The organism is Lysinibacillus sp. NPDC047702 (assembly GCF_050272555.1).
Classification (GTDB): domain Bacteria; phylum Bacillota; class Bacilli; order Bacillales_A; family Planococcaceae; genus Lysinibacillus.
Genome location: NZ_JBNNMG010000037.1, coordinates 1 through 50146 on the forward strand (window position 1 = coordinate 1; position 50146 = coordinate 50146).

The window sequence follows — 50146 nt, forward strand, 5'->3', positions numbered from 1 at the left end:
CTTGAACAAATCAAAAATGAGTTACAAGTAGCTTAGGGTACCTGTCATTGATTCGCGTATGGTAATTTTTGTATTTAAAAATGCTCATTTAGAGTTATAATCTTTAAACATAAGGATCCTTCTTTCTGTATAATTTTGTTGTGGTGACTTAATTTTATCAGAAGTGGTCCTTATTTTTTTATGAAAAAAATTTAAAACCGGTGAAATTTTACTGATCGTAAAATTTCACCGGCTTTTTAGTTTAGAGAAGGGTTTTGTCCCAGCCTCTCACTTACATTTAGGGCAGAATAAAATAATTAGATTCCTATTTCTCGCATTTTTGCTGTCACTTTATTCATTCTATCATCCATATCAGTGTTAGTGAATTTTTCGAGATGCATCTCACTTACAATTGTTCCGTCGCGCATAAACAGGATTCGCTCCGTTCTAGCAGCAACCTTTGGGTCATGAGTCACAAGCATAATAGCAGTACCCTCTGCGTTTATTTCAGAAATAATACTCATAATCTCCTGTGCAGATTTAGAGTTAAGAGCCCCTGTTGGTTCATCACCGAATATAATGGCAGGATTACTCATTAGCGCACGGCATATACCTGCGCGTTGAAGCTGCCCTCCCGAAACCTGAGTAATATCCCGTTTTTCCAACTCTGCAATCCCAACTTTTGTCATCAAGGCTCTAGCTCTTTTGGTAATTTCCACAACGTTTTTTCGATTATCTCGCATAGAGGGTAAAATAATATTATCTAAAATATTTAAATTTTTGAGCAAAGTTGGCTGCTGAAAAATAAAACCCATTTTGGTTCTACGTAAGTCGGCAAGCTCCTTTTCACTGAACCCTGATAAATCACTGCCATTACAAGTAATCTTCCCGCTATCAATATGATCCATACCGCTTAGTGCATACAACAATGTTGATTTCCCTGACCCTGATGGTCCCATAATTGAAACGAATTCACCCTCATTTATGTCAACAGACACATCCTTAAGAACAGGATGTCTTTCATTATCTACTCTAAATGATTTCACAATCTTTTCACCAATAATAATCTTCTGCATAATCTACTCCTTTATATTATCAGTTATTTTTATCTGACCTGCGCTGGCTGTACTGAAAACTGTTGCTACTAGTACGGTACACCCCATCACCAATGGACATAATAGATAGGCAGAAAGTGGATTAACAACGAATGTAAACGACGAAGCTCCAAATGAGGCAATCACTGCACTAGCTAGCAGCTCGCCAAGCGTATTGGCTAAAAGCGTTCCTAGAACAATACCTACAATGAGTACAAATAACGAACGTGCTGCATATTGGATGGTTATATCCGTATTTGTAAAGCCCAAAGACTTCATAATAGCAATCGAGTATCTATCCTTTGCGATAAGCATTTTCATAAATAACAATGTCACCAGGATTGATAATATTAAGGCTATAATGACTGATATAGAGGACGCTTTCCCAATAGAGCTAATTGTTGAACCAAATGTCTGTGTAATATAATCGTCTATGCCCGAAATCTTTGCAATTTGAAAGCTATCTGTATACTCAGAAATTTTCGCTTCTGTCAATGTTTTATCGTTTAGCTCCACATAAATAACACTCCACATTGTATCCGCCTGTGAGTCAGTGAAAGCAGCCTTTGCCGTTTTACCACCGTTCGTAATATCGGAATAGGTTCCAGATACGATGAGATTTCTCTCCTTCCCATCGACTAACAGTGTCATGTGATCTCCGACCTTTTTCCCTAATTCCTCAGCGTTCATGACTGACAGCGCAATTTCATCTTGTGAAACAGGTGCTTTCCCTTCTGCATACCTAAGCGGAAAAATCGAGTGGTCACCAAGTTCAATTTTTATGCTTTCCTCAGAGCCGTTAATTGTCTTCACATTGAATGTTTTGGTCGTAAGTACAGCATATTTGGAAATCGTGCTATCCCCGTCCAATGTTGTTACAACTTCCGTAGCTCTTTTCTGAATATTGTCTGTCTGCTGGATATCTATACGCAAATCACTGCTGCCTATTCCCATACAAGTGATGAAGCTTTTAGAGGAAATCGTGTTGTATAGATTTTGTGGAACGATGATGATAAATGTTGACATTACAAGTACCACAAGCATGGTCGTATAAAGATTTTTTCTAGAAAGAACATCCTTTATCCCTAAAAATAGATTAGTATTTAATAGTCTATTTTTACTCAGATAAAAGCCCTTTGCTCCAGAGGATTTTCCGTGTGAAAAACCAAACCGAAGAGCCTCCACCGCAGAGATTTTTCGAAAACCTCTTAGTACATTACTCACATAAACGATCATTACAAAAAACACTAGAAATACACCGATTATTCCAACAAATAAAGCCAAAAATCTATTTTCACTCACTCCCATATAGAGCCTTATGTTTTCAAGGAGAATACCCTTAAATACAAAGGACAGGGCATAGCCAAGTGAACAGCCAATTGCTGCAATCACTGCGTATTTTGCGAGATAAATCTTTTTAATATCTGTAACACGTAGCCCTATGGCTTTCATAACGCCTATTTCTCGATAATCATCCTCAATTTTTGCAAGCAGTGTAAATCGTATACACATAAATGCGATTGTTACAACAAGAACGCTTATAAGAAGAATAACTGCTATCATTAGACCATCGGATATGGCATTTAACATTTTGAACAGTGGATATGTAATTGTCGGACCATTTGCTTCAAGTCCTGCGGAAGTGTAAGCAGTTTCGAATGTGCCTATCTCAGACATATCCCTTAATCTAAATTCAATTAAATATTCTGTACTTCCGAAACTCTTTATTGTTGCATAATCATGCTCACTCACCAAAAATCTTTTTGATGAAGCGAGTAATGAATTCATCTGTGAATCACGAAGAAATCCTGCAACAATGAATTTCTTTTTATTATTTACAACAATCGTATCCCCAATGTTTGCGGTGCCATCCTTCATATAGCCTACAGGCACATACACCTCTCCATCGGCAACCTCTATTACCTGACCATCAAGATCAAGAAGATAATCAAATTTTTCACTCTGCGTCGTGAAGCCATTGTCCTGAACATTGCCTGCAAGCGATGTCCCGTCAATAACGATATGTGCTCCATCCACATTAAGAAATTCAAGCACCTGAAATTCTTCGACATTGCTATTATTGTTGGCGAAGTTTTTCAATCTATCACGATCAATTTCGCCTGAATGCATTTGCAGGAAATGTGGTGTTTTCGATTGCTTCATAAGCGTATCTATCGCACCTGTAAGATTCACCATTAATATGGCTGAAAGGGAAACAAGTAATGACGCAGCAGCCACAAATATTATCGTGGTCAATGTTATTAATTTGCTTTTTGCCATATCATTACGGATTATTCTGTAATACATATGTCACCTCTTTAACTGATTTAAAAAAGAATGCATTATGCAAAAATTTTTATTCGCTGTTTTCGTTTCCAAACATCTTCATCATATACATGAGACTTCCACTTTCAACACCCAGTAGCCTTTCTACGTTGAATACTAAGGCCACTATTCGTGAAGTGCGTTCTTCATCTGTTAAATGAACCATATCATCGTCAAATACGGTATTTGTATATGCCACTATCATTTCCATGCATTCATACGGATATGGTGTGTTAAATAATCCCTGCTCAATGCCTTCACGAATAATATTTGCCAGAATAGTTGGCACATTGTTGATAATAATTTTTTGGATTTTTTGGTGCATCAAAGCATTCTGAGGCTTGTGAATATGTTCCATGATTTCCTTGCTATTTCCACCACTAATGTTCAAAGCCATTACAACTCGAATCATTCTCTCATTTACTGGAATACTTTTATTTGCACCAATTTCCTTTGCCGCTTCTAAAATCGTATCTGTCATTCGATCAATTAAGGCGTCCATAATATCCTCTTTTGACTTAAAGTGATAATACAGTGTTCCACGTGCGATTCCAACCTTTTCAAGAATATCGTTTGTGCTAGTACCATCAAAGCCTTTCTGATTAAAAAGCTCCTCTGCCACATCAAGAATTTCATTTCGACGCTCTTGTGCTTTCTTTATCGTTCTCATTTCTACACCTCCTCTAAATAGACCGACTGTCTGTCTATTCAATTTCATAGTAGCATACAACTGGTTTCATTTACAATATCTTCTATTGAGAAATTAGAAAAAAATTTATAAAGGTATGCTACAATGCATCAAGACAATAAAAATCTGCAAGCCTTCAACGTTTATTCCATGAAAACAAGCAGATTTTTAAATTTATAGACAACGCTTACATCAATAAGAAACAAATATTCAGAAAAGTACTTATCATTAACAATCATTTCCAATATCATTATATTGTTTATAGACAGTAATTTGGTTACGACCATTGCGTTTTGAGGCATAGAGCGCGGTATCAGCTTGATGAATGAGTTCTTCAATTTTTGTTACCTTCCCCTTGTTATTGATGCTCACACCAATACTAAACTCTAAATGAATCGCTTCATCTTTTATTTCTAAAGATAAAGATGCTAATTTTTTATAGAGATTTTTTGCCAATGTTTGGGCAGTTTCTCCCATCTTTAATTGACTAAGAATAATAAATTCATCTCCACCAAAACGTGCAACGATTGATTCAAAAGGTTGGAAAAATTCCTTTAATGTTGAAGCTGTAATGGTTAATGCATCATCGCCAAACAAATGACCATTCCTATCATTAATGGCTTTAAAATGATCTAGATCAACCATCATTAACGCTAACTGCTGTTTTTCAGTTGAAGCTTTCTGCATCATCTTTACCGCATTCTCATCAAAATAACGTCGATTATAAATATTTGTTAATGGATCAATATAAGAGGATTTTTCTAGTTGCTTTTTCTCGTCATTATACTCCATTTCAAATAACACATGTGTATAATTCTCCCGTTGGATTTCTAGCAAAATATTAATATATTCCTTTTGAATCGCACATAAAACTACTTTATTTCCCTGTTCCTCAATTAGTAGCACTAAAGAATTGTAAATGATTTGTAGCAAAGCAAGATCATTATTTTGTAGGGCATAGTGTTTTGATTTTTGATATAAATCGATGGCCTCACCAATACGTCCCTGTCTTTCATAAAGCAAAGCATTAGCATTCATAATCTCCAATTGTACCTTGGAATACGGAGGTTTCTGAATAGTCGTTAGTAGCTCTTGTAAGACTTCATGTGCTTTTTCAAATTCCTCAAGCCAAATTTGAGCAACGGCTAAGTTTATTTTTGGATGGATAATGCCTGTATATGGATTGTCATGCTTCGTCTCAAAAGCATTTGCATAATATAAACTCTTCAACGCGAATTCTTTTGCTGTTTGATAGCTCCCTAATGCAATTTCTAAATCACTTAAATTATTATAAATTTTCCCCATGCTTTCTACATGTTGAATGCGCTCAGCAATCTTAAGTCCCTTTAACATAAGTTCCTCAGATTTTTTCAAATGGCCAAAAGTTCCCCAATAGATGGCCGCTAAAATATAATAATGAATTAAATCAATATCATTGCCATATTGAAAGGTTAATTCACGATATTGCTCAAGCACACTGATGGAAATCTGCAAATCTCCTGTTTGAAAATAACTGGCACAGCGATACCGTAATAAAAGGATTGCTTTATCATATACCTCAAGTACAATAGCACTATCGATTGCGGCACTACTTAATTCGATATATTCTAAAAAGCGATTCGCATTATACAATTCATTTAGCGTAATCCATAATTCTTCAAACTCCTGTGTATTCATACCGCCCCTCCTCATTTAACCCCTTACATCTTTAATACTACCTTTACTAATGAAATATTACAATTCTTTGGACTCATTTATTTTTGAACCAATGAGCAATTTAACCCAAATAAAAATCTAACTGATTATATCCTCCTAATAATTTTTTAATTTAAATCTATTCATCTTAGATTAATAATGATAACAGTACACAAAACTATAATTTTCTGGCAAAGAAAAAACAAGCCTCTTTTTTAGAGACTTGCTACGAATCCTGCAAACCTAATATCGCCTTTAATCGTTCTGATCTTTTTTGATTAAGATGGATAGCACCAAACTCCACTTTTTGCAAATAAAGTGTCTGACCATAGCTGAGCCAAACATCAACTCTAACTCCCTCTAGCATAAAAGAATACTCTGGTGGTTGTTTCATCTTATTATATTTATCTGGAGTCTGCCAATCTGTTTGCTGGAAAAATTGAATGATTTCCTGTTCATTTTGAATAGTAAGCTTTTTCGTTACAGTAGGCTCAATCCATTCAATACTGTTTAAAAAACCATTTATAACCTCTACACCATTGTCCTCATATGACATACTTCCTGATGATTCTAATGAAATGTAATCTCCTAACTTGACTGGGTAATCATTCAAGATTGGATACCAAGTTGCATTATTATATTTCTTAATAATTTGTTCCTCAGAAAGCTTTGCCAGATCCTCAGGGATGGCACCCTCCACAAATAAAAAAGCATTAGACTCAATTTTAATGACCGTCCCTACGTAAATCGTTCCTTGTGAGTGTGTACGATTGTCGATACCCATTTTATCCTGAAATGCTGTTGATTGCTCAGCAAAATGAGCTTGAAAATAACGAAGGGCGTCCCTTGCAGCTATTTGATCTGCAGTTTCAGCTAAGGTTGGATATTTTTTTTCATAAAATGCATTCAGTTCTTTTCTAGCTGCATAAAACGGTATCATAGGCTCAATATACGTCTTAAAATATTGTTTTAGGCCTAGCCCCTGAAAAAGCTCCACATATTGTGGGGATTCTTGTAGCATGACAAGCTCATCATAGCGTGCTTTTTTTTCTGCCTCTAGCTCTTCCTTTGTAGATGTTATACCTAATGATTTTGCAAAATAATAATAGGCAACCAGCTGCTCATATTTTTGATAGGCCTCCCTCTTAGAAAATTCCTCACCTTGGTTTGGCCACATCAAATATACAACATGTTCAAAGTGCTCAAACTGCTTCTCGTTAAACATCTGTGCCGCTTGCTTCGTATCCTTATTGAACAGCTGCACCATCACAAATCCTGCTAAGCATAAAGTCACAACGGCAGTTAATAGTGCGAAACGAATGGGCTTTTTTGGTTTGACAGGCTGCTGTCGCAGGACGTGTTTTTTGATACGTTCCTTACTCGTTGACATATCACCAGCTACCTTTACTAATTCCTTTTGCCATTCATTCATGCCCAAGCACCTCCCATTCCTCCTGCTTTAAATGAGGCTTCAGAGCTTCCCTTGCCCTTTTCAGCCTTGTTTTCACAGTATTTTCTACAATCCCTAGAACCTGTGCTATTTCAGCAATCTTCATTTCTTCATAATAGTAAAGGATTATGGGCTCTCTATAGGATATCGGTAATTTTAAGATAGCTGCCCCTATATGCGATCTTTCCTCCGCTTCAATCAGTTCATCTCGCTGTTTTTTTACTTGCACTGGAAGGATTTTTTCTTGTAAAATTAATTTTTTATAATGCCAGCTTTTTAAATAATCCTTACTTTTATTGATGGTTAATGTAGATAAATAGGCACGTAGCTGCCCACGCTCTTCATAGTCATGCTGTGAAAATTTGATAAAGACCTCCTGCACGATATCCTCTGCGACGTACCTATTTTTCACGTAGAAATAAGCGAGACGAAGTAAATGCTCTGCATGTTCATCCATTATTTTTTCAAGTATGCCGTCCACCTCCCCCTCTTACACTATAAACGACTACCAATTAATGACCGTTTCACTTTCTTATCAATATTTTCTTGACCTTGGAGCACACTCCAATGTTAGGATAAATTCAGGAGGTAGTTAGATGAAAATTAAACAGTTTGCTGAGAAATATCAATTAACAACTGATACAGTGCGCTACTACGAGAAGGAAGGGCTACTGTATCCACATAAACTGGACAATGGCTATCGCGTGTATGATGACACTTGTGAAAATACGATTAAAATAATTCTAGTATTAAGACAGCTTGGCTTTACACTACAGGAAATCAAGCAATTACTGATGCTGGATCAAAAACCTGTTTCAGAATCCTGCAATCAAGAAACCGTACAGCTATTCTCTGCAAAAATCGCCCATATTGAACAGCAATTATTGTTTTATCAGCAGGCACTCCAATCCTTACAACTAACAAAGACTTTGATGGCTGATGGGAAGTATGCAGAAAATCAAGTGGTGATCGCCTCGCTCATCGAGGATATGTATCAAAAATTACAGGAAGGTCGTGGTCATCATGAAAATACGTAAAATTATTTCTCTTGAATATTTACTAGCATTTTTAATCAGTCTATTTTTCTATTGGCAGTTTGACTTTTCATTATTATATTTTCTCTTATTTTTATTGCTTCCTGATATCAGTATGCTTGGCTATATTGTCAACACTAAAGTTGGGGCTTTATTTTACAATATAGGTCATAGCTTAATACTGCCAGCTATTATAATGATGATTGGTTTTGTCATGATATCTACTCCGCTACTAATGGCATCGATTATTTGGCTAGCCCATATTTTTTTAGATCGTGCGCTCGGCTATGGCTTAAAATATGATGAAGCCTTTAAGAAAACACATTTACAGCAAATAGCTTAAAATCAACTTTAATCACGATCAATTACACCCAAGCGTAATTGCGTCCGGATTTTTTTCGAGCTCGCTCGAAAAGCTCCTCTTCAAAATTCGTGACATCCGCCAGAGGCTTTATCTTGATTCAGCGGGCGTTTGTACGACCACTGAATAGGAATAAAATCGCATTCATCTCGCCACCTATAGAGGTAAGAGTATTCTGCTGAATCAAGATAAATTTGATCGTTACAAGCAACTAGGGCTTTGAAACGAAATATGTTTCAAAACCCTAGTTGTTTCTAAATCTATTAAATAAATCGCTTAAACAGCGTTTCATATAAAGCTACAATTAATATACCACCTAATACAGGAAGGAGAGAACTAAAGCTGAAATAAAATCCCTCCTCATTGTAGTTACCAAAGAAATGAAATTGCAGCCATGACACATCATATGTTTCACCTATACCATATAAAAAAACGGTGCTAAATAAAAACAATGCGAGACATTTTATACACTCATTCCGCTTCATACGATTCACCTCACTCAATAATGGTCATTTGATTGGCATAATCGACTAAATCTTCTTTTGACAGCCCCGGATTTTCTCTAATGATATTGTATTGATACCCATTTTCCTGCCAGCTAATCGTTAAAAATTCACCTAACTCCATGTAGGTACCTTCCTTCCCACGTACCTCGATCGGTTTCTCATCTTGAACGCCACCAAACTCTACATAACTTCCAGTCATTTTATAAACTGAAACCGAGAAAGCAGGCTGTTCATCTTTCAGATATTCAAATGAAAACTCTGGACGTTCCTCCACCTTCATATCTTGAATTGTCGTTAATGTTACACCATTTTTTTCTGGCACCATTAAAAATTCATCAAGCTGCTCTTTCACTACATCTAGTGTTACTGCTTCAGCTTCCTGTGAAGCAATTTCTTCTATTTTAACATCAGCTGGAATATCCACTGTAAATTGTGCTTCATCAATTTTTGCATCAATATCTATTTTGGTATATTCCGTAACCATTTTACTCCCGGCGTTATTCGTTACGGTTTTTAATGTTAGCCATGTTTTTTTATCAATCCATACTTCCATATCGCCCATTAATGTATCAGCATTTTTAGCTTTCGCTACCATTTTGTACGTATCTCTGCCTGCAATTTTCTCTTCGCCGTCAATCTTCACATCATGTGTATTTTTCACCATATTAAATAGTATTTCCGCCTGATCCTTCGGTGATGGTAAACTATCCAAATCACCCTCCTTGAAATTCATCGTCTGAGCCGTTTTTTCAACCACATCATATAAAATGACTTGAGAACCATTATTGACAGAGATGAAATGCTCCCCATTTTCAGTTGTCATATCAATACGTCTTTTACCATCCTTAGACCACTCCTTGACATGAACCATTCCACCAACCTCACCCATGTCCATTGTATATTCGCCGTAATAAGTAAGTGGTTCTTTCGTTTCCTGTAACGCTTGATCAATAATTTCCTGTGGTGAATACGACTCCGTATTACAGCCTACTAAGCTAAATGAAAGTGCAGCAACTAAACCTACCGCACGTAATGTTTTTTTCCAATTCATTATCAATTCTCTCCTTTATATGATGGAATCCAGCACAGTACAGCTGTTCCAAAACCTTCTTTAGATATAAGCTCAACTGTTCCACCATGCTTTTCTATGATTTGTTTCGCAATATTTAAGCCAAGCCCTGTACCACGTTCTCCAGCCTTTGTTCGTGCTGTATCTGCCTGGTACATTGGCTCAAATAACTTTTCAATATCCTCTTTTTTAATCCCTTGTCCGCTATTTTGTACAATCATATAGATACCTTCCTGCTTTATCAGTGCAGATTTTACAAAGTCAAAGCACCATATTGGACACTTCCCAGCATTTATGGCTGATAAACCTATTGTTGTACCTACTTCCCCATAGCGCCAAGCATTACTCATTAAATTATCAATCACCCGCTGAAGCTGCTTCGGATGCACGGCATAAAAACCTTCTACCTCACAGCACACTTCAAGCTTAAATCCTTGATCCTCACACAGCGGTTCGTAATCTGACAATATCATCTCAAAAAACTCAGCTCCGTCAACCATCACTAGCTCTAAATCATAGCTTGAAGATTGAAGTAATGTGTACATCAGTAAATCCTCTAACATATGCTTCATCGTTTCAGCCTTTGTTATAATAATCTCTCGATATTCGCACTGCTGCTCTTTCGATAACGCTTTATTTTGCAAAGATTCTGCATATGCTTGAATTGATGTAAGCGGTGTTTTTAAATCATGTGAAATACTAGCAATCATTAGCTCTTTTTGCTGTTGTTCTGTTTTTAAGTGAGCATGTGCCATTTCAATTTCGTTCTGCATAGCAAGAAAGGCTTGCGCAAGTTCACCAATTTCATCTTTTCTTATCTCTAAGTCTGATGCCACCTGTTCACCCTTGGCAAAGGCACGCATTTGCTTCATTAGTTCTTTTAACGGTCGATTTAACTTTCGATGAAGTAGCATCATCGCTGCAATATATATAAGAAGAAACAATAGAATTGAGCTAACTATGACAAGCCAAGAGCGATTCTGTACACCTTGTACCCAGTCCTTCCTCACTAATTGAATTTCATAAATACCAAGCAATTCTCCTTTTTGATAAACAGGTTCCTTATACGTAAAGGCATTGTATTTTTGCTGTAAATCATATAAATCTTTAAATATTTGATCTTTGGAGATAAATCCTGATTTCAACGGATTTGAGGAATACAAAACAAAGCCTGATTGTGAGTAAAGTGTAATCGCGAGCTGTTCATTGGTTATTGCTTCTATATCTGTTCTGTCTGCATTTTTTGTATAATACTCAGGATTATTAAGCACAGATTTAACCTGATTCAACTCTGTCCATTTTTCAATGTGCTCAAGAACGTTTTTATCGTGATAATAAGCATTTATCCACACATAAAGGCTATACGCACCGGCTATCGGTAAGATAAGCACGATGAAGAAAGTGATGAGCAACCATGTTTTAATTTTCATAATGCTTCTCCAATAAAGCAGTAGCCCTTGCCCCATACTGTCTGAATAAAATGTGGCTTTTTAACTGGATCATTGAGCTTTTCCCGCAGCACCTTTATATGTACCGTGACTGTATGTGTTTCATCAACGCTTGCTTGCTGCCAAATATGCTGATAGAGTGCCTCTTTTGAAAAGGTTTGGCTTGGATTTTTCGCCAGTAGTTTTAGCAACGCAAACTCCTTTTGTGTTAAGGCAAGCTCTTCATCATGAAGAGCTGCAGTTTCCTTGTGCCAATCAATTGTTAAGCCATGTGTAAAGGCTGTGATTTCTTCCGTTATTTCTTGTTTGTTATAACGTTTCCAGCGACGTAAATGTGAAGCAATACGCGCCTTTAACTCCTCTAAGCTAAACGGTTTTGCTATATAATCATCTGCACCTTGCAAACCCTCCACCTTATCTGCCTCTTCGTTGCGTGCACTCATCATTAAAATAGGCACTTCACTTTCCCAGCGAATATTTTGGCAAACTGTAAGCCCATCCATCTCAGGTAACATCCAGTCAACAAGCACTAAATCGAATGAATCGCCTTGAAAATCAGCAAGTCCCTCAAGCCCTGTCGTTGCCCAAGTAATTTGATAGCCCTCCCGCTCAAGCGTATCCTTTATAATACGTCCAATCGCCGTATCATCCTCAATCAGTAATAGCTTTTCTCTCATCTGTTTTCCTCCTGTAATAACCTTACTATGTAAATGGCTTAATTTTTTAAACTTTATACTTTCTTTATATTTTACATATGGTGCATTCGAATTGTATCAGTTTGTTTTGCCAAGCTATCCGTCAGTTGAGCGATTCTATCCGTTAGTTCAGTGTTTCTATCCATCGCTTTTATTGTTCTATCCGCTTTTGCCTCGCTTTACGTCAATTCATCGTTGCTCTCCACTACTTCCACCATCCTATCAAAACGAAAAAGGAATGCACTTTTTGCGTGCATTCCTTCCATGTTGTTGAAATACTATTATGTCAATGAAATCAAGGTGACAAATTAAAAAGTATAGCCCTTTTTCAAAACGAGAGGTTGATCTCCGTTCCGACTGAGTGCTTTCCTGGGGGCGTCCGATGAGCCGCTTGGGGCAACAGGAGGTTGGTCACGAAGGCGTTGTCACAGGACGTGACGGTTTTAGCCTTCGTTCCCCTAATTTGCTCGCTCCAGGGTCTCATCTGTGACGCTGAATCCCCGAGGAGTCACTCAGTCTACACTCCAATCAACCATTGCTCATCGTATTTTCTATTGGCATTTCACATAAATGTGTAGTGATAAAATGAAGTCCTAACCAATACTATTTTGCGCAATAGTGGAGCTTTGAAAACATTTTTCTATGCGAAAACGAGTGACAGCAATAAGTGGCTTTATGTAAAGCAACAAAATGATTCTATACATAAAGTGTAGGGCAACAACTATAGAATTGTGCTATTATATCCAGTTAATGATGGAGAGTAACATGCTTTTACTTTTCTTTTGAAGGAAGAAAATATTTAAAGTTCTACACTATTGCTGATTGGAGTGCAAGGCTACTCGACTCCCGTGGGATAGCGAGACAGACGAGACCCTGCACGGAGCGTCAGCGCAGGAAGCGGCTCGTCGCTCGCCCACTGGAAAGCGAGTAGCCTGGAACGGAAATCACCTTCATTTGACTTAGCAGTGTTCACAAAGAGTCCCTTGACCATTTAGTTTTTCAACACAATGAAAAGGAATGCACTTTTTGCGTGCATTCCTTCATTTATATTAGAAAAATAAACTTAAGATAAAGTAAATAGCTCCAGCCATCACCGCAGAAATTGGCATTGTAATGACCCATGTTGTTACGATTTTACGTGCCATTCCCCATTTTACACCTTTTACACGATGTGCTGTACCGACACCCATAATAGATGAAGAAATAACATGTGTCGTTGATACTGGTAAATGAATTAATGTTGCTCCAAAGATAATCGATGCAGAAGCTAAGTCTGCTGCCACACCATTCACTGGACGAATTTTCATAATCTTTCCACCAACTGTTTTGATGATTTTATAACCACCTACAGAAGTACCAAGACCCATTGCACATGCTGCTGCAAAACGTACCCAGAAAGGTATATCATCACCCTGATGCAAGCCGCCTGCAATTAAAGCAAGCGTAATAATTCCCATCGCCTTTTGTGCATCGTTTGTACCGTGTGTAAATGATTGTAGAGCTGCAGTACCAATTTGCATTGTTCGGAAACCTTTATTCGTACGATATAAATTCATATCCTTAAAGAGTACTTTAAATAATGACATCATCAGGAAGCCTGCTGCGAACGCTAGCAATGGTGAAAAAATTAGGGCTTGAATAATTTTAATAAAGCCTTCGTAGTTCAAAATATCAAATCCTGCTGCGGCAATCGCTGCTCCTGCAACAGATCCAATTAATGTATGAGAAGAACTCGATGGAATGCCAAAATACCATGTTAGCAAATTCCACGTAATGGCAGATAATAAGGCTGCTAAAATCACAACAGAACCAGTAATATCACCATCATAAGCATTTAAGGTAAACGGGTCCACAATATCTTTTGTTAGTGCTTTGGCAACCCCAACGAAAGTAATCGCTCCAACGAAGTTCATCACTGCAGCCATATATACTGCTGTCCGTGGCTTTAAGGCCCTTGTTGATACAGAAGTTGCAATCGCGTTGGCTGTATCATGGAAGCCGTTTATAAAATCGAACACAAGTGCGAATAAAACGACTAATATTGTTATTAGTAATATTGTATCCATTTCCTACACTCCATCTTACGCGTTACGCATAATTATTGTTTCAATTGTATTTGCTACAGTTTGACAGCTATCCGCTATATCTTCAAATTGCTCATAAATATCTTTAAACACAATAATGCGCATTGGATCTTTCTCTTGAATAAATAATTGCTTCATGGAAGAACGGAAGATTTCATCACATTCACGCTCATAGTCCTTAATTTGAATGGAGTGTTTACGCATTTCAACAAGCTTTTTACTATTTAATAGCTCCATCGCTTGTACCATTTCATCTGTACTTTTTGCAATATACGTGAGGAATTGACGCATCGGCTCTGTTACCTCTGTTAAATTATACATATTAAAATGAGCAATACAGCCTTCCATGCCATCTATTACATCATCTAATTTATTTGCAAGTGCTAAAATGTCTTCACGTTCAATAGGTGTCATAAATGATTTATTCAGCATTACAATAAGCTCATGAATTAATTTATCGCCGCTTGTTTCATATTGCTTCATTGTGTCTGCAATTTCTTTCAGTGCATCTATATCTTGAATACGTGCATTATGTGCAAAGTAAATACCTTCATTGACATTTTTAGAGATATTCAATAATGCCTTAAAAAATGGATCTTGCTTGTTTGAGTTGAACATTATGTTCCTCCTGTTGAATAAATTGTCGATTTCTGCAATCATCATAACAAAACTTTTACACATTTCTACATATTTTTAAACATAAACGAGTTGAATTTACAAAAATGTAATATTAAAATTGCCACAATTCATTTCAAGCTCTTTTCCAAGTTGAAAACGTTGGAAACCAAATAATAAAAATACCCGTTTTTTCTTTAAATATTACCGTTTTTTCTTTTATTTTTAGAGAAATACTTGAAAAAACTTTTTTTCCTTCTATTTTTTCAAACAGTGAATTGTTAAGGAATTGTAAACGCTATTTACATAAGGTTTGGAGATTTCATTGTTATTTCATGTAATTCACAGTACGCTTATAAGAACAATATAAGAAGGATGTGACTCATACATATGGACATCGATTTACTGTCACTTGCTATACTATTAGTACTCGGCTTTATCGCATCCTTTTTAAATGCGATTGTTGGTGGCGGGGGATTAATTTCCTTGCCTGCGTTTATGGCTGTTGGGCTACCACCTAGTACAGCCATCGCCACAAACAAACTTGCCAATACAATTAGCAATGGTACAAGTATGTTAACTTTTTTACGAGCTGGCAAGGTAGATTTTAAAAAAATCGGCAAGATCATCCCTTTCATCTTCATTGGCTCTATAATTGGAGCCTATACGGTACACCTTGTATCGCCTTCCATTTTAAAGCCCTTAATGCTTGTTATGCTCGTCCTTGTGACCACTTATACAGTTTTCAAGAAAGATTGGGGACAACAGCCTGAGGAACGAATATTAACAGCTACTAAAAAAATCGCTTTTATTGGCGCGTTTGCAGCTATTGGCTTTTATGATGGTTTCTTTGGGCCTGGAACTGGTTCGTTTTTTATTTTCATTTTATTAATGATGGAAAATGATTTCTTGCAGGCCGCGGGCAATGCCAAAGCGTTTAATTTCACTTCTAATTTAGCAGCACTTATTATGTTTTTACTGTTAGGAGAAGTTAATTTTTTATACGGACTGCCCGTGGGGTTTGTCATGATTTTTGGGGCTATCTTAGGTTCAAAATTCGCACTGAAACGTGGAACAAAAGTGATGCGTATTATTTTCATTATCATGACATGTACATTGATTCTTAAAAATGCGTGGGATTATTTTTTTCAATAAAGTGACCAGTCAAAGGCAACGACTTAAAGTGTATTAGAGAATGTTCAAATAACTAGAGAAAGCAATAAAAAATATCATTCGATTTTATATAGCAATTTTCAGTCAATTGACAAAATTTATTTGCGTGCTATAATTCTTTTGGGCTTCACCGCATTGAAGCGAAGAAGTAATTACTAGGAGGATTAGCATGTTTCGAATTGAAGCAAAGAGTAACCCTCGATTTATTGAGGCAGGCTTCATCATACTTTTAATTATCGCCATGATGGCATTTAGTATTGGGTATTTAAAAGCGACTCCCCATATCCCTATTTTTTTGGTTATTTCACTTTTAATTGCCTATGGATTACTTAAAAAAATTCCTTTTCGTGAGCTTGAAGGGGGGATGATTGCTGGTGCGAGTGCAGGGCTAGGCGCTGTATTCATCTTCTTCTTTATCGGTATTTTAATTACAAGTTGGATGATGGGAGGCACTATTCCTACACTTATCTATTATGGCTTTTTAACCGTTTCACCTAGTTTTTTCTTTGCCATAGTATTTTTAATTTGTAGCGTTGTTGGCATATCTGTCGGAAGCTCATTAACAACTGTTGCCACAGTGGGTGTGGCTTTTATGGGAATTGCTGGTGCAATGGATATCTCCTTAGCCATAACTGCTGGTGCGATTGTTTCAGGAGCTTTCTTTGGTGATAAAATGTCTCCCCTATCAGATACAACAAATCTTGCTTCTGGGACAGTTGGCGTGGATCTTTTCGAGCATATTAAAAATATGGGCTGGACAACGATTCCTGCTTTCATCATCTCCATTGTTTTATATGCTATTTTATCTCCATCAGCTACAGATACAGCATTTTACACAGTAGAGCATTTTAAGGAAGGATTAGTTGCAACAGGACTTATACATTGGTATACATTAATGCCAGTTGCTGTACTTATTGTGATGACTTTTTATAAGGCGCCTGCACTAATTACGCTTGCAGTCGTTTCAATTCTTGGTGTGGGACTTTCCTACATGCTTGAACCAATTGCCCTTTCTAATATCTTTAAAATGCTTTTTGAAGGCTATGTCTCCCAAACTGGTAATAAGGAAGTAGATGCATTGCTGACACGCGGTGGTATGAGTAGTATGCTATCAACAATCGCCTTAGTTTTACTGGCACTAACAATGGGTGGGCTATTATTCACTCTAGGCATTATTCAAAGTATTTTAGCAAAGGTTGAGAACATCTTTAACAGCGCTGGTTCCGTGATCACAGGAGCTGCCATTACAGGAGTAGGTGTCAATACACTGATTGGTGAGCAGTATCTTTCCATCTTATTAACAGGCGAAGCATTTAAAGAACAGTTCGCAAAGGTTGGACTAGCACCCAAAAACCTATCTCGTGTAATGGAGGATGCAGGTACAGTTGTCAATCCACTTGTCCCTTGGAGTGTTTGCGGTATATTTATTGCTAGTGTACTAGATATATCTACAGTATCTTATCTCCCCTTCACCTTCTTCTGTTTATTAGGTCCAATTTTAACAATTATATTTGGCTGGAGTGGGAAAACACTAACAAGGCTTGAAAAAAAGATAGGTAGCTGATGCAAATCATCAGCTACCTTTTTTTGTAAAATTCACTTTCATGTTATATTGACAATTATTGAATCATGTTGCATCTGTCATAGTATTGTTCTATAAACTGATTAAAAGTTGAAATCTATGCTCAAGCAATTCACTTAGGATGAAACTACATAAGTCGTATCATTGTCCGCTGATGATAAAAATTCTTTTAATGCACCTTGGTTTTTATCTAAATCAATATCTAAAACTTCACCTACATTTACACGTTTGTCTTCAAAAGAGCCTGCAATAGGAATGCGTAAAGTGTTCATACCTTTAGAATCTCCATTTACTATCCCTTTTCCGATTGTAAGGATTGTTTTATTATCAACATTTGTATCAATGTAGGAATCTACAACGCCAAGTATTTTTGGCAAATTCATTAAGCTTGAAACACCGATTTGTTCTTTCACCTTAGTCAAAACTTCTTGCTGACGTTCCACCCGTCCAAAATCACTTAGACGATCGTGGCGGAATCGAACATAGCCTAATAACTCATTACCATGTAAAGTTTGTTCTCCAGGCTTTAATGTCATGCCAATTCCATGAGACATTTCATAAGGAATATCAACCTCAATCCCATCAGGTGCTAAAAGATCAATAATTTTGGGGAATCCTTTAAAATCCACTATAGCGTAATAATTAACATCAAGATCAAAGTTTTGCTTTATTGTCTTCCTTACAAGTTCAGGCCCTCCAAAAGCAAAGGCAGCATTAATTTTATTCATTCCGTAATCCGGAATTTCGACATACGTATCTCTCATAATTGAAATAAGCTTTACATTATTTGTCGTTTGATCATAGTGTGCAATCATTAATGTATCCGATCGACCATCCTCATCTCTTGCATCACTTCCAATTAATAGCACATTTATCTGACCAACCTGTACATCTGCACCTTCGAATGGGTCAAATGTCTTTCCATCATCTTTAAATGGACCATCGTCTGCCATTGCTAATCCGCTATTGTATTGATAAACCGAATATATAATCCCTACTATGATTACTAATGCGAATGCTAAGAACAAATTCCTTAGCCATTTACGGCTCTTTTTACTTCTTCTCATAATTAAATCCACCTATCATTTAACTCTAAATTAATTTTTTAGTAATGTCTTTGTAGTTAGTTGTACAGCTATTGCATCATCTAAATAACCAATAGGAAATAGATAATCTGGTAAAACATCTACAGGAATAATAAAATATAATAATGCACTTCCAATTATAGTTAGTTCAAAAAGTGTACCTTTTCCTGATAAGAATCTTTCATATAATTCTTTTAATTTGCTTATAAAAGGACCTACACTTCCTACATGTTTAATTTTCTCATTAAAATCTTTAGCAATCGTTTTTTTACCTTCTTCTGTTTGCGCAAATAATCCATAGCTCTCCAGTTTCTGTTCAACCTGTGCCACCGAAAATTCATCATCATAAACATTAGAAGACTTAAGAAGAGCTTGTATTGCGTCAACAGATGTATGAATATCTGATTCAGATTTCTCTTGTCTTTGTTCAATGGGGTACCCAGCAGCTTCAAATAGATTAATTAAAGGAACTCCAAGACAGTCAGCAAATTTTTCTAAATGTTGTGGTGTTGCTTTTCTCTTATTATTTATTATCCGTGAGATTGTAGCTGTATCTATTCCAGTGTGCTCACTAAACTTTCGCATAGACAATGAACGTTCTTTCAAGAATTCCCTAAGCAATAAGCCAAGATTATTGTTGTTTCTCTTCTCAGTCATTTTCTGTCCTACCCCCTTGCCATTTTCTACTGTAACTTTTTTCAACTGTCTAATATATCATTCTCAAGAAGTGTATTATTACATTGACATTTTGTCAACACTTTTAAATAAAAGGAAGCTAATGCGATTATTGATTTAGACTTACCTATACTAACATATCATCACCATCAGCTTGGATGCATATTATTCATGTTGACAAAAAATCAACATTTATACAATACAATGTCATAACGTGGAATTGATTTCTGTTCCAACAGGGGGTTTCTGAAAGCACTTGGAGCAATAGGATACTTGTCACAAGGCTAAGTACTATTATGGGGCATCCTCTCTTTATTCCAAAGTGGAATCAAAATTGTTATTTTCTAGAATTTCTATTCAATTAAGCTCTCTGTTATGCTCAAACAAAGGAGATGAAGTAATATGACAACAAAATGGAACGCCAATTTATATGATCAAAAGCATGACTTTGTTTCAAAATTTGGAGAAAGCTTAGTAGACCTGCTTAGACCACAGAAAAATGAAGTAATATTAGATGTTGGTTGTGGGACAGGAGATTTAGCACATGAAATTGCAACTCACGGTGCCATTGTTCAAGGAATTGATGCCTCTCAGGACATGATTATTGCAGCACAGCAAAAATATCCTGGCATTGAGTTTCAAGCGGTGGATGCTACAGTGTTTTCCATTAAATATCAATTTGAAGCAGTCTTCTCAAACGCTGCTCTTCATTGGATGAAGCAGGCAGATCAAGTTATTGAAAATATTTATAATTCGCTTAAACAGGGAGGGCGATTTGTAGCTGAAATGGGTGGAGATGGTAATATCGCCTCTATAGTATGGGCACTTCAAAAAAGCATGGAGGATTTGCAACTACCTTATAGAGAGGAATATTTCCCTTGGTATTTCCCCACTTTAACAGAATATCAATCTAAACTAGAGAAAGCCGGCTTTACCGTTGATACGATTACACTATATGAGCGACCAACTCCTCTTCAGGGCGAGGACGGGCTTCGTAATTGGTTAGTGATGTTTAGTCATAATATCCTACAGCATTTAACGGAAAAAGAGAAAGACCAAATCTATGCAAAATGTGAGGAACTATTAAAACCTAACTATTATCAGGATCAACAATGGATTGCTGATTATTGTAGACTACGATTTGTCGCTATCAAAAAATAATATAAAGTTATAAAAGAACGTATGTATTCCAATACGTTCTTTTCATAGTGTTGAAAAACTAATTGGTCAAGGGACTCTTTGTGATACTACTAAGTCAAATGAAGGTGATTTCCGTTCCAGGCTACTCGCTTTCGCGCATAGCAAGGCTTCCTGCGCTGGAGGAACGAAGACTAAGTGCGTCACGTCCTGTGACAATTTATCTGTGCGAAAGCGTAGCGACAGCAACAACGCCTTCATGACCAACATCGTGTTGGCCTCAGTTTCTCTGCTAAATCAACATCAGCTGTTAAACAAATAAGAAACCGTTTTATGTCAGCTGCATAAGTATAGATGTCACTTAACTCTTCCATCCTCCTCCCTCCCCACGTAAGATTTTTCATTGAGATACTTATATATAGACTTTCTCTAAGATTCGTTACAAAAAATAAACCTTCACAAGTTGTTTTACCCACATTTGTGAAGGTCAAAGAATTTCTACTATGCACAAGTTAATACACCAATCAAAACATTAAAAACCAGTAAATCCATCAAAGTATGGGCTTAACCAAATTGTGATGTACGTTAATCCATCAAAAAATAAAATAATACCAAGTACAACCATCAGATAGCCACCTACTTTTGTAATGACTGTGCTATATTTTCGTATCCATCCTAATTTCGTAATAAATTGTGATAATAGTAAAAATGGTATCGCAAACCCTAGTACGTAAACAATCATATAAAATACGCCAACATTAGGATTTTGGGAAGCCATCATAAAAACCGCTCCAGTAATAGGACCAGAACATGGTGTCCATCCTGCAGCAAATGCAAGCCCAATTAGTAATGAGCCAAAATAGCCTGTAGGTCTATTTTTAATAGCTAGTCTCTTCTCTTGCATCAGAAACTTCGGTGACAAAAAACCGATGATGATTAATCCGAAAATAACAATTAAAATAGCGCCAATTTGACGAAGTAAATCCTTATATTGAAAAAAGAACCAGCCTACTAATGATGAACCGTATCCTAAGAAGATAAAAATAATGGAAAAACCTAATAGAAAAAAGATTGTATGAAGCAAGCCAATTCGTTTTGATTTTTTGTTTTCTCCCTGTAGTTCATCCAATGACATACCCGTGATATAGGAAATAAATGCAGGGTATAGCGGTAAGGTACAGGGTGAAATAAAATTCAAAAATCCTGCACCAAATGCTAATAATATATTCAAGTCTGACAGCATAGTCGATAGCTTCCTTTCTTCAGTATAATGCCCAGTATGTAATGGTATCTGTTACACCTATAATGATTAAAATTACACCCGCTACATTTTGAATTACTCTCCCCATTTTCATGCTAAATCGTATAATGACGCGTTTTTCATAAAAGAAATGAATCAGTGCCAACATGATCAAAAGTGGTACGGAGGTTGCTATACCAAAAATAGCTGGTAGAACTAAGCCATACGAAGTTGATGCAACCGTCGGCATTAGCCATACAAAGAAAAGTACGAACATTGTTGGGCAAAAGGCTAGAGAAAAACTAGCACCCATCAGCAGGGAGCCTATTTTCCCTTCTTTCAACACTGTTGGAATAAGAGAAGAAATTCGATTCAGAAATTTTAATTTAAAAATGCCAATAAGCACGAGACCCGTTATTAGCATAATTGGACCAATTGCCTGGCGAAAAACAGGAAAATACACAGTCATTTTCGTTTCAAAGGATTGACCAAATATCCATGCGAAAAAGCCTAATAAACTAAAGACAATAACCTTCCCAACTATAAAAAACACAATTTCCTGCCAATTACTTTTCATTTGCATAGTGCGATTCCCATAAAAAGTGATAGCGCTCATATTACCTGTTAATTGACAAGGAGCTAAAGCGCCTATTAAGCCAAGTAGAATCGCAATAATAAGCGGAGCATGCTCATAGGCATTCAAAAATTCTGATATAGGATTGCTTATGATTTGGCTTATATTTGACATCAAATTATACATATAAAACACCTACTATATTATTGATAATGTATGTTTATTTATCCGAATATTTCTTGGACCTGAGCGGTTTTCTCTTGCACCCGAGCACTTTTCGGCTATACCTGAGCGGCTCTCTCTTATACCCGAGCGCTTTTCGACTATACCTGAGCGGCTCTCCCTTGCACCCGAGCGCTTTTCGACTATACCCGAGCGACTCTCTCTTACACCCAAGCACTTTTTGGACCCCAGAGGCTTTCTCTTGAAACCGAGCGTTTTTCCTCTATACCTGAGCGCTTCTCTCTTAGACCCGAGCGTTTTTGGCAACACCTGAGCGGCTTTTCCTTGGCTTTATTCGGGTAGCTGAACACGTACTACACTATGAAAGGGATTGTCTTCCTACCTGTTTATACGGGTAATATCTAGATACACCTAATATATATAGTAAATATGAATAATTGATGCAGATTAGCGTTTTAACAGATACACTTTTGACCAAAGTATGTCTAATGCAGTTTTACAGCTCTAGTCACAAACTAGTTCATCATAAATTAGGTGACAAACCGCTAAAAAGTTCTCAATATCAGCTGACAAATATTTTACTAAAAAGTAGCTATTGGACATTATATGAGAAAATTCTTGTACGGAATAGCTATGTAATAAATTCTGTTGGTAATCAGCCTCAATGACACTTCTTGGCAAAAAGGCAATGCCAAGTCCATGCTTCACAAAATTTTTTATGACCTCAGTTTGATTAATATGCATGCTTTTATAGCGTTTAAATTGTTGTAATACTTGCTGAATGTCCTGCCAATAGGGTGCATATTCATGTGTTAAAATCATTTCTTGTTGTAAAAGCGTCAGCGCATCCGCCTCTTTTTTTGTCATCGGAGCAATTAATTGAAGTGGTTCCTGTGCAAGAAGGACGGTATGAAGGTCACGAGTTGATGTCAGTTTCGATAAACCAATATCCACCTCTCCTGTATAAACCGCCTCTCCTATTTCATTAGATTTTAATAGCTCGATCCTAATTTGTATGGATGGTTTCTGCTGTTGAAATGTTTGGATGATGGCTGGTAATGTAGAATTGGCAATTTGAGGGGCAACCCCGATCGTTAAATGGGACGTATATCCATGCAAAAAGGATTCCATATTTTGTATTCCTTCATCCACAGTCATTATCATTTTTTCTGCCTGTTGAAAAAAGTAAGCGCCAAAACGATTTAGTTTCACCTGCTTCCCCTGTCTATCAAATAACGTTGTTTGCAGTTCCTTTTCAAGATGCTGTATATGCTTTGATACTGTAGATTGTGTAATAAATCGTTGTTCTGCCGTTTCGCGAAAATTTTCTGTTCTTGCAGCAATTAGAAATGTTCTTATCCATTCTGTTTCCATCCCGACGCCCCATTTGTTTTTCATACATTATAACGAAAATTTTTTATATCTTGAAACCTTTTCAAAAAATGTGCGTATGTATAACTATTAATGTCAATTGGAGGAATACAGATGTCGTTTTTTAACAATGTTCTTGCAAGTATTGGGATAGGCTCTGCAACGGTTGATACACGATTAGAAAAAACTACATACAGAGCCGGTGAAGTAATGCGTGGCGAGATTATAGTACGTGGCGGGCAGGTTGAACAGCAAGTCGATACGATTTATTTATCGATCAATACGACCTATATTCGAGAAGCGAATGACAATAAATATACGGAAGTAGCGGCTCTACAAAAAATTAAAGTATCGGAGCCATTTGTTATTGCAGCAGGCGAAAGGAAAACCTTCCCTATTTCAATTACATTACCATTCGAAACACCGATAACAGCAGGCAAAACCCAAGTATGGATTCAAACAGGGCTTGATATTAAAAATGCAGTGGATCCAAACGATAAAGATTATATTCGTGTTCAGCCAACAGAGCTGGCTGCACATATTCTAGACGCTATAAGCTCACTCGGTTTCCGTTTGCGTGAAGCAGAGTGTGAACAGGCACCAGCTAGATTCCGCGGCTATTATCCATTCATTCAAGAATTTGAATTTGTGCCAACAGGACAATATCGAAATCATTTAGATGAGCTAGAAATTGTTTTTCTGTCACAGTCTAATCATTCAGCAGAAATATTGCTACAAATAGATCGTAAAGTTAGAGGCATTGGAAGCTTTTTCGCAGAAGCTCTTGATATGGACGAAAGCTATGTCAGAACCACGTTTACCAAGCATGATTTACCAATGATTGAAACGAAGCTACAGCAAATTATTGCCAAGCATTTAAAAGGATAAAATAGAAAAACACGGTATGAAAATTAACTATTTCATACCGTGTTTTATTTATGCTGTCACATCGCGTTTCATAAAGGATGTATAGCTGATTACAAGGAAAATAACAGCATAGATCGCTAAGACAGTAAGTGAGAATGGCATTGTGATACCTTCTATTACAGGATTTCCTGATTCATATTGTGTTAAATTTGAATGCGTCAGCCAAATATATTTGACAATTTCATATCGACTTAAGAACATCACAATCATTCCGCCTGTAAACGATAAGAACATCGTTAAACCAATCGCTAAAGAGCTTGAGCGGAAAACTGAGCCCACTAAGAATGCAAATAAAATTGACATCACAAAGTCACCGCCAGACAGTAAATAATGATATCCCAAATCATTCCATATTGCCTTTTCGACAATTTGTCCATTGACCATCTCTAACTCGACTCCTGCTCCATTGCCGAATAATAGAAATCCTACTATAGCACTTACTACAACATTAATCACAAATAAAAACAATCCAAAAATAAAAGTTGTAATTAATTTGGAGGTTAATATTTTTGCACGCGACATTGGACGTGTTAACAGCATTTTAATAGTACCGGTTGAGAATTCAGTCGAAACAATACTTGCTGCTGTAATCACTGTAAATAATGTAACTAAAGTGAGCATATTACTCGTAAAAGACATAAAGCTTGTGAGACTTCCCTCTTTTTGAGACGGCACATTATGCGCTAAACGATACTCTGATATTGCCATTTGCTCCTCGAAATATGTTTTATCTGCTGGAGACAAATCATCTCCTGCTAACATTTCTTTATAGTTAATAATGGCCAGTTGCTCATTTTCTTTCCATGAAATATCCTCTGAATCTTTTGTTTCATAGTATTTCATTATAATACCAGGTCCAATAATAAAAAGGATTACTAATGCGGTCATCGCCCAAGTCCCTTTTTTATACCACAATTTCATCCATTCATTTTGAATTAGCTTCAGCAATTTGGCCACCTCCTGTCATTTCTAAGAATTGGTCTTCTAATGTTTTTTGATGTGGTTGTACAGCGAATAATTGGATTCCTTCATTAACGAAGTGTGTTATGAATGATGGTATATCTTCTTTCTTTATTTCCACAACGTAGCCACTATTTTCTGTAACAAAATTTATATCGAGCTTTTTAAGGAGCGATACAGCTTCGTCATTAGGAGTAGCCTCAATATAATAAAACGAAGAATTATTACTATGAATGTCACGAATATCAATTAATTTACCATTTTGAATGACAGCTACCCGATCACACATTAATTCGATTTCAGACAATAAATGACTGGAAACAAAAACAGAGACGTCATCCTCAGTCGCAATTTTCCGTAAATACATACGGAATTCACGAATACCAGCCGGATCAAGCCCATTTGTAGGCTCATCTAAAATTAAAAACTTAGGTCGATGAAGCAATGCCTGGGCTAGTCCTAAACGTTGACGCATTCCAAGAGAATACGTAGATACTTTTTCATGAATACGTTTCTCAAGACCCACCTGATTCACTACCTCTTGAATGCGTTCCTTTGTCACATTTTTATGCATTCGCGCAAAATGCAATAAGTTTTTATAGCCCGTCATAAACTTATACATTTCAGGATTTTCTACAATTACGCCGACCTTACTAATTGCCTCCTCATAATTCTCCTGTAGAGAAAGACCATCAATGATAACCTTCCCCTCCGTCGGATGCATAAGCCCCGTCATCATACGAATAGTTGTCGTTTTACCTGCACCATTTGGTCCTAGAAATCCAGTAATTTGCCCTGGATATAAATCGATATTCAATTGCGATATTAATTGTTTACCACGAATAATCTTTGATAAATTTTGCAATTGAACAATTGGTTGTGTTGTCATTAATTTCATCCTTTCTTATAGTAGGCCTTCATCCATTGCACTGCATCCTTATTTGTCTCATCTCGAATCCTTTCAACTTCCTCATGTGCAATAATCGAGCCATTTTGTAGTAAAATGATTTGATCTAAAATCGGCTCTACCTCATATAGCTCATGAGTGGATAAAAGAATTGTTTGATGTTCCATATCAGTAAATTGAATGAGCCCTTTAATGAGTTGCTCTCGAACAATTGGATCAAGCCCAGCAAACGGCTCATCCATTAAATAAAATGGGACCTCTCGTCCAAGCGTTGCGGCCATTTTCATACGACCACGGTTTCCCTTAGATAGCTGTCTTAATCTCATTTTTTTATCAACTTGCAAAAACTCTGCAACGATACAGGCCTTATCATATGAGAAATCCTCGAATTGAGAGGAATAGTGCTGAAAAAGCTGCTCTCCAGTATAAAAGTCAAAAAATAAATCTGTATCTGGTAAATAGGCAATTTGATCGGCACTTCTACGAGTAACTGGGGTACCGTTTAGTAAAACCTCACCACTTGATGGAAGTAATAAGCCAGCTAATACTTTTAAAAGTGTTGACTTCCCACTACCATTTTCTCCAACTAGACCTATGATCTGGCCAATTGGTAATGAATAAGACACCTCTTGCAGTATGGTTTTTTTCATATAACGAAAAGAAACATTTGAAAGCTGTAGCATTTATCTCACCTCACGATTTATTTTGCAAAACAATCAGCATCTCTTCCTTTGAAAACCCAAGTGCTTCAATGGATGATAAAAAATTATCTGCTAATTGATTTTTCATATTTTCTCGCAACACAACAATTCGCTCTTCATTCGTTGTGATAAATGTACCTTGCCCCCGTTTAGTTTCCGTTATATTCATCGCCTCTAACTCCTTATATACACGTTGCACCGTATTGACATTAACCCCTGTCTCTACTGCATACTCTCGAACAGAAGGAAGTCGGTCCCCAAGTGCTAACATTCCTTTTAAAATATCTCCACAAATGCGATCAACAAGCTGGCTATAGATTGGTTTATCTCGTGAAAAATCAAGTGTCATCGTAAAACCACCTTTTCAAGCCACTTTGTAGCAATGATAAATAGCAATACGAGTAAAATGGAAAGGGCTAGTTCCTCTACTACATACAATGTTCCAAGTCTAAACTCCATTGAGGGCAACTTGGATTTTGGCAAATACTGTTCAAGCCAGCTTAACGAGATACCTATATGTTGTAAAATTTTAACATATATTAAACTTTCAGTAAATCTAAACCATAGATAAATGCTTGCAAAAAAGGCCCCCATCAAAAGAACGATAGCAAAACGGCCGATAAAGTACTTCATTTGGAGATAAAATGCTAAAAATAGAAGTATGATTACAAATAGCGTTAATTGAAACACTGCAATAATGGCTACCACGATTACTAGCAATAACAATACCTGCCCATAGCTGGCTATAAAAGCAGCTCTTAATGTATAGATAGCAATACCTGTAAAAAGAATATTAAAAATTGTGTATCCCGTTAAGGAAAAAACAATTTTTACACCTATAAGCTGTTGAATAGAGCTTGTTGAGTGCAGCCATATTTCTTTACTTCTTAAATCCAAACGTAAGCTAGCCAAAAACTGCAATACAGAATAAAAACCTCCTAAAGCAAGGACTAGAAAAGTAAAAGCAAATGGAAGTTGATTATCCTCTGTAAATCCATCGCCATATCGTTCTATTAAATACGGAGCAACTATGGATATTAAGATTCCTAAAAAGACCCCCACATATAACCATGCCCGAAAGAGCACCCATTCCTTTTTGAATTGCCCAACAAAACTTTTCAATGTAAACACCTCGTGTCATAGTGTACTAGTCAAATATTACACTAGGACTTTTTGAATTGCAAGTGCCAAAAAAAGCAAAAGGAAGAATCTGTTTATCAAGACTCTTCCCTTTGCTTTATTTCATTTTCCCTACTACTTTAACCTTTAATCTTGTTGCATTTTCAGGATGGTACGCAAGGGGTGTTTCTTCCACTTCCACTAGTTCAATCGTTTCTGAAAGTGCACCTGCTAAAATGGCCTGCTTCACTGCCTTATCCTGTGCATCCTTTAATGAATCTTCACGCGGCTCTCTTGAATAAATATAAATCTGCTCATATTGACCACTAAATTCGGCGATGGATTGGCCCCACCACTTTCTTTTCTTTAAATTCTTTTATAAAACAAAACAGCCATTCTACCTTCGAGTATCTTTGTGATGCTTTTCAAAAAGAACACCACATTCTCTAATGGTTTGTGGACGATAGAACTGACAGAAAGATAGTGGTAATATAATCTATAAGTTTATGAATAAGTGAGGAAAATAACGATGTCCAAGATAAACAAAATAGATTATTCAATTGGAAAAAAGATACGTGAAGATCTTCAGGCAGATTGTCAAAATTGTTTTGCCTTATGCTGCACAGCTTTAAATATTGTTGCTTCTAGCGACTTTGCGATGAATAAACCTGCAGGTATTCCCTGTCAAAACTTACAATCCGATTTTAGCTGCCAAATTCATGGTACCCTTAGGGAAAAGGGATTTAAGGGATGTACCGTTTTTGATTGCTTAGGAGCAGGGCAAAAGGTTTCACAAACAACCTTTCATGGACAGGATTGGCGCCAGCACCCTGCGCATGCTGACACAATGTTTCGCGTATTTCCAATTATGGAGCAATTATTTGAAATGATTGCTTATATTGCAGAGGCATTATCCTATAAGGTTGACGCTCAGTTATATAATAGATTACTTGAACAATTAGAAAAACTTCAATTTGCTACGGAATTAGATGCAGCGACATTATTAAAAATTGATATACCTAATTATAGAATGCCTGTTAATATGTTATTACTTGAAACAAGTACTCAGATTCGTCAACACTTTATAAAAACAGCTACTGGCAAAGCCTCTCGAAAGTATAGCTATCGAGGAGTAGATTGGATGGGCAAGAATTTAAAGGGCAAAGATTTACGTTCTACGGATCTAAGAGGAGCTTATCTAATTGCAGCTAATCTTCAGCAGGCTGATTTACGAGGAGCCGATTTTATCGGAGCTGATTTACGAGATGCTAATTTACGAGGTGCTGATCTTTCTACAACTATGTTTTTAACTCAAATGCAAATTAATTCTGCCCAAGGAGATAAGCAGACACAATTGCCCTCTCACTTAAAACATCCTCCCCATTGGCTTGCATAATTAGAAAAAGGGTAGATGAACGAGTATACTCCATCTACCCTGCTATTTATTTTTGTTTCTTTTTATAGAAAATTGTCGCTACAACTAGTAACAGTAAAACTGCTTGTCCAAGCATGGTTTCAACCGTAGGATAGAATCCTATGAAGCTGACTACCGGCAAACCATCTACAATTGTGGTTGATACAGAATCTCTTAATTGGAGTGTATGCAGACTGACACCAATAATTTTAAAGGCCAATACATATATCAACACGGTAGCCACTGCAAAGAATTTATGAATTGGAATTTTCCCACTTGCTTTAAATAGCACAAGGGCAAAGACTGCCAAAATAAGAAGGGCTACTACAATACCTAGCACAAATTGAGAAGTCTCCATTTTTGGAGCAATCCCTGCGTAAAAAACAAGCGTTTCTGCTCCTTCACGGAAAACTGATAAGAAGCTAATAGCTGCCATAGCAAAGACAGAGCCACTGGAAATAGCACTACCTATTTGTTTAGAAATATAGCGATTCCAGCTCGCCACACTTGATTTACTATGCAACCAGATTCCCACACCAATCATCATGGCTGCAGCAAGTAAGCCTACATAGCCTTCCATTAACTCCCGATTTGTATCGATTGTTGCTGAGTTTAAAATAGTCGACATTAGAATTGCCGCAACGGCAGACAGCAGAACACCAACAAATGCGCCAACATAAATCCATTTGCGCATCTTCTTTTGTCCTGATTTATCAAGGAATGACACCAAGGCCAAAATAATGAGCAGCGCCTCAAGTCCTTCGCGAAGTAATATTAATGCTGCATCCCATATTGTATAATCCGAATCACCTTGAATAAGCTCGATTTCGGTACGAAAATTTTCTAATTTTTTTGTAATGGCTTCTTTATCAACAGAGGATTTTAATAAATCGCTCGCAATAATGGGCATATCACTTTCAATTTTTGTATAAAGACTACCGTTTCGTGTAGAGATTTCTATTTCAATACTTGGCCAGACTGTAATAAATTCACGAATTTTCTCAGAAGCAGCCTTATAATCTTCAGCATCAATAAAATCATTAGCTTCATCAATATAAGCAATTAATGTAGCCAAAGAAAATTCTCCCTCTACTAATTCTGCTGTTTCTTTGCCTGCCACAAAATCATTAATTGTTTGTTTTAAATCTGCAAATTGAGACTGCATTAGACTAATATCAGGCTCTTCAGCTGAAATAGAGATACGCAGAAATGCCATTTGTGTTTCGATTTGCCCATACATCGCAATACTTTGCTCTCGTATAGGTCGTTCACTTTTATTCCATTTTATATTAAAATCCTTGTAAGCTTCATCAATCTCCTTGATATTTCCACTTGCTAAAGCCTTTTCAAAGTCTGCCATAATGGGCTTAAACCTTTGTCCAAACTCTGCCCGCTGTGCTGCTTTATCTACTGGATTTTCAAGTTTTTCTAAGTTTCGTAGTGCATTCGACAGTGCAGAAAGTGCCTCCAAACGTTCATCTTTGGAAGTTGCCTCCGTTGCTTGAAGAAGGATCTCATCAACCTTTACTTTCGCCTCTTTTTGCTCAGTAGTAACTTTAGCCCAGTCTGTGGCAAATTGTTCAATTGCCTGCTTTGCCTCAGTTTCATTATCCTGCTTCGTATTCATCAGTGCATCACTAATCGCAATATATAAATGACTATAAGATTGCGCTGCTTGCACTGGTACAGCTAATGTCAGTAGTAAGCAAATAATCAAACTACAGCGCGTTAAAAAGTGCTTCACCTAAGTAACTCCCCTTTTGTACACCAGGGAAGCAAGCAAACACAGCACTGCCTCGATGGGTAATGTATTCATTCATTTTATCCATTCGCCCTAAACTATTTTGAATGGCTGTAAATTGTGCTGGGTCTTTTTGAAAAGAGATGAATATTAGCCCTGCATCATGTGCACCAGTATTCGACATAACGCCAGATGCGTAAGAATAAGAGCGACGTAACATACGGGCACCTGATTTTCGTGCCAAATGTACATGAGATGTATCTGGCATAATATACTCACCTTTACTATCTTTTGCCTCTACATCAAAATCATCAAATTCCTTTGTTTTACCAAGCGGAGCACCACTATCACGATAGCGACCAAATGTTGCTTCCTGGTCCTTTAAAGATGTACGATCCCATGTTTCAAGATGCATTTGGACTTTACGTGCAATCAAATAAGAGCCGCCTTTTAGCCAGCCTTTATCAACCCAAACAACCTCATTTAAATCCTTCTCATCTGTAATCGCTGGATTCACAGTGCCATCCTTGAATGCAAATAGATTTCGCGGTGTTCCTCCACCAGCAGGAAACGAGTTAAAACCTGCCTGCGACCATTTAACCTCCACTTTACCAGAGGCTGCACGTACTAAATTACGCACGGCGTGAAATGCTACCTGTGGATCATCCGCACAGGCTTGAATACAAAGATCACCGCCAGTAAATTCCTTTTGCAGCTGATCTTTCGGGAAATGTGGTAAATCCTTTAACTCCGCAGGCTTCAAATGCTGAATACCGAGCTTATCAAACAAAGATGGTCCTACACCAATCGTAATGGATAAATTGGAAGCATCTAAGCCATCTGCTTCTCCTGTATCGCCTGTCGGAACTCTAGTATTCGTTGTTAAATCGACCATTAACTCACCATTCATTAAACGTACAACAAGAGGTGTCCATTGTTTGAACAACTCTTGTAGGTCTTTCTTAGATGTCAATAAAACATCCAAAGAAGCAAAATAAATATTTGTTTGTACAGGCGTAGTGATGCCTGATTGATGCTTGCCATAAAAATTAACTTTACTACTAGCAGTTGTGCTGTCAGCAACAGGCTCAAAGACATCATAGCCCATTACTTTCATGACACCGCCTAAGCCAGAGGCACCAATTGCTGCACCCGCTACACCAATGCCTGTAAGCTTTAACATTTCACGTCTAGATATTTTTTTATTAATCCATTTTTCATCGTTTGACGCTGTCATTTTATATCACTCCAAAATAATGCCCATTTGACTTAATGGTTCACCCAGTTGATTAACAGCTGCTGCAAGTGCTTTAGTATTTTCCTCCGTTAACTCCTCATAGGAAACATAGCCACCATCAGCTGTTGCATGTTGTGCTAATAAGTCATCCACTGCTTTAAATTTTTCATCTAAAGTTGCTACTAGTTCTTTGTCTTTTGCCTCTAATTTAGAGCGTAGAATTTCAAAGATTTTTTCTGCACCTTCGATATTAGCCTTAAAGTCATAAAGGTCAGTATGAGAGTAGATTTCTTCTTCACCAGAGATTTTAGATGTTGATACTTCATTTAATAAATCAACGGCACCAGTGATCATTAAATCTGGTGTCACTTCAACTGTTTGAACTAATGCATGTAATTCTTTTGCATCTGCTAATAATTGATCGGCAATTGCTTCATAGCCTGCCGTTTTATTTTCTACCCATAGGGCATATTCAAGCTTATGATAGCCTGTCCATTCTTCCTCGCCCTTACCTTCTTCTTGAATATCCGCTAAACGACCATCGATTCTTGGGTCAAGGTCGCCAAAGCTTTCTGCAATTGGCTCAGAACGTTCGAAATACATACGTGCTGGTGCATAGGCTGCTTTTGCGCCTTCAATGTCGCCCGCTTTAAATAGATTCACGAATTTTTCTGTTTCCAGCAGGAATTGATCCATTTGCTCTAAAGCAAATTTTTGATAGGCTGATAGTTCAGCAGATAAATCCACTTCTTCTTTTACTGTATCTGCTTGCTCTGTTTGTGGCTTTTCTTCCTTTTTTGCTTCATCTGTATTGCCGCAGCCAGTCATAATGATACCCCCTGCAACTAATACTGACAATAACGATGTTTTCTTCATGCTAAAATACCTACTTCCGAATTAGTTTATATTGAGAATGATAATGATTATCATATTTGATTGCAAGAAGTATTTTTATTTAAAGAAAAAAACGTCATTTTGTAGTTGAAATTTATACACAACTAGCAAAAAGACGATTTTTCTACAATATAATGATTCTAATCTATGAAATTTTTGCTTGTTTCAAGTTTTCATATTTCCCATATAAGAAATAATAAAGCACAATTGATAGTAATATTACAAATATCATTGCGAAGAAAATAGCACCGTAGCCCATTGAAGGAACGAAGAACCCTAAGAAGTATGGACCAACACCTAAGCCGAAATCATACAAAATAAAGTATGTAGATGTCGCAAGTCCTAAACGTTCATTAGGTGTTACCTTGATGGCAATTGCTTGTGCTACAGAATTGAAGTTCCCATAGCCGACCCCAATACATGCAGCAGCGATTAAAAAGGCTATTGTAGTTGTCGCTGAGCTAAAGGCATACATGCCTATCGCAAAAATGACTAGACAGGGATAAATAATAATATTTGCTCCTCTAGCATCTAATAATTTTCCTGTAAATGGACGAGTTGCTAAAATAACAACTGCATAGATAATAAAGAAATAACTTCCCGCTGTCACCAAATCAAGCTCTTTTGCGTAAAACGTCATAAAGGACATTACACCAGAGTAGGCAAAGCCAATAACAAGCGCTACAAACGCAATTGGTAATGCCCGCATCTCAATAAAGTTTGATACCTTAAAGCCAGCTTTCACTGTTGCTTCTGTTGCTTTCTTAGGCATGTATGGCACCGTTACGATGAAATACATTAAAAAGCAAATAATTGCCAAAACTGAATCGACAGCAAAAATCATACGATAATCCTCAAACAACTGTGTTAAAAGAATCCCAATAAATGGACCAATCGCAGTGGCTAAAATTGCACTTAAACTGTAATAGCCAATTCCTTCTCCACGACGTTCAGAAGGTAAAATTTGTGCAATAATTGTTCCCGTTGCTGTACTTGCCACACCTAGAGCAATCCCCTGCACTAAGCGATTCAGCATTAGTAAGGGAAGATTACCTGCTATAAAATAGGACATTGTTGACAGCATAAAAAGTAATAATCCGCAAAACAATGTTTTTTTACTACCCCAGTCACCTATAATACGTCCTGCACCAAGGCGCCCAAACAATGTCCCAATAATAAAAATACTGGATACTAACCCTGCTGTACTTGTTGAAGCATGAAATTGCTCTACCGCATAGGCTGCAATCGTCACCATTAATAAATAAAAAATTAAAGTAATCGTAAAATTGATAAGGGAGACGATTAAAAAGTCCTTTGTCCAAAGTTTCTGTCTAGTTGCTTCCACGTTGCTCTCTCCTATTGATTGATATTCATACAAATTCTTGCTAAAACCTGTGTCGCAATTTCAATATCTTGCTGTGGTACATTTGCAAGTGCCTGCTCAAAAAACGGATTCAGCTGCGACTTTATTTCCTGCACAAGCTCTTCCCCATACGTCGTTAAGTGAACCAGCTTTTCACGCTTATCCTTACCCGCTACAGTTTCCACATAGCCTAGCTCTACAAGTTTATGAACAAGCTTCGTTACACTCGGCTTCTCTATAGACATAAAATTAGCAATATCTACAAACGAATGAGGACCTTTATCCTTTAAGAAACGAAGTACTGCCCATTGCGAGCTATATAACTGATATGGTTCAAGTTGTACATTCAACTGATTGATAAACGGCCTATACATTAAACGGTATTGATTGAAAAATTCCTGTTCCACTGTCATAAGATCACTTCCTTCACTATTGGTTAGCCTAGCTAACTATATACCTAAAAAATTTATTTGTCTAGTAGGAAATGAGCGAGTGACTGCTGGAGTAATGGTCTTTTTATACGCTAAATGAGCGTTCATGCTATCCAACTACTAGTGCGTTATCCTTCACTTTCCCTCATCTATCCATCACTTTGCACGTTCTATCCCTAGCTTTGCACACGCTATCCCTCTACCTGTGCGTATCCTTCACTTTTCCGCTTCTATCCATCACTTTGCGCGTTCTATCCGCCACTTTCTAAGTGCTATCCCTCACTTTGCACACGCTATCCCTCTACTTGCGCGTATCCTTCAGCATCCACACGCTGTTCGCCAGCGAAGCCTGCTTGTATGCGTCGTAAATGCTCATTATAATTGAAGTACTCATTGTAGGTTCTAGGCAGTCTCCTTACAATTACCTCGAGTATTTTCTGTAACTCCGAAATTTGATGTGCTAATAGAATCATTTTTACACCTCCTGCCATGATTATACAAAAAAAGAACCTCCACAAATGAGGTTCCCAAAAACTTGAAATATAAAGATCATAAAATAAATATTTCACTATTTTTTCTAGGTAAAAAGTACAGTAATTTATATATCCACTATCGTTTGCTATTACATTTCTGCTCAGTCAGTTCGAACATTCTATCATACATTCTTCCTTAATAAATACAAAAAGTATGGTGCGCCGATAAAAGCAACAACAATTCCAGCAGGAACGGTTGCACTCGCAATAGCAACACGTCCAATTGTATCAGCAAGCATAAGCAAGCTTGCTCCAATAAACAATGTCAGAGGTAAAAAGAATTGATAGCGTGGGCCAACGAGCTGTTTAGCAATATGTGGGGCCATCAAACCGATAAAGGCAATACCACCTGTTACAGAAACTGCGGCTGCCGCTAACGCCACGGCTACAATTAATAGACGTAATCGTTCACGTCCAATATTCATGCCGAGACCAACTGCTGTTTGCTCTGTCATCGCCAAGACATTAAGGACATTGGATTTATAGAAAATATAAGGAATACCGAGTACAAGCCAAGGTACTAAAGCCCAGAAAAATGGCCAATCTGTTCCCCAAACACTGCCTGCCAGCCATTGCGCAATAAATTGTACATCACTACGCTCTGCTGAGGAAATTAACACCATCATGACCCCTGATAAAGCAGAAGCTACCCCTACCCCTATTAAGATAAATTGAATAGGGTGCACACCTTTATTGCGTTGATAAGAGAAAAAGTAAATGCAAAGCGCTGTTAATAGGGCACTACAAAATCCTACAACTGGTAAAACATAAGCAAAGTGAGGAAGATTGCCTTTTACTAGTAGATAAAAGGCAGTAATCCCAACACCTGCACCTGAACTGATACCAATCATACCAGGATCTGCTAAATCATTGCGTGTAACGCCCTGCAAAACAGCTCCCGCTAATGCTAAGGCCATTCCTGCCGCTACCAGTACAAACATCCTTGGTAATCTGACCGAGAATAATACGAAGGACTCTTTAAAACTACCGTCGCCTAGCAAGGTTGGGATAATGCGATCAATCGAAACAGAGGCTGGACCTAAAGAAATGCCCAAAACAAAGATCAATATCATGACTACAAGCCAAGTAAAAAACCACTTTCGCTGTTTTTTGCGACCTTCTTTAAACAAATTGGCGTCCTCCCTTCCGCACTAATAATAGGAAGAATGGAAGTCCAAGAATGGAAATAATCGCTACAACTGGCGTCTCAAATGGTGCATTAATCATGCGCCCTGCAAAATCAGCCATCACCATAAACCAACCACCAACAATGGCGCTCATTGGTAATACAAAACGATAGTCTGTCCCTACAAACGCACGAACAATATGCGGTACCATTAAACCTACAAATGCTAGATTCCCAACAAGTGCCACAGCAGAGCCTGCCAGAATAACAACAACAAACATCATGATTCCTTTAATAAATGTTGTATTTTGTCCAACACCTACTGCTACTTCTTCATTTAAGCTTAAAATCGTTAATTGACGACTAAAAGCAAATGACAGTAGTAGACCGAGAACTATCACAGGGACGATCAGTAACGCCTGCCATGTTGTGCCAATGAAACCGCCACTTGTCCACATCGAAACATCCTTGGAAATTTGAAATAAGATGCCTGTCCCTTCCGCAATCGCTTGTAATAAAGCAGTAACAGCTGCACCAGCTAAAACAAGCCTCAACGGAGAAAAGCCTTTCTTAGTAGAAGCCCCAATCCCATAAACAATTATCATACCAATTCCAGCCCCAACAAAGCAGGCTAAAATTAAAGTATAGTATGAGAACTTTGGGATAAATGCCATGGTTAAGGCAAGGGCAGCATTTGCCCCTGCCGTTAAACCAAGCAGACCTGGATCGGCTAATGGATTTCGTGTAACCCCCTGCATAATCGCCCCTGCGACAGCGAGTGCACTGCCAACAAAAATAGCGGCAATGATACGAGGAAATCGAATTTCACGTAAAATCGTGTAATGCTTACCACCACTTTGTCCGACAATTGCTTGATAGACATCCTGAATGCTCGTATTCGCTGCACCTAAGCACAGAGAGATACTGGCTGTGCCGAATAATACGATCAATGCAAGCAATACCTGAAGCCAAAATGGAAACTGTCGAAACTTTGTCATTTGCCTTCGCTACTCTCTACTAATTATTGTAAAAATTTCTCTTCAAAGAACTTCAGTTGATGTTCTAATGTAATAGGGTCATTGAAGTAAAAGGCATTCGCATTCACTTCAAATAAATGACCATTTTTCACAGCCTCTAAATCTTTAAACCATGCTGCGTCTGTAAAGGAGTTATCTTGATCTTGGAACATACTGAAGATCACATAGTCCCCTGCGTAATCCCCTAAAACTTCTTGAGAAATTGCATAGTAGCCTGGCTCTAGTGCTGTTTCTTTTACTTTCTCAGGCATTTTTAAGCCCATTTCTTGGTATAAAATCTCTGTTCCACGACCCCAGTTATCGCCATAAATATAAAATTGTTTATTAAAGTTTTCCGCCACTGTTACAGTCGCATCTTCACCGATTTTTTCTTTAATTTTTTTACCAGTTTCTGCTGCACGAGATTTAAAATCCTCTACCCATTCAGTAGCTTCTTTTTCTTTGTTGACTACTTTTCCGATTTCAATAAATTGTTGTAAATAATCAACTTTCCCGTACGTAAATAGCACAGTTGGTGCAATTTCTGATAATTTATCAGCATTTTCAATTCCATTTAAGCCAATGATTAAATCTGGCTCTAGCTCCAGAATTTTTTCAATATCTGTATTTTCAACAACTACTGCATCTTTAATCGCATCTTGGAAGTTCGGATTTTTCGCTGCCCATGCATCTACCCCGACAACATTGACATCAAGCTGTAATAAATCCCCTACAAAAGAAGATAACACGACTACTCGTTTAGGGTTTGCTGGTACTTCCATAGGACCTGTCTCGGATTGATAAGTAATTGTTTCTGCTGTAGTTGCTTCTTTTGAACCTTCATCAGCCTTTTCTGTTTCCTCCTCTTTATTGCCACACGCTGCTAATACTAGTACCAGCATCATAAACATTGGTAATAACCACTTTTTCATTGTCATTCTCCTTTTAAACGGTTTGTAATAAGTTATATGTAATGCACATTGGTTTATTTGTTCGTGGATCTTGGCCAATAACCGCATCAATATTAAACACTTTTTTTAATACTTCTGGAACCATGACTTCCTCAGCTGTTCCAAACTTTATAAGCTCTCCTTGTGATAGAGCCACAATATAATCGGAGAATCGTGCTGCTTGATTTAGATCATGGAGTACCATGACAATCGTGCGCCCTTGTTCTTCATTAAGCTTGTAAAGTAACTCTAAAACCTCTAATTGATGTGCCATATCTAAATATGTTGTCGGCTCATCTAAAAATATGATGTCGGTTTCTTGAGCTAATGCCATCGCAATCCACACTCGTTGACGCTGTCCACCTGATAAAGCATCTACAGATTGAAAACGGAAGTCTTCGGTTTTTGTCACCTGTAAAGCCCAATCAATGACATCTTTATCCTTTTGTGATAAATTGCCAAAGCCCTTTTGATAGGGAAATCGACCGTAGGATACAAGCTCTTCCACAGTTAAACCATGTGCACTTTCAGGGCTTTGTGGTAAGATGGCCAGTTCTTTCGCCAATTCTTTCGTTTTCATTTTGGAGATATTTTGACCATCTAGTACGACCTGTCCACTCTCATGCTTTAAAATACGTGTAATGGCCTTTAATAAGGTGGATTTTCCACAACCATTTGAACCTATGATGGTTGTTATTTTGCCATCTGGAATTTGCAGCGATAAGTCATGCACAATCGTTTTATTCTCATAGCCAACACGAATCGATTCAACTTCTAAACGCAATTTGGACCCTCTCTTTCTTTTTACTTCATTCCATGCTATGATAAGCACAATTAAAAATGATAATCATTATCACTAGAATTAGTCTAGTTTTCTGATAAGAATTTGTCAATTACTTTTTTACTATTTTTTAAGGATGTGGCAATAAAAATGCAACATATTTATGATGTAACGATTATTGGCGGAGGTCCTGCTGGCTTATATAGCGCCTTTTATAGTGGGTTACGTGGGTTAAAAACGAAATTAATTGAGAGCCAATCACAACTTGGTGGAAAAGTATTACTTTATCCTGAAAAGCTTATCTGGGATATTGGTGGACATCCCCCTATATTAGGTGAGCAATTTGTCAAACAATTAATCGAACAAGCGAAAACATTCGACCCAACCATTTTGACAGACACTAAAGTAGATTTTATTAAACGTCAGGACGATGTTTTTATAGTACATACGGCGACTGGTGAAAAGCATTATAGTAAAACTGTGCTTTTAGCTGTTGGAGGCGGCATCATTAACCCTCAAAAGTTAACACTTGAAGGAGCCGAAAAATATGAAATGTCAAATTTACATTATACTGTTCAATCCTATAATCGTTTTGTAAATAAGGACATTATTATTTCAGGTGGAGGCAATGCGGCCATAGATTGGGCTGTTGAGCTAAGCCCTATTGCCAAAAGTATTACGGTTGTTTATCGTAAAGACACATTATCAGCTCATGAAGCAACAATAAAGGAAGCACTTGATGTTGGTGTGCATATAGAATGCAATACAAGCATTACAAAACTTACCGCAAATGCTGATAAAACAGCTATTCAATTAGTCACATGTGAAAATACGAAAACCAATCAGAGCTATACTCGTCAAATCGATGAGGTGATTGTTAGTCATGGCTATAATCGTGAAGCATCCCTCGCATTTGACGAAGCCATTGCCATTCCTAAAAAAGATGATTATTATTTTGATGGAAAAGCAACAGGAGAAACGGTACAGCCTGGTATTTTTGCAGCAGGCGATATTTTATCGTTTGAAGGAAAAATCAATCTGCTTCTCGGGACATTCCAAGATGCAACCAATGCGGTTAACTCGATTAAAACGTATTTAGAGCCAACAGCCTATCGTCATGGTATGGTCTCCTCTCATAATGAGCTATTTAAAGAAAAAAATCGCTCTATTATCGAAAAGCAACTTGTCTAAGTAAATTAATCCAAAAAATAACCCTCTTAAGAAGTCATTCTTAAAGAGGGTTTCTAACTTTTATCTAAATAAACTTAATAATGCTCCCATCTGCCTTAACATATTTACTCCATTCGTAATCGTACCAGCATGCCCCATAATCGTATTTAAATGATTTGGCAAATTTCCTACTCTAGAAGGTTGAAATTGTTGATTAGGAGAATAGGAAGGTTGCATCATTCTACCTCGAAAAGGAGGTCCAAAATATTGTCTATTGCTTGGCGGATATGGTCCTCTTCTAAAATTCGGCTGAAAATATGGCATTGATTCACCCCCTATCTGAAAGCTTCTAAACTAGTATATGTACTTATTACATTAATGAATTAGACTTTTGAAGAAGTACTTAAAAATAATATAGTTTTATCTCGCCTCCAAAAATATGGAACTCTAGTGTTTGGACTTACACCATGATATTTTGAAGGAACCATACTAGTTTCATTTTCATACTATATGAAAAAAGAAGGTGGTTTTCATTCAAGGTTCTAATTATCTCGAATTTTTAGCGAAATTTGGTGTTGGAGGCGCACATCCTGGTGGTATTAATCTGTCAAAGGAGCTATTTAAAGCAGAGAGCATTCAGCAATCCTCACATATTTTAGATGTCGGATGCGGGACAGGGCAAACGGCTGCCTATTTGGCTACACACTTTCAAGCAAAAATAACAGGAATAGATATCAACCCCATCATGATAGAAAAAGCCCGTCACAGAATGAAAAAAACACGTTTACCAGTCAACATCATACAAGGCTCTATTATGCAAACTTCATTACCAAATGAGTCATTTGACTTGATATTTGCTGAATCAGTTCTTGCTTTTGTTGATCAACAAATTGCCTTGCAAGAGATTTATCGTTTATTGAAGCGAGGTGGCCGCTTCATTGCCATTGAATTTACCATTCCCGAAATACTACCCCCTCAACTTGCAGATGACATTCAACAATTTTACGGATTTGATGCACTCCTTATGAAAAAGGATTGGGTAGCCTTATTACAGCAGGCTGGTTTTCATAATATTCGCATACAAAAAAATAAATCTATCTCATCAAAGCCTGAATTTAATTTCTCCAAAGATATTGAATCAGAACTATATGATATAATGGATCAACATATTGCCATGAACGTAAAATACGAAAAAATTTTGGACTATCGTATTTACTCCTGCTCAAAATAATCGCATTTCACCAGCACCCAAAGCGATGCTGGTTTTTTGTTACATATGACAGGTGTCATAAAGATTCTTTGACTGCTGTGAATAGGTTTTCACTTGGCGTTTTCTTATCATTAAACGTAAGAAAACATAGAAAGAGTGATTGAACATATGCAAACACAACAAAGACTTCCCTTTATTGATATGTTAAGAGGTTTCGCTGTCTTAGGAACTCTTGGTACGAATATTTGGATTTTTGCCTATCTTGGCGATTTATCGTATATCACAACGAGTAACTATAGTGGTTGGTGGTCCTTGAACGATTTTTTACGAATGGTGGTATTATTTTTAGTCAATGGTAAGTTACTGGGACTGTTAACAATTATGTTTGGTGTAGGCTTACAATTAAAATATCAACAAGCGTTAAGAAAAGGAAATGCTTGGCCTGGCATATATCTTTGGACAATAGTCTTTTTAGGTTTGGAAGGGCTACTTCATTACACACTTGTCATGGAATATGATATTTTAATGAGCTATGCCGTAACAGCTTTTATCGTTACCTTTATTATCAGATTAGGCGACAAAGCAATGACAAGGGCTTTCTATCTCTTTGGAAGCTTTCATATCCTCATGATACTGCTTATTTTTATAAGCTCATTACAAGGGGCAATGGTTTCCTTCAATGGCATGGAGTCAGTCGCTGCACTGTATGAAAATGACACATGGCTAGCTCAAGTACAGCATCGCCTGACAAACTTTTTGTTTTATCGCACGGAAGCTATTTTTATTATCCCTATGAATGTCTTTTTATTTATACTAGGTGTAAAGTTTATGCGTAATGAGGTTTTTTCATCTACAGACAAAGGACGTCAGGCTCGACACAAGCTTTTCAAACTCGGTGTATTCATTGGTATCCCTTTAAATCTACTTATTTTTATTCCTGGGGGACTTTTTGATTTTCCTGTTCGTTATTTATGTGCGCCGATTCTATCGATTGGCTATATTGGAATTTTAGGTAAACTGGTAGAATATAAGAGGCTGGATTGGCTTTGGCAGCGCTTTGCAGATGTCGGCAAAATGTCTTTGAGCTCTTATGTCCTACAAAACGTGCTTGCATCTATTATTTTTTATGGCTGGGGACTTGGGCTTGGAGGACAATTAAATAGCATTCTAATTATTAGCATTTGGCTAGCCCTTTCTTGTCTTCAACTTGCTCTAGCGTCATTTTGGCAGAAGCAATTTCATATTGGCCCGATGGAATGGATTCGGAAAAAAACCATTCAAGCTATGACACGACATTAAGCAATAAAGGATGGTGTAAGCAATAAAAATTTATCCTCGAGAGCAAGTAAAACATTATTTAATCATCGATGCTGTATCCTTGATTGTCCTGATAACGATGGTGTTATGGTCAGATTCAAACCTCCCCTTCGTGGCTAAAATAGCTATCTTAGGCTTGTACTTAGGTGCTTTCTATATAGCTTTATGGCATCAAGATTGGAAGCTACTTCTTGCGTCACTTGTAGGATTCGTTCTTATTAGCATCTTGGGCATTTATGAGGATATCTTCATGCTCGTCTTCGGATTTACCTTTGCCGATTTATTGGGAAGAGCCAAATCTAAATGGCATATCGCTGGTGGTATACTTGGCATTGCAGTCATGTTTTTAGTCGTTATGAGGCTGACCACAGATTCCCTATTACCCGTTGAATCACAGGTACTAGCGCCCATAATGATCATTCAATTGGTATTCCCTGTCCTTATTTATTTTGTAGAAAAGTCGAAGAACCTACAATCCGAATTGGCTGATGTCAATACCCAGCTCGTTCAACAAGAGGAAAGACAGCGTATTGCCCGAGATCTCCATGACACAATTGGGCACACGTTAACGATGATTAAAGTTAAAACAGAACTTACTACAAAACTTATTGATCGAGATCCTACAAGCGTTAAGCAAGAGCTAAATGATATATTAGCCACAACACGTACAGCCTTAAAGCAAGTACGTGAGCTCGTTTCGGATATGAATTTTGTACCTTTACATACTGAGCTCCTACACTGCCAGCAGCTTTTACAAAGTGCGAATATTACTACGACTATTAACAATCAATGTCCTAAAATCGTTCTTTCCAGTGTTGAGGAAACAATGCTAGCACTGTGTGTACGGGAAGCTACCACCAATATGCTGAAGCATAGCCATGCACAAAACTGCCAGATCACGATACAATGTCAAAATGGACAATATTCGCTTGCTATCATAGATGATGGGATTGGCTTGCAGCATAAGGGACTCGGCAATGGCATCCATTCGATGAAAGAAAGAATGCATGTTCTTCAAGGTGATGCCATTATTGAAGGGAATACAATGACTGGGACAAGCGTATTATTCAGCATACCAATTCAAGATGGAAAGGAGCCCCCAATATGATACGTGTTTTACTAGCAGAGGATCAACAAATGTTACGTGGTGCCTTAACATCTCTGTTGTCATTTGAGCCTGATATTGAAGTAATTGCAGAGGTTTCAGATGGTCAAAAAGCTTGGGACTACATTCAACAGGAGCTACCTGATGTTTGCCTAGTGGATATTGAAATGCCCAATCTGTCAGGATTAGAGCTTGCTGAAAAAATTAAACAGGCCAATTTACCCTGCAAAGTGATGATTGTCACAACCTTTGCACGACCTGGCTATTTACAAAAAGCAATGGATTGCGAGGTACACGGCTATCTATTGAAGGATGAACCGATTGATTATTTAATTGCTACTATTCGAAAAATTATGCAAGGTGAAAAGGTTGTTAGCAAGGATTTAGCTGCTACCTTGTTTATGAAGGAGCAAAACCCTTTAAATGAACGTGAAATTGCGGTGCTACAGCTTGTGAAAGAAGGCTTGACCACAAATGAAATTAGTAAACAATTATTTTTAACAAAAGGCACCATACGTAATTATCTATCGACCTCTATTCAAAAGCTTCAAGTTGAATCTAGACAGCAAGCTGCTCAAGTTGCTAGTGAGAAAGGCTGGCTATAAAAAAATCTCGCCACGGATGTGACGAGATTTTTACTATTAGTGATTACTTTCCTTGTAAGACTACATTTGTCGCTGTAGCCCAGTTGTTTAATGGTACAACCTTATAATTTACATTTGTCTTTAATGTATCTCCATTGGCAATATCAAAGATGCCTACAGCCCCTTTACGTGATGAGTAGCGGTATTGTGCTTGTAATTTGCTACCATCATTTCCTCGTAGCTCTACACTTCTGCCAGCAAGTAAATCAGATTGTGGATCATTCGTTAATTGTAATTCAAATGATTTATTATCAATTGCTGTAGCTAATTGCAGTGTAAACGGTGCGATTTCTTTCGCTACAAAGCTCTTTTCATCAATCTCAGCCCATTGGGAGTACACGCGATATGTGACACCTTGCTTTAAAATTTTGCCAGCAGGTAATCTAAATTGTGAAGCCTGTTTGCCATCAGCAGCTTGTGTAAATGGTACATAATTAGCAACAAACTCTTCTCCTTCGCTTGTTTTCACTGTTACATAGCGATCACGTAAGGAAGAAATAATATCAAAGTGTTTGCCATTTGCATCGCGATTATGACGATCTAAGCTAAATGCAAGATCTCCACGCCCTGCACGGTATGCTTCAATAATATTTGCATAATCCACTACCCCATCCTCTTGGAACGCTGCCAGTGTAAATGTATCATTTGTTACTTGTGCTACATTTCTTACATATACTTTCTCATCTGTGCCTTCAAAAACTTTATTGCGTTGTTCTTTATAGCTTAATGTATAGATGAAGTCATCTTCTTGGAATGTGACAGGTACAATATATGTACTCTTAGAACCTGTCATTAAACGTGGCACATTGACAATCTCTAAATCTCCATTAAAAATAAAATGTTTCTTAACAACATCTAAATTGTTCAGATCTACATCAGCAGCTACTAATGGTTGGTTGAACGTAATTTGTAATGTCATTGTGTTTAAAGGCTTAATGTTTGTAATTTTCGCTACCTGCTCATTTTCGGCAGCTACTACAGCTTTTTTACTCACCGCCTCTACGTTTAAAGGCTCGTTAAATGTGACAAAACCTGCTGATAATACCGATAAGGCAAATGCTGCTGGGACAATTCGTTTTCTTAATTTCATTTCTATCCTCTCCCTTTTTCCATAAAATTTGTTGACAAGATTTATCATAAAGACCATATCTAAATTGCCAATAAATAAACTATTAAAAAAGAATTAAAAAATAGAAAAAATAATTTAAGAAAAAATCCATAAAAAAACCGTAGAGAATGATACTCTACAGTTTACAAAGCATATGATGTTTTTTATACCGCACCTGCTGCGATGAGGATATTTTCAATCTCTTTGAATCCTTGCTTTTTCGCATGCTGTAATGGTGTCACATTATTATTATCTGGAATATTCACATCAGCACCATGGTCAATTAATAATTGAACTACAGTTTGCTGTGTTGTGTTCCCATTATTTAGAACAATTGCCTCCATCAGTGCTGTCCATCCCAAACGATTAACATGGTTGACGTCAATAGTGGTATTGTTTAATAGTTCCTCTATGACCTCGACATGACCATGCTCTGCCGCTGGAATTAATGCTGTTCCCCCATATCTATTTAAAATCTTAGGATCTGCACTAGCTTGAATCGTCAGCTTTAGAATGTCAAGATAGCCTTCTGCACCTGCATAAAGAAAGGGCGTATTTAGCATATCATCTTGAATATTGACATCGGCATCTGCATCAATTAATAATTTTGCTGCTTCGACATCCTGATTGTACGTGGCAATCATTAACGCTGTTCGTTTTTTTGAATCTTGAGCATCGATATCCACCCTTTGATCCAAAGCATTTTGAAGCGCATCCAAATCACCTTTTTCTACTGCTTGAAACAATACACTAGTCCAATCTGTAGCCATCTCCTCGCGACCCCCTTTACTAATCTTTAGAGACTCTGTTTCGTTTGAGGCACATCCCTGAAGTATAAACGATAAAGCTATCATAACTACCTGCATTTTCTTCAATTGTCATACACCCTCACTGTTATGATGTTGTCATACTTTCCTTAGTGTAAGTGGTAATGCTAAATTACCCATTAAGCATTTCTTAAAAAAGTCTAAAATTTTGTCAAAAAAATACCTCGCCGCCACGACGAGATATTCTTTCTTAAACATTAAAGCGGTACCCTGCCCCCCACACCGTTTCCAAAAACTTTGGCTGTGCTGGATCACGTTCAATTTTTTCACGTAGCTTTCGAATATGCACAGTAACGGTTGAAACATCCGCAGCTGATTCATAGCCCCAGTTTCTTTCATATAACTGCTCTTTACTTAATACTTGATTTGGATGTTTGACAAAAAACACAAGCAAATCAAATTCCTTTGTGGTAAAGGCAATTTCTTCGCCATTCACGAAGACCTTTCTGGCAGATGTATCGATTGTAATGCCATGTATGGACATAATATGATTCGTTTGCTGGGTTGTGGCTAGACGCTCATACCTTGATAAATGCGCCTTGACCCTTGCCACGAGTTCACTTGGGCTAAATGGCTTTGTAATATAATCATCCGCTCCTAGACCAAGACCACGAATTTTATCAATATCCTCTTTTTTAGCTGAAACAAATAATATTGGAATGTTGTTCACTACACGAATCTGTTTACAAATTTCAAAGCCATTCATCCCAGGAAGCATAATATCCAAAATAATTAAATCGTAATCACCTTGAAGTGCCTGCTTCAGCCCATCATCTCCATTATGTTGAATGTCTACTGTAAAATCATTAATCTCTAAATAATCACGTTGGAGCTCCGCTATGCTCACTTCATCTTCAATTAGCAGTATTTTTTTCATTTTTGCTAACCCTCTCCTCAGCCTTTTTTAGTGCAATGAATATGCTGGTCCCCTTTGTTAATTCGCTCTTCACCCAAATATCGCCATCCATTTCAAGCACGATTTGTTTCGCAATGGCTAACCCTAAGCCACTACCTCCAGTTTGTGAATTTCGGGAGGGCTCTGCACGGTAAAAACGATCAAAAATATGAGGTAAAGCTGCAGGGTCTATTCCCGTACCATTATCTGTTACTTGTATAATTGCATCATCTACTCGCTCATGCAGGGAAATAATGATTTGCTTATATGATTTATCCATATATTTTTCGCTATTGTTTAATAAATTCGACAGTACACGTCTTAATTTATCACGATCAGCCATCGCAAAAAGAGGTGAACCCGCTGATATATATTGTACATGAATGTCTCTTGCAATAAAGTCAAAGCTAGCATCCTCTACATAATCATGCATGTATTGATGAAGATTCACACTTTCCATTTGAAAAGGAATCTTCTTTAAGTCCAATTTAGAAAATAAGAAGAGCTCATCGATTAATACATCCATATCCTTTGCTTTTGTATAGATGGTTGTTAAATATTTATCCATTTTTTCTTCTGTATTAGCCACGCCGTCTTTAATACCCTCAACATAGCCAATAATGGAAGTTATCGGCGTTTTTAAATCATGAGAAATATTTGATAATAATTCTTTACGATTTTCTTCATATTGAAGCTGAAGTTGAACAGAATCTTTTAGCTTTACTCTCATTTCCTCAAATGATCGATTGAGCTGACCAATTTCATCATTCGAACGAGAAGTAATTTCAAAATTTAAATCACCAGATTTAATCCGTTCAGCTCCTTCCTTTAAAGTTGTGATAGGATTAATAATACTTCTAGATACTAAATAATTTAACAAACCTATAATCATCATAAATAATAGAAATAAAATACCTAAAAGAATAGGTAAAAGCTCTCGTGTTAATTCCGCATGGGAACTAACCTCTCTCAAAACAAAAATACTCCCCTCTGTTTTATCTGGAAAATAAAAATCGAACTTAACGTACGTATAAAATGCTTGATTAATCATAATGGTGTCGCGTGAATTAATATTGGTCGCTTCAAAACCAGGTAAACTTTTGAGCAATAATTTCTCATGATCTTTCTGTGATGCATAAACAATTTGATGATCTTTACGCACAACGATTTCAATGGATGGTGCATTTATTTTTTGTAGCTGTTCGATGTCTAGTAATTGCTGGGGATTATTTTTCGCCAATAATTTCAAATCTAGAAAAGCATTTTCTTCTACCATTGTTAAAGGTTTTTGCACATAGGATTTTTTGTAAAAATGCTCAATCGCTTTCACATCACCTGTTATCGCATAGGAAAAAAGAAAAACCGATGCTAATAAAAGCGTGATAGCAATGATAATAACCCCTACATAAGATAGCAAAAACCTCGTTTTAATTGACATATGCATTCCCCCAATAAGCTGAAACTATTAGCAATGTATCATACAAATCTTAAAACTTTATAAAATCGCGCTGAAAAATCTATAAACAATTTTTCAGCATCAATATAGTATTCCACTAATACTAACGAAACAAACACGAAAAAAATACGGCACATTCTCTACTGTGCCGTATTGCATGTTGTTGAAATACTATTATGTCAATGACATCAAGGTGACAAATTAAAAAGTATAGCCCTTTTTCAAAACGAGGGGTTGATCTCCGTTCCGAC

The 50146-nt window shown here is 37.2% G+C and carries 49 protein-coding genes and 1 pseudogene; 12 read left to right on the forward strand and 38 right to left on the reverse strand.

Features of this window, described 5'->3' with window-relative positions:
* Window positions 1-296: 296 nt before the first annotated feature.
* The 6 genes from ACQKIM_RS16800 to ACQKIM_RS16825 all read right to left on the reverse strand — a co-directional run bounded on the left by ACQKIM_RS16800 (window position 297) and on the right by ACQKIM_RS16825 (window position 7712).
* Complete coding sequence (locus tag ACQKIM_RS16800; protein WP_427545926.1) at window positions 297-1055, reverse strand: ABC transporter ATP-binding protein; 759 nt, start codon at window positions 1053-1055, stop codon at window positions 297-299.
* A 3-nt stretch (window positions 1056-1058) separates the two neighbouring features.
* Window positions 1059-3380 carry an ABC transporter permease gene (locus ACQKIM_RS16805; protein ID WP_427545928.1) on the reverse strand — a complete coding sequence of 774 codons (2322 nt, stop codon included), beginning with the start codon at window positions 3378-3380 and terminating at the stop codon, window positions 1059-1061.
* Between the two features lie 49 nt (window positions 3381-3429).
* Window positions 3430-4068, reverse strand: coding sequence for a TetR/AcrR family transcriptional regulator (locus ACQKIM_RS16810; RefSeq protein ID WP_427545930.1), 639 nt, complete (start codon window positions 4066-4068; stop codon window positions 3430-3432).
* 246 nt (window positions 4069-4314) lie between these two features.
* Entirely contained in the window at window positions 4315-5763 is a 1449-nt protein-coding gene (locus ACQKIM_RS16815; protein WP_427545932.1) for a diguanylate cyclase, read from the reverse strand.
* A 244-nt stretch (window positions 5764-6007) separates the two neighbouring features.
* A complete protein-coding gene (locus tag ACQKIM_RS16820; RefSeq protein WP_427545934.1) occupies window positions 6008-7213 on the reverse strand; it encodes a hypothetical protein in 1206 nt (401 codons plus the stop codon).
* On the reverse strand, window positions 7206-7712 hold the full coding sequence (locus ACQKIM_RS16825) for a sigma-70 family RNA polymerase sigma factor (protein ID WP_427545936.1): 507 nt from the start codon (window positions 7710-7712) through the stop codon (window positions 7206-7208). Before ACQKIM_RS16825 ends, ACQKIM_RS16820 begins: the two co-directional genes overlap by 8 nt.
* A gap of 115 nt (window positions 7713-7827) precedes the next feature.
* Here ACQKIM_RS16825 and ACQKIM_RS16830 point away from each other — a divergent pair, with 115 nt between their 5' ends.
* A complete protein-coding gene (locus ACQKIM_RS16830; RefSeq protein WP_427545938.1) occupies window positions 7828-8268 on the forward strand; it encodes a MerR family transcriptional regulator in 441 nt (146 codons plus the stop codon).
* The gene (locus ACQKIM_RS16835) at window positions 8255-8608 is read left to right on the forward strand and encodes a DUF4260 domain-containing protein (RefSeq protein WP_427545940.1); all 354 of its coding nucleotides are present in this window, start codon (window positions 8255-8257) and stop codon (window positions 8606-8608) included. Before ACQKIM_RS16830 ends, ACQKIM_RS16835 begins: the two co-directional genes overlap by 14 nt.
* Window positions 8609-8889: 281 nt before the next feature.
* On the opposite strand, the gene ACQKIM_RS16840 is transcribed toward ACQKIM_RS16835, so the two are convergent.
* From ACQKIM_RS16840 to ACQKIM_RS16865, 6 genes are all read right to left on the reverse strand, one after another.
* Window positions 8890-9111 (reverse strand): hypothetical protein, encoded by a 222-nt coding sequence (locus ACQKIM_RS16840; protein WP_427545942.1) that lies wholly within the window; start codon window positions 9109-9111, stop codon window positions 8890-8892.
* A 10-nt stretch (window positions 9112-9121) separates the two neighbouring features.
* Window positions 9122-10183, reverse strand: coding sequence for a LolA family protein (locus ACQKIM_RS16845; protein WP_427545943.1), 1062 nt, complete (start codon window positions 10181-10183; stop codon window positions 9122-9124).
* A gap of 2 nt (window positions 10184-10185) precedes the next feature.
* Window positions 10186-11631 carry a sensor histidine kinase gene (locus tag ACQKIM_RS16850; protein WP_427545945.1) on the reverse strand — a complete coding sequence of 482 codons (1446 nt, stop codon included), beginning with the start codon at window positions 11629-11631 and terminating at the stop codon, window positions 10186-10188.
* A complete protein-coding gene (locus tag ACQKIM_RS16855; RefSeq protein ID WP_427545947.1) occupies window positions 11628-12326 on the reverse strand; it encodes a response regulator transcription factor in 699 nt (232 codons plus the stop codon). Before ACQKIM_RS16855 ends, ACQKIM_RS16850 begins: the two co-directional genes overlap by 4 nt.
* Before the next feature lie 1067 nt (window positions 12327-13393).
* Window positions 13394-14410, reverse strand: a complete 1017-nt coding sequence (locus tag ACQKIM_RS16860; protein WP_427545949.1) for an inorganic phosphate transporter — start codon at window positions 14408-14410, stop codon at window positions 13394-13396.
* Window positions 14411-14425: 15 nt separating this feature from the next.
* Entirely contained in the window at window positions 14426-15046 is a 621-nt protein-coding gene (locus tag ACQKIM_RS16865) for a DUF47 domain-containing protein (protein WP_427545951.1), read from the reverse strand.
* A gap of 387 nt (window positions 15047-15433) precedes the next feature.
* On the opposite strand from ACQKIM_RS16865, the gene ACQKIM_RS16870 reads away from it, so the two are divergent.
* The gene (locus ACQKIM_RS16870; RefSeq protein WP_427545953.1) at window positions 15434-16198 is read left to right on the forward strand and encodes a sulfite exporter TauE/SafE family protein; all 765 of its coding nucleotides are present in this window, start codon (window positions 15434-15436) and stop codon (window positions 16196-16198) included.
* Between the two features lie 187 nt (window positions 16199-16385).
* Window positions 16386-17780: a Na+/H+ antiporter NhaC gene (gene nhaC, locus ACQKIM_RS16875; protein WP_427545955.1), complete on the forward strand. Its 1395-nt coding sequence runs from the start codon at window positions 16386-16388 to the stop codon at window positions 17778-17780.
* 134 nt (window positions 17781-17914) lie between these two features.
* Here nhaC and ACQKIM_RS16880 read toward each other — a convergent pair whose 3' ends face one another.
* Entirely contained in the window at window positions 17915-18865 is a 951-nt protein-coding gene (locus ACQKIM_RS16880; RefSeq protein ID WP_427545957.1) for an LCP family protein, read from the reverse strand.
* Between the two features lie 30 nt (window positions 18866-18895).
* A complete protein-coding gene (locus ACQKIM_RS16885) occupies window positions 18896-19540 on the reverse strand; it encodes a helix-turn-helix domain-containing protein (RefSeq protein ID WP_427545959.1) in 645 nt (214 codons plus the stop codon).
* A 420-nt stretch (window positions 19541-19960) separates the two neighbouring features.
* Between ACQKIM_RS16885 and ACQKIM_RS16890 the strand changes: the two genes are divergently transcribed.
* A complete protein-coding gene (locus ACQKIM_RS16890) occupies window positions 19961-20719 on the forward strand; it encodes a class I SAM-dependent methyltransferase (RefSeq protein WP_427545961.1) in 759 nt (252 codons plus the stop codon).
* Between the two features lie 508 nt (window positions 20720-21227).
* On the opposite strand, the gene ACQKIM_RS16895 is transcribed toward ACQKIM_RS16890, so the two are convergent.
* From ACQKIM_RS16895 to ACQKIM_RS16905, 3 genes are all read right to left on the reverse strand, one after another.
* A complete protein-coding gene (locus ACQKIM_RS16895) occupies window positions 21228-21938 on the reverse strand; it encodes a cytochrome c biogenesis CcdA family protein (protein ID WP_427545963.1) in 711 nt (236 codons plus the stop codon).
* 19 nt (window positions 21939-21957) lie between these two features.
* A complete protein-coding gene (locus ACQKIM_RS16900; protein ID WP_427545965.1) occupies window positions 21958-22695 on the reverse strand; it encodes a sulfite exporter TauE/SafE family protein in 738 nt (245 codons plus the stop codon).
* A 501-nt stretch (window positions 22696-23196) separates the two neighbouring features.
* Window positions 23197-24066 carry a LysR family transcriptional regulator gene (locus tag ACQKIM_RS16905; RefSeq protein ID WP_427545967.1) on the reverse strand — a complete coding sequence of 290 codons (870 nt, stop codon included), beginning with the start codon at window positions 24064-24066 and terminating at the stop codon, window positions 23197-23199.
* A gap of 111 nt (window positions 24067-24177) precedes the next feature.
* Between ACQKIM_RS16905 and ACQKIM_RS16910 the strand changes: the two genes are divergently transcribed.
* Window positions 24178-24951: a sporulation protein gene (locus ACQKIM_RS16910; protein WP_427545969.1), complete on the forward strand. Its 774-nt coding sequence runs from the start codon at window positions 24178-24180 to the stop codon at window positions 24949-24951.
* 48 nt (window positions 24952-24999) lie between these two features.
* Here the strand turns inward: ACQKIM_RS16910 and ACQKIM_RS16915 are convergent, their stop codons facing one another.
* From ACQKIM_RS16915 to ACQKIM_RS16940, 6 genes and pseudogenes are all read right to left on the reverse strand, one after another.
* A complete protein-coding gene (locus ACQKIM_RS16915) occupies window positions 25000-25938 on the reverse strand; it encodes an ABC transporter permease (RefSeq protein WP_427545971.1) in 939 nt (312 codons plus the stop codon).
* Complete coding sequence (locus ACQKIM_RS16920) at window positions 25916-26839, reverse strand: ABC transporter ATP-binding protein (protein ID WP_427545973.1); 924 nt, start codon at window positions 26837-26839, stop codon at window positions 25916-25918. The genes ACQKIM_RS16915 and ACQKIM_RS16920 overlap by 23 nt, the downstream gene beginning before the upstream one ends.
* 5 nt (window positions 26840-26844) lie before the next feature.
* Complete coding sequence (locus ACQKIM_RS16925; RefSeq protein ID WP_427545975.1) at window positions 26845-27540, reverse strand: ATP-binding cassette domain-containing protein; 696 nt, start codon at window positions 27538-27540, stop codon at window positions 26845-26847.
* 10 nt (window positions 27541-27550) lie between these two features.
* Window positions 27551-27907: a GntR family transcriptional regulator gene (locus ACQKIM_RS16930; protein ID WP_427545977.1), complete on the reverse strand. Its 357-nt coding sequence runs from the start codon at window positions 27905-27907 to the stop codon at window positions 27551-27553.
* Complete coding sequence (locus tag ACQKIM_RS16935; protein WP_427545979.1) at window positions 27904-28680, reverse strand: hypothetical protein; 777 nt, start codon at window positions 28678-28680, stop codon at window positions 27904-27906. Before ACQKIM_RS16935 ends, ACQKIM_RS16930 begins: the two co-directional genes overlap by 4 nt.
* 115 nt (window positions 28681-28795) lie before the next feature.
* Window positions 28796-29026: pseudogene (locus ACQKIM_RS16940) on the reverse strand (hydantoinase/oxoprolinase family protein); the annotation flags it as partial.
* Between the two features lie 180 nt (window positions 29027-29206).
* Between ACQKIM_RS16940 and ACQKIM_RS16945 the strand changes: the two are divergent.
* Window positions 29207-30073 (forward strand): pentapeptide repeat-containing protein, encoded by an 867-nt coding sequence (locus ACQKIM_RS16945; RefSeq protein WP_427545981.1) that lies wholly within the window; start codon window positions 29207-29209, stop codon window positions 30071-30073.
* A 46-nt stretch (window positions 30074-30119) separates the two neighbouring features.
* Here the strand turns inward: ACQKIM_RS16945 and ACQKIM_RS16950 are convergent, their stop codons facing one another.
* From ACQKIM_RS16950 to ACQKIM_RS16995, 10 genes are all read right to left on the reverse strand, one after another.
* Window positions 30120-31835 carry an FTR1 family iron permease gene (locus tag ACQKIM_RS16950; RefSeq protein WP_427545983.1) on the reverse strand — a complete coding sequence of 572 codons (1716 nt, stop codon included), beginning with the start codon at window positions 31833-31835 and terminating at the stop codon, window positions 30120-30122.
* Window positions 31810-33069: an iron uptake transporter deferrochelatase/peroxidase subunit gene (gene efeB, locus ACQKIM_RS16955; protein ID WP_427545985.1), complete on the reverse strand. Its 1260-nt coding sequence runs from the start codon at window positions 33067-33069 to the stop codon at window positions 31810-31812. The genes ACQKIM_RS16950 and efeB overlap by 26 nt, the downstream gene beginning before the upstream one ends.
* A 6-nt stretch (window positions 33070-33075) precedes the next feature.
* Window positions 33076-33945, reverse strand: coding sequence for an iron uptake system protein EfeO (gene efeO / locus ACQKIM_RS16960; RefSeq protein WP_427545987.1), 870 nt, complete (start codon window positions 33943-33945; stop codon window positions 33076-33078).
* Between the two features lie 163 nt (window positions 33946-34108).
* Entirely contained in the window at window positions 34109-35308 is a 1200-nt protein-coding gene (locus tag ACQKIM_RS16965) for an MFS transporter (protein WP_427545989.1), read from the reverse strand.
* Window positions 35309-35319: 11 nt separating this feature from the next.
* Window positions 35320-35739 carry a MarR family winged helix-turn-helix transcriptional regulator gene (locus ACQKIM_RS16970; protein WP_427545991.1) on the reverse strand — a complete coding sequence of 140 codons (420 nt, stop codon included), beginning with the start codon at window positions 35737-35739 and terminating at the stop codon, window positions 35320-35322.
* A gap of 311 nt (window positions 35740-36050) precedes the next feature.
* The gene (locus tag ACQKIM_RS16975) at window positions 36051-36230 is read right to left on the reverse strand and encodes a hypothetical protein (protein ID WP_427545993.1); all 180 of its coding nucleotides are present in this window, start codon (window positions 36228-36230) and stop codon (window positions 36051-36053) included.
* Window positions 36231-36412: 182 nt separating this feature from the next.
* A complete protein-coding gene (locus ACQKIM_RS16980; RefSeq protein WP_427545995.1) occupies window positions 36413-37420 on the reverse strand; it encodes a FecCD family ABC transporter permease in 1008 nt (335 codons plus the stop codon).
* Window positions 37413-38414: a FecCD family ABC transporter permease gene (locus ACQKIM_RS16985; RefSeq protein WP_427545997.1), complete on the reverse strand. Its 1002-nt coding sequence runs from the start codon at window positions 38412-38414 to the stop codon at window positions 37413-37415. Before ACQKIM_RS16985 ends, ACQKIM_RS16980 begins: the two co-directional genes overlap by 8 nt.
* 23 nt (window positions 38415-38437) lie before the next feature.
* Complete coding sequence (locus tag ACQKIM_RS16990; protein WP_427545999.1) at window positions 38438-39364, reverse strand: iron-hydroxamate ABC transporter substrate-binding protein; 927 nt, start codon at window positions 39362-39364, stop codon at window positions 38438-38440.
* Between the two features lie 13 nt (window positions 39365-39377).
* Window positions 39378-40166 (reverse strand): ABC transporter ATP-binding protein, encoded by a 789-nt coding sequence (locus tag ACQKIM_RS16995; RefSeq protein WP_427546001.1) that lies wholly within the window; start codon window positions 40164-40166, stop codon window positions 39378-39380.
* 147 nt (window positions 40167-40313) lie between these two features.
* On the opposite strand from ACQKIM_RS16995, the gene ACQKIM_RS17000 reads away from it, so the two are divergent.
* Window positions 40314-41354 (forward strand): NAD(P)/FAD-dependent oxidoreductase, encoded by a 1041-nt coding sequence (locus tag ACQKIM_RS17000; RefSeq protein ID WP_427546003.1) that lies wholly within the window; start codon window positions 40314-40316, stop codon window positions 41352-41354.
* A 60-nt stretch (window positions 41355-41414) separates the two neighbouring features.
* On the opposite strand, the gene ACQKIM_RS17005 is transcribed toward ACQKIM_RS17000, so the two are convergent.
* Window positions 41415-41657 carry a hypothetical protein gene (locus ACQKIM_RS17005; RefSeq protein WP_427546005.1) on the reverse strand — a complete coding sequence of 81 codons (243 nt, stop codon included), beginning with the start codon at window positions 41655-41657 and terminating at the stop codon, window positions 41415-41417.
* Between the two features lie 199 nt (window positions 41658-41856).
* Here ACQKIM_RS17005 and ACQKIM_RS17010 point away from each other — a divergent pair, with 199 nt between their 5' ends.
* From ACQKIM_RS17010 to ACQKIM_RS17025, 4 genes are all read left to right on the forward strand, one after another.
* Entirely contained in the window at window positions 41857-42564 is a 708-nt protein-coding gene (locus ACQKIM_RS17010) for a class I SAM-dependent methyltransferase (RefSeq protein ID WP_427546007.1), read from the forward strand.
* A gap of 147 nt (window positions 42565-42711) precedes the next feature.
* Window positions 42712-43842, forward strand: coding sequence for a DUF418 domain-containing protein (locus ACQKIM_RS17015; RefSeq protein WP_427546009.1), 1131 nt, complete (start codon window positions 42712-42714; stop codon window positions 43840-43842).
* A gap of 268 nt (window positions 43843-44110) precedes the next feature.
* Entirely contained in the window at window positions 44111-44968 is an 858-nt protein-coding gene (locus tag ACQKIM_RS17020) for a sensor histidine kinase (protein ID WP_427546011.1), read from the forward strand.
* Entirely contained in the window at window positions 44965-45570 is a 606-nt protein-coding gene (locus ACQKIM_RS17025; RefSeq protein ID WP_427546013.1) for a response regulator transcription factor, read from the forward strand. The genes ACQKIM_RS17020 and ACQKIM_RS17025 overlap by 4 nt, the downstream gene beginning before the upstream one ends.
* Window positions 45571-45613: 43 nt before the next feature.
* Here the strand turns inward: ACQKIM_RS17025 and ACQKIM_RS17030 are convergent, their stop codons facing one another.
* The 4 genes from ACQKIM_RS17030 to ACQKIM_RS17045 form a co-directional block, all read right to left on the reverse strand.
* Window positions 45614-46699, reverse strand: a complete 1086-nt coding sequence (locus ACQKIM_RS17030) for a hypothetical protein (protein ID WP_427546014.1) — start codon at window positions 46697-46699, stop codon at window positions 45614-45616.
* A 182-nt stretch (window positions 46700-46881) separates the two neighbouring features.
* Window positions 46882-47592: an ankyrin repeat domain-containing protein gene (locus tag ACQKIM_RS17035; protein WP_427546016.1), complete on the reverse strand. Its 711-nt coding sequence runs from the start codon at window positions 47590-47592 to the stop codon at window positions 46882-46884.
* Between the two features lie 142 nt (window positions 47593-47734).
* A complete protein-coding gene (locus tag ACQKIM_RS17040; RefSeq protein ID WP_427546018.1) occupies window positions 47735-48421 on the reverse strand; it encodes a response regulator transcription factor in 687 nt (228 codons plus the stop codon).
* Window positions 48399-49877: a sensor histidine kinase gene (locus ACQKIM_RS17045; RefSeq protein WP_427546020.1), complete on the reverse strand. Its 1479-nt coding sequence runs from the start codon at window positions 49875-49877 to the stop codon at window positions 48399-48401. The genes ACQKIM_RS17040 and ACQKIM_RS17045 overlap by 23 nt, the downstream gene beginning before the upstream one ends.
* Window positions 49878-50146 lie beyond the last annotated feature (269 nt).

What these genes read in the sequence shown, in the direction of transcription:
- ACQKIM_RS17000 (WP_427546003.1), top strand. Translation starts at nt 40,314, where the DNA reads ATGCAACATATTTATGATGTAACGATTATTGGCGGAGGTCCTGCTGGC.
- ACQKIM_RS16985 (WP_427545997.1), bottom strand. Translation starts at nt 38,414, where the DNA reads ATGACAAAGTTTCGACAGTTTCCATTTTGGCTTCAGGTATTGCTTGCA.
- ACQKIM_RS16820 (WP_427545934.1), bottom strand. Translation starts at nt 7,213, where the DNA reads ATGAATGAATGGCAAAAGGAATTAGTAAAGGTAGCTGGTGATATGTCA.
- ACQKIM_RS16925 (WP_427545975.1), bottom strand. Translation starts at nt 27,540, where the DNA reads ATGCTACAGCTTTCAAATGTTTCTTTTCGTTATATGAAAAAAACCATA.
- ACQKIM_RS16815 (WP_427545932.1), bottom strand. Translation starts at nt 5,763, where the DNA reads ATGAATACACAGGAGTTTGAAGAATTATGGATTACGCTAAATGAATTG.
- ACQKIM_RS16895 (WP_427545963.1), bottom strand. Translation starts at nt 21,938, where the DNA reads ATGCTGTCAGACTTGAATATATTATTAGCATTTGGTGCAGGATTTTTG.
- ACQKIM_RS16810 (WP_427545930.1), bottom strand. Translation starts at nt 4,068, where the DNA reads ATGAGAACGATAAAGAAAGCACAAGAGCGTCGAAATGAAATTCTTGAT.
- ACQKIM_RS17005 (WP_427546005.1), bottom strand. Translation starts at nt 41,657, where the DNA reads ATGCCATATTTTCAGCCGAATTTTAGAAGAGGACCATATCCGCCAAGC.
- ACQKIM_RS16900 (WP_427545965.1), bottom strand. Translation starts at nt 22,695, where the DNA reads ATGTATAATTTGATGTCAAATATAAGCCAAATCATAAGCAATCCTATA.
- ACQKIM_RS16835 (WP_427545940.1), top strand. Translation starts at nt 8,255, where the DNA reads ATGAAAATACGTAAAATTATTTCTCTTGAATATTTACTAGCATTTTTA.
- ACQKIM_RS17015 (WP_427546009.1), top strand. Translation starts at nt 42,712, where the DNA reads ATGCAAACACAACAAAGACTTCCCTTTATTGATATGTTAAGAGGTTTC.
- ACQKIM_RS16885 (WP_427545959.1), bottom strand. Translation starts at nt 19,540, where the DNA reads ATGACTGAGAAGAGAAACAACAATAATCTTGGCTTATTGCTTAGGGAA.
- ACQKIM_RS16800 (WP_427545926.1), bottom strand. Translation starts at nt 1,055, where the DNA reads ATGCAGAAGATTATTATTGGTGAAAAGATTGTGAAATCATTTAGAGTA.
- ACQKIM_RS16845 (WP_427545943.1), bottom strand. Translation starts at nt 10,183, where the DNA reads ATGAATTGGAAAAAAACATTACGTGCGGTAGGTTTAGTTGCTGCACTT.
- ACQKIM_RS16880 (WP_427545957.1), bottom strand. Translation starts at nt 18,865, where the DNA reads ATGAGAAGAAGTAAAAAGAGCCGTAAATGGCTAAGGAATTTGTTCTTA.
- ACQKIM_RS16840 (WP_427545942.1), bottom strand. Translation starts at nt 9,111, where the DNA reads ATGAAGCGGAATGAGTGTATAAAATGTCTCGCATTGTTTTTATTTAGC.
- ACQKIM_RS17025 (WP_427546013.1), top strand. Translation starts at nt 44,965, where the DNA reads ATGATACGTGTTTTACTAGCAGAGGATCAACAAATGTTACGTGGTGCC.
- efeB (WP_427545985.1), bottom strand. Translation starts at nt 33,069, where the DNA reads ATGACAGCGTCAAACGATGAAAAATGGATTAATAAAAAAATATCTAGA.
- ACQKIM_RS16850 (WP_427545945.1), bottom strand. Translation starts at nt 11,631, where the DNA reads ATGAAAATTAAAACATGGTTGCTCATCACTTTCTTCATCGTGCTTATC.
- ACQKIM_RS16860 (WP_427545949.1), bottom strand. Translation starts at nt 14,410, where the DNA reads ATGGATACAATATTACTAATAACAATATTAGTCGTTTTATTCGCACTT.
- ACQKIM_RS17020 (WP_427546011.1), top strand. Translation starts at nt 44,111, where the DNA reads ATGCTCGTCTTCGGATTTACCTTTGCCGATTTATTGGGAAGAGCCAAA.
- ACQKIM_RS16990 (WP_427545999.1), bottom strand. Translation starts at nt 39,364, where the DNA reads ATGAAAAAGTGGTTATTACCAATGTTTATGATGCTGGTACTAGTATTA.
- ACQKIM_RS16870 (WP_427545953.1), top strand. Translation starts at nt 15,434, where the DNA reads ATGGACATCGATTTACTGTCACTTGCTATACTATTAGTACTCGGCTTT.
- ACQKIM_RS17045 (WP_427546020.1), bottom strand. Translation starts at nt 49,877, where the DNA reads ATGTCAATTAAAACGAGGTTTTTGCTATCTTATGTAGGGGTTATTATC.
- ACQKIM_RS17030 (WP_427546014.1), bottom strand. Translation starts at nt 46,699, where the DNA reads ATGAAATTAAGAAAACGAATTGTCCCAGCAGCATTTGCCTTATCGGTA.
- ACQKIM_RS16910 (WP_427545969.1), top strand. Translation starts at nt 24,178, where the DNA reads ATGTCGTTTTTTAACAATGTTCTTGCAAGTATTGGGATAGGCTCTGCA.
- ACQKIM_RS16830 (WP_427545938.1), top strand. Translation starts at nt 7,828, where the DNA reads ATGAAAATTAAACAGTTTGCTGAGAAATATCAATTAACAACTGATACA.
- efeO (WP_427545987.1), bottom strand. Translation starts at nt 33,945, where the DNA reads ATGAAGAAAACATCGTTATTGTCAGTATTAGTTGCAGGGGGTATCATT.
- ACQKIM_RS17040 (WP_427546018.1), bottom strand. Translation starts at nt 48,421, where the DNA reads ATGAAAAAAATACTGCTAATTGAAGATGAAGTGAGCATAGCGGAGCTC.
- ACQKIM_RS16865 (WP_427545951.1), bottom strand. Translation starts at nt 15,046, where the DNA reads ATGTTCAACTCAAACAAGCAAGATCCATTTTTTAAGGCATTATTGAAT.
- ACQKIM_RS16975 (WP_427545993.1), bottom strand. Translation starts at nt 36,230, where the DNA reads ATGATTCTATTAGCACATCAAATTTCGGAGTTACAGAAAATACTCGAG.
- nhaC (WP_427545955.1), top strand. Translation starts at nt 16,386, where the DNA reads ATGTTTCGAATTGAAGCAAAGAGTAACCCTCGATTTATTGAGGCAGGC.
- ACQKIM_RS16945 (WP_427545981.1), top strand. Translation starts at nt 29,207, where the DNA reads ATGTCCAAGATAAACAAAATAGATTATTCAATTGGAAAAAAGATACGT.
- ACQKIM_RS16805 (WP_427545928.1), bottom strand. Translation starts at nt 3,380, where the DNA reads ATGTATTACAGAATAATCCGTAATGATATGGCAAAAAGCAAATTAATA.
- ACQKIM_RS16970 (WP_427545991.1), bottom strand. Translation starts at nt 35,739, where the DNA reads ATGACAGTGGAACAGGAATTTTTCAATCAATACCGTTTAATGTATAGG.
- ACQKIM_RS16920 (WP_427545973.1), bottom strand. Translation starts at nt 26,839, where the DNA reads ATGACAACACAACCAATTGTTCAATTGCAAAATTTATCAAAGATTATT.
- ACQKIM_RS16890 (WP_427545961.1), top strand. Translation starts at nt 19,961, where the DNA reads ATGACAACAAAATGGAACGCCAATTTATATGATCAAAAGCATGACTTT.
- ACQKIM_RS16905 (WP_427545967.1), bottom strand. Translation starts at nt 24,066, where the DNA reads ATGGAAACAGAATGGATAAGAACATTTCTAATTGCTGCAAGAACAGAA.
- ACQKIM_RS16930 (WP_427545977.1), bottom strand. Translation starts at nt 27,907, where the DNA reads ATGACACTTGATTTTTCACGAGATAAACCAATCTATAGCCAGCTTGTT.
- ACQKIM_RS16855 (WP_427545947.1), bottom strand. Translation starts at nt 12,326, where the DNA reads ATGAGAGAAAAGCTATTACTGATTGAGGATGATACGGCGATTGGACGT.